Origin of the sequence: Halorubrum salipaludis, assembly GCF_002286985.1 — an archaeon.
GTDB lineage: Archaea > Halobacteriota > Halobacteria > Halobacteriales > Haloferacaceae > Halorubrum > Halorubrum salipaludis.
The window spans coordinates 1-57671 of record NZ_NSKC01000011.1 but is presented as its reverse complement, the minus strand read 5'-3'; the positions used below and the strand labels follow the sequence as shown (position 1 = coordinate 57671).

The 57671-nt window shown below is 57.6% G+C and carries 53 protein-coding genes, 1 tRNA gene and 7 pseudogenes (1 of these 61 running past the window's edge); 30 read left to right on the top strand and 31 right to left on the bottom strand.

Annotated elements, in window-relative coordinates; genetic code table 11:
- From CK500_RS15090 to CK500_RS15075, 4 genes are all read right to left on the bottom strand, one after another.
- Positions 1–1567, bottom strand: partial view of a type B DNA-directed DNA polymerase gene (locus CK500_RS15090; protein WP_095638035.1) — the 5' portion only. The gene continues 626 nt to the left of window position 1, outside the view; the window shows 1567 of its 2193 coding nt (coding positions 1–1567); the start codon lies at positions 1565–1567; its stop codon lies beyond the left edge, outside the window.
- A gap of 2 nt (positions 1568–1569) precedes the next feature.
- A complete protein-coding gene (locus tag CK500_RS15085) occupies positions 1570–1827 on the bottom strand; it encodes a hypothetical protein (RefSeq protein WP_095638034.1) in 258 nt (85 codons plus the stop codon).
- On the bottom strand, positions 1828–2523 hold the full coding sequence (locus CK500_RS15080) for a P-loop NTPase family protein (RefSeq protein WP_095638033.1): 696 nt from the start codon (positions 2521–2523) through the stop codon (positions 1828–1830).
- Between the two features lie 188 nt (positions 2524–2711).
- Positions 2712–3167, bottom strand: coding sequence for a hypothetical protein (locus CK500_RS15075; RefSeq protein ID WP_095638032.1), 456 nt, complete (start codon positions 3165–3167; stop codon positions 2712–2714).
- Positions 3168–3987: 820 nt separating this feature from the next.
- Here CK500_RS15075 and CK500_RS16965 point away from each other — a divergent pair.
- Positions 3988–4476: a hypothetical protein gene (locus CK500_RS16965; RefSeq protein ID WP_144049570.1), complete on the top strand. Its 489-nt coding sequence runs from the start codon at positions 3988–3990 to the stop codon at positions 4474–4476.
- 133 nt (positions 4477–4609) lie between these two features.
- On the opposite strand, the gene CK500_RS16960 is transcribed toward CK500_RS16965, so the two are convergent.
- Positions 4610–5344 carry a hypothetical protein gene (locus tag CK500_RS16960; protein ID WP_144049569.1) on the bottom strand — a complete coding sequence of 245 codons (735 nt, stop codon included), beginning with the start codon at positions 5342–5344 and terminating at the stop codon, positions 4610–4612.
- Positions 5345–5861: 517 nt separating this feature from the next.
- Here CK500_RS16960 and CK500_RS15070 point away from each other — a divergent pair.
- Together CK500_RS15070 and CK500_RS17635 are read left to right on the top strand one after the other, a co-directional pair.
- Positions 5862–7676 (top strand): annotated as a pseudogene (locus CK500_RS15070) (transposase).
- A 344-nt stretch (positions 7677–8020) separates the two neighbouring features.
- A pseudogene (locus CK500_RS17635) lies at positions 8021–8298 on the top strand (site-specific integrase); the annotation flags it as partial.
- 35 nt (positions 8299–8333) lie between these two features.
- Here the strand turns inward: CK500_RS17635 and CK500_RS15065 are convergent.
- Genes CK500_RS15065 through CK500_RS15055 form a run of 3 tightly spaced genes read right to left on the bottom strand, consistent with a single transcriptional unit; the run spans position 8334 to position 11155 of the window.
- Positions 8334–8987: a hypothetical protein gene (locus CK500_RS15065; RefSeq protein WP_006186940.1), complete on the bottom strand. Its 654-nt coding sequence runs from the start codon at positions 8985–8987 to the stop codon at positions 8334–8336.
- A 28-nt stretch (positions 8988–9015) separates the two neighbouring features.
- Positions 9016–10935, bottom strand: coding sequence for a heavy metal translocating P-type ATPase (locus tag CK500_RS15060; RefSeq protein ID WP_006186939.1), 1920 nt, complete (start codon positions 10933–10935; stop codon positions 9016–9018).
- Between the two features lie 4 nt (positions 10936–10939).
- Positions 10940–11155, bottom strand: a complete 216-nt coding sequence (locus tag CK500_RS15055) for a heavy-metal-associated domain-containing protein (protein ID WP_004048661.1) — start codon at positions 11153–11155, stop codon at positions 10940–10942.
- Positions 11156–11356: 201 nt separating this feature from the next.
- On the opposite strand from CK500_RS15055, the gene CK500_RS15050 reads away from it, so the two are divergent.
- Complete coding sequence (locus CK500_RS15050) at positions 11357–11881, top strand: ArsR/SmtB family transcription factor (RefSeq protein WP_004048660.1); 525 nt, start codon at positions 11357–11359, stop codon at positions 11879–11881.
- Positions 11882–11910: 29 nt separating this feature from the next.
- Here CK500_RS15050 and CK500_RS15045 read toward each other — a convergent pair whose 3' ends face one another.
- On the bottom strand, positions 11911–13377 hold the full coding sequence (locus CK500_RS15045) for an amidohydrolase family protein (RefSeq protein ID WP_050051507.1): 1467 nt from the start codon (positions 13375–13377) through the stop codon (positions 11911–11913).
- Positions 13378–13705: 328 nt separating this feature from the next.
- Between CK500_RS15045 and CK500_RS15040 the strand changes: the two genes are divergently transcribed.
- From CK500_RS15040 to CK500_RS15030, 4 genes are all read left to right on the top strand, one after another.
- Positions 13706–15094 (top strand): permease, encoded by a 1389-nt coding sequence (locus tag CK500_RS15040; RefSeq protein ID WP_049986199.1) that lies wholly within the window; start codon positions 13706–13708, stop codon positions 15092–15094.
- A 125-nt stretch (positions 15095–15219) separates the two neighbouring features.
- Entirely contained in the window at positions 15220–15801 is a 582-nt protein-coding gene (locus CK500_RS15035; RefSeq protein ID WP_004048657.1) for a helix-turn-helix transcriptional regulator, read from the top strand.
- A 33-nt stretch (positions 15802–15834) separates the two neighbouring features.
- Positions 15835–16539, top strand: coding sequence for a DUF7546 family protein (locus tag CK500_RS16950; protein ID WP_123624180.1), 705 nt, complete (start codon positions 15835–15837; stop codon positions 16537–16539).
- Between the two features lie 272 nt (positions 16540–16811).
- On the top strand, positions 16812–17129 hold the full coding sequence (locus CK500_RS15030; RefSeq protein WP_004048656.1) for a hypothetical protein: 318 nt from the start codon (positions 16812–16814) through the stop codon (positions 17127–17129).
- Between the two features lie 200 nt (positions 17130–17329).
- Here CK500_RS15030 and CK500_RS15025 read toward each other — a convergent pair whose 3' ends face one another.
- The 4 genes from CK500_RS15025 to CK500_RS15010 form a co-directional block, all read right to left on the bottom strand.
- Positions 17330–18331, bottom strand: a complete 1002-nt coding sequence (locus CK500_RS15025; RefSeq protein WP_050050397.1) for a DUF63 family protein — start codon at positions 18329–18331, stop codon at positions 17330–17332.
- Positions 18328–18552 carry a DUF7123 family protein gene (locus tag CK500_RS17870; RefSeq protein ID WP_004594599.1) on the bottom strand — a complete coding sequence of 75 codons (225 nt, stop codon included), beginning with the start codon at positions 18550–18552 and terminating at the stop codon, positions 18328–18330. Before CK500_RS17870 ends, CK500_RS15025 begins: the two co-directional genes overlap by 4 nt.
- Before the next feature lie 17 nt (positions 18553–18569).
- Positions 18570–21176 (bottom strand): heavy metal translocating P-type ATPase, encoded by a 2607-nt coding sequence (locus CK500_RS15015; RefSeq protein WP_004594598.1) that lies wholly within the window; start codon positions 21174–21176, stop codon positions 18570–18572.
- A gap of 94 nt (positions 21177–21270) precedes the next feature.
- A complete protein-coding gene (locus CK500_RS15010; protein WP_049986206.1) occupies positions 21271–21861 on the bottom strand; it encodes an AsnC family transcriptional regulator in 591 nt (196 codons plus the stop codon).
- Positions 21862–21995: 134 nt separating this feature from the next.
- Between CK500_RS15010 and CK500_RS15005 the strand changes: the two genes are divergently transcribed.
- Both CK500_RS15005 and acnA read left to right on the top strand, forming a co-directional pair.
- Positions 21996–22193 carry a heavy-metal-associated domain-containing protein gene (locus CK500_RS15005; protein ID WP_049938510.1) on the top strand — a complete coding sequence of 66 codons (198 nt, stop codon included), beginning with the start codon at positions 21996–21998 and terminating at the stop codon, positions 22191–22193.
- Positions 22194–22264: 71 nt separating this feature from the next.
- Positions 22265–25048, top strand: a complete 2784-nt coding sequence (acnA, locus tag CK500_RS15000; protein ID WP_095638031.1) for an aconitate hydratase AcnA — start codon at positions 22265–22267, stop codon at positions 25046–25048.
- A gap of 68 nt (positions 25049–25116) precedes the next feature.
- Here the strand turns inward: acnA and CK500_RS14995 are convergent, their stop codons facing one another.
- Positions 25117–25617, bottom strand: a complete 501-nt coding sequence (locus CK500_RS14995; protein ID WP_004594590.1) for a CBS domain-containing protein — start codon at positions 25615–25617, stop codon at positions 25117–25119.
- Between the two features lie 184 nt (positions 25618–25801).
- Between CK500_RS14995 and CK500_RS14990 the strand changes: the two genes are divergently transcribed.
- Positions 25802–26251: a universal stress protein gene (locus CK500_RS14990; protein ID WP_095638030.1), complete on the top strand. Its 450-nt coding sequence runs from the start codon at positions 25802–25804 to the stop codon at positions 26249–26251.
- An 11-nt stretch (positions 26252–26262) separates the two neighbouring features.
- On the opposite strand, the gene CK500_RS14985 is transcribed toward CK500_RS14990, so the two are convergent.
- Positions 26263–26661 carry an SHOCT domain-containing protein gene (locus CK500_RS14985; protein ID WP_049986209.1) on the bottom strand — a complete coding sequence of 133 codons (399 nt, stop codon included), beginning with the start codon at positions 26659–26661 and terminating at the stop codon, positions 26263–26265.
- Positions 26662–26691: 30 nt separating this feature from the next.
- Positions 26692–27252 carry a DoxX family protein gene (locus CK500_RS14980; protein WP_095638029.1) on the bottom strand — a complete coding sequence of 187 codons (561 nt, stop codon included), beginning with the start codon at positions 27250–27252 and terminating at the stop codon, positions 26692–26694.
- Between the two features lie 114 nt (positions 27253–27366).
- Between CK500_RS14980 and CK500_RS14975 the strand changes: the two genes are divergently transcribed.
- The 8 genes from CK500_RS14975 (at position 27367) to CK500_RS14940 (ending at position 36642) form a co-directional block, all read left to right on the top strand.
- Positions 27367–27717, top strand: coding sequence for an ArsR/SmtB family transcription factor (locus CK500_RS14975; protein ID WP_095638028.1), 351 nt, complete (start codon positions 27367–27369; stop codon positions 27715–27717).
- Positions 27718–27720: 3 nt separating this feature from the next.
- The gene (locus CK500_RS14970) at positions 27721–27996 is read left to right on the top strand and encodes a DUF7521 family protein (RefSeq protein ID WP_004515576.1); all 276 of its coding nucleotides are present in this window, start codon (positions 27721–27723) and stop codon (positions 27994–27996) included.
- A gap of 137 nt (positions 27997–28133) precedes the next feature.
- A complete protein-coding gene (locus CK500_RS14965) occupies positions 28134–28529 on the top strand; it encodes a hypothetical protein (RefSeq protein WP_004594583.1) in 396 nt (131 codons plus the stop codon).
- 146 nt (positions 28530–28675) lie between these two features.
- Complete coding sequence (locus CK500_RS14960) at positions 28676–28873, top strand: heavy-metal-associated domain-containing protein (protein WP_095638027.1); 198 nt, start codon at positions 28676–28678, stop codon at positions 28871–28873.
- Between the two features lie 132 nt (positions 28874–29005).
- A complete protein-coding gene (locus CK500_RS14955; RefSeq protein ID WP_095638026.1) occupies positions 29006–31288 on the top strand; it encodes a copper-translocating P-type ATPase in 2283 nt (760 codons plus the stop codon).
- 404 nt (positions 31289–31692) lie between these two features.
- Positions 31693–33279: a transposase gene (locus CK500_RS14950; protein ID WP_095638025.1), complete on the top strand. Its 1587-nt coding sequence runs from the start codon at positions 31693–31695 to the stop codon at positions 33277–33279.
- A 513-nt stretch (positions 33280–33792) separates the two neighbouring features.
- Positions 33793–36291 carry a heavy metal translocating P-type ATPase gene (locus CK500_RS14945; protein ID WP_095638024.1) on the top strand — a complete coding sequence of 833 codons (2499 nt, stop codon included), beginning with the start codon at positions 33793–33795 and terminating at the stop codon, positions 36289–36291.
- A gap of 165 nt (positions 36292–36456) precedes the next feature.
- On the top strand, positions 36457–36642 hold the full coding sequence (locus tag CK500_RS14940) for a DUF7333 family protein (protein WP_095638023.1): 186 nt from the start codon (positions 36457–36459) through the stop codon (positions 36640–36642).
- 145 nt (positions 36643–36787) lie between these two features.
- On the opposite strand, the gene CK500_RS14935 is transcribed toward CK500_RS14940, so the two are convergent.
- The 6 genes from CK500_RS14935 to CK500_RS14910 all read right to left on the bottom strand — a co-directional run bounded on the left by CK500_RS14935 (position 36788) and on the right by CK500_RS14910 (position 41991).
- A complete protein-coding gene (locus tag CK500_RS14935; RefSeq protein WP_233139213.1) occupies positions 36788–37990 on the bottom strand; it encodes a hypothetical protein in 1203 nt (400 codons plus the stop codon).
- 146 nt (positions 37991–38136) lie between these two features.
- A complete protein-coding gene (locus CK500_RS14930) occupies positions 38137–39294 on the bottom strand; it encodes a multicopper oxidase domain-containing protein (protein WP_095638022.1) in 1158 nt (385 codons plus the stop codon).
- A 164-nt stretch (positions 39295–39458) separates the two neighbouring features.
- Complete coding sequence (locus tag CK500_RS14925; RefSeq protein WP_198951588.1) at positions 39459–40031, bottom strand: CPBP family intramembrane glutamic endopeptidase; 573 nt, start codon at positions 40029–40031, stop codon at positions 39459–39461.
- A 244-nt stretch (positions 40032–40275) separates the two neighbouring features.
- On the bottom strand, positions 40276–40713 hold the full coding sequence (locus tag CK500_RS14920) for a disulfide bond formation protein B (RefSeq protein ID WP_095638020.1): 438 nt from the start codon (positions 40711–40713) through the stop codon (positions 40276–40278).
- Entirely contained in the window at positions 40703–41443 is a 741-nt protein-coding gene (locus CK500_RS14915) for a DsbA family protein (protein WP_095638019.1), read from the bottom strand. The genes CK500_RS14920 and CK500_RS14915 overlap by 11 nt, the downstream gene beginning before the upstream one ends.
- On the bottom strand, positions 41440–41991 hold the full coding sequence (locus tag CK500_RS14910) for a COX15/CtaA family protein (protein ID WP_095638018.1): 552 nt from the start codon (positions 41989–41991) through the stop codon (positions 41440–41442). The genes CK500_RS14915 and CK500_RS14910 overlap by 4 nt, the downstream gene beginning before the upstream one ends.
- Before the next feature lie 178 nt (positions 41992–42169).
- On the opposite strand from CK500_RS14910, the gene CK500_RS14905 reads away from it, so the two are divergent.
- The 4 genes from CK500_RS14905 (at position 42170) to CK500_RS14890 (ending at position 45007) form a co-directional block, all read left to right on the top strand.
- On the top strand, positions 42170–43129 hold the full coding sequence (locus tag CK500_RS14905) for a transcription initiation factor IIB (RefSeq protein ID WP_095638017.1): 960 nt from the start codon (positions 42170–42172) through the stop codon (positions 43127–43129).
- A gap of 450 nt (positions 43130–43579) precedes the next feature.
- Positions 43580–43957 (top strand): winged helix-turn-helix domain-containing protein, encoded by a 378-nt coding sequence (locus CK500_RS14900; RefSeq protein WP_095638016.1) that lies wholly within the window; start codon positions 43580–43582, stop codon positions 43955–43957.
- Positions 43954–44232 carry a DUF7521 family protein gene (locus CK500_RS17630; protein ID WP_095638015.1) on the top strand — a complete coding sequence of 93 codons (279 nt, stop codon included), beginning with the start codon at positions 43954–43956 and terminating at the stop codon, positions 44230–44232. The genes CK500_RS14900 and CK500_RS17630 overlap by 4 nt, the downstream gene beginning before the upstream one ends.
- A 568-nt stretch (positions 44233–44800) precedes the next feature.
- Complete coding sequence (locus CK500_RS14890; RefSeq protein ID WP_144049568.1) at positions 44801–45007, top strand: hypothetical protein; 207 nt, start codon at positions 44801–44803, stop codon at positions 45005–45007.
- Positions 45008–45162: 155 nt separating this feature from the next.
- Here the strand turns inward: CK500_RS14890 and CK500_RS14885 are convergent.
- Both CK500_RS14885 and CK500_RS14880 read right to left on the bottom strand, forming a co-directional pair.
- Positions 45163–45237: transfer RNA gene (locus CK500_RS14885), tRNA-Glu, on the bottom strand.
- 650 nt (positions 45238–45887) lie between these two features.
- Positions 45888–46067: a hypothetical protein gene (locus CK500_RS14880; protein WP_095638013.1), complete on the bottom strand. Its 180-nt coding sequence runs from the start codon at positions 46065–46067 to the stop codon at positions 45888–45890.
- Between the two features lie 117 nt (positions 46068–46184).
- Here CK500_RS14880 and CK500_RS14875 point away from each other — a divergent pair, with 117 nt between their 5' ends.
- The 3 genes from CK500_RS14875 to CK500_RS14865 all read left to right on the top strand — a co-directional run bounded on the left by CK500_RS14875 (position 46185) and on the right by CK500_RS14865 (position 48972).
- Positions 46185–47621, top strand: coding sequence for a cytochrome ubiquinol oxidase subunit I (locus CK500_RS14875; RefSeq protein WP_095638012.1), 1437 nt, complete (start codon positions 46185–46187; stop codon positions 47619–47621).
- A 68-nt stretch (positions 47622–47689) separates the two neighbouring features.
- Complete coding sequence (locus tag CK500_RS14870; RefSeq protein WP_095638011.1) at positions 47690–48691, top strand: cytochrome d ubiquinol oxidase subunit II; 1002 nt, start codon at positions 47690–47692, stop codon at positions 48689–48691.
- Positions 48692–48693: 2 nt separating this feature from the next.
- Positions 48694–48972, top strand: a complete 279-nt coding sequence (locus CK500_RS14865; protein ID WP_233139212.1) for a hypothetical protein — start codon at positions 48694–48696, stop codon at positions 48970–48972.
- A gap of 21 nt (positions 48973–48993) precedes the next feature.
- Here CK500_RS14865 and CK500_RS14860 read toward each other — a convergent pair whose 3' ends face one another.
- Positions 48994–49230, bottom strand: coding sequence for a hypothetical protein (locus CK500_RS14860; protein WP_095638010.1), 237 nt, complete (start codon positions 49228–49230; stop codon positions 48994–48996).
- A 313-nt stretch (positions 49231–49543) separates the two neighbouring features.
- On the opposite strand from CK500_RS14860, the gene CK500_RS14855 reads away from it, so the two are divergent.
- Positions 49544–52132 (top strand): heavy metal translocating P-type ATPase, encoded by a 2589-nt coding sequence (locus tag CK500_RS14855; protein ID WP_095638009.1) that lies wholly within the window; start codon positions 49544–49546, stop codon positions 52130–52132.
- 243 nt (positions 52133–52375) lie between these two features.
- Here the strand turns inward: CK500_RS14855 and CK500_RS14850 are convergent, their stop codons facing one another.
- Positions 52376–53377: an arsenic resistance protein gene (locus CK500_RS14850; RefSeq protein WP_095638008.1), complete on the bottom strand. Its 1002-nt coding sequence runs from the start codon at positions 53375–53377 to the stop codon at positions 52376–52378.
- A 191-nt stretch (positions 53378–53568) separates the two neighbouring features.
- Between CK500_RS14850 and CK500_RS17835 the strand changes: the two are divergent.
- Together CK500_RS17835 and CK500_RS14845 are read left to right on the top strand one after the other, a co-directional pair.
- Positions 53569–53676 (top strand): annotated as a pseudogene (locus CK500_RS17835) (AN1-type zinc finger domain-containing protein); the annotation flags it as partial.
- A 141-nt stretch (positions 53677–53817) separates the two neighbouring features.
- Complete coding sequence (locus CK500_RS14845; protein WP_394338259.1) at positions 53818–54492, top strand: rhomboid family intramembrane serine protease; 675 nt, start codon at positions 53818–53820, stop codon at positions 54490–54492.
- 244 nt (positions 54493–54736) lie between these two features.
- Here the strand turns inward: CK500_RS14845 and CK500_RS17625 are convergent.
- Positions 54737–55330 (bottom strand): annotated as a pseudogene (locus tag CK500_RS17625) (DUF4350 domain-containing protein); the annotation flags it as partial.
- Between the two features lie 87 nt (positions 55331–55417).
- Here CK500_RS17625 and CK500_RS17620 point away from each other — a divergent pair.
- Positions 55418–55597 (top strand): annotated as a pseudogene (locus CK500_RS17620) (DUF63 family protein); the annotation flags it as partial.
- Between the two features lie 45 nt (positions 55598–55642).
- Here CK500_RS17620 and CK500_RS17865 read toward each other — a convergent pair.
- The 4 genes and pseudogenes from CK500_RS17865 to CK500_RS17615 all read right to left on the bottom strand — a co-directional run.
- Positions 55643–55960: pseudogene (locus CK500_RS17865) on the bottom strand (DUF7350 domain-containing protein); the annotation flags it as partial.
- Positions 55961–56136: 176 nt separating this feature from the next.
- A complete protein-coding gene (locus CK500_RS14835) occupies positions 56137–56502 on the bottom strand; it encodes a hypothetical protein (RefSeq protein WP_233139211.1) in 366 nt (121 codons plus the stop codon).
- A gap of 177 nt (positions 56503–56679) precedes the next feature.
- Positions 56680–57093 (bottom strand): hypothetical protein, encoded by a 414-nt coding sequence (locus tag CK500_RS16935; RefSeq protein WP_144049565.1) that lies wholly within the window; start codon positions 57091–57093, stop codon positions 56680–56682.
- Positions 57094–57116: 23 nt separating this feature from the next.
- Positions 57117–57671, bottom strand: a pseudogene (locus tag CK500_RS17615) (IS6 family transposase); the annotation flags it as partial.

Below are 57671 nucleotides of genomic sequence, written 5' to 3'. Positions count from 1 at the left end.
CAAGGTCGATTCCGACCTCAGCGCTCACCTCCTCCGCTACCTCCTCCAGCGGACGTTGCTCGCGACCCTCGGCGGGCGTCACCCAGATCGAGTCGACTATCCCGTGGACGACCCGCCACCCCGCGTCCTCCAGTGCGGCCTTCGCGTCGAGGAGGATCTTACGGGCGAACGCGTTGATTGCTTCGTGACACTCGATCCGCCCGAATTTGGCGTTCGAGAAGCCCTGATACCCGAAGCATGACACCAATATCCACTTGATTGCAGACGAAGCGGCCTCCAGCCGCTCGCGTTCCTCGCCGTCGGCATCGGGGATCTCCGTTTTGATCTCACTCCGGGCGTCGATAAGCGGGGCAAGCACCTCGGGGAGATACCCGTCGTGGTCGCAGATCGAGTAGCCGAGCCCCGGCACGTCGTCGGTGTCACAACAGCCGCACCGGACCGTCTCGGGTGAGATATTCCGCGTTCGGATGATATTCGGATACAGCGATGCGAAGTCGAGTTCGTACACGTCCTCGTGAAGGCCGACATCGGGGGCGAAGGTGGTCCCGCCGCGGTCGGCGGCATCGAGTGTCGACGCCGATTTGAACAGCTCCGGGCGCCACGCTCGCCACGGAACCAGGACATCACGCGACCGGGCTTCGCGAATCTGCATGGCCGTCAAAACCCGGCCGATAGAGGCCCAGCCGAGTTCTTGCAGCGGCAACCCGGAGCGTCCCACGAGGTCGAGACAGCCCTCCAGCCCGGACTCGTGATAGAAAAACGAGTTGGACTCATTGATGATGACGCGGCCGGGGACCGCATATCGGGCCGGGGAGTGGCCCACGTTCCGGTAGGAGGTGTACGTCGACTCGCCGGCGAGTTTGGTGTACCCCGACCGGCGGCCGAATTCGAGTTCGACTCCGTACGCGTCGGCGGCCTCGAACAACAACGGGATCAGGTCGGCGGTCGAGACGACGAGCACGTCGGGATCGCGCTCGTCGATTGCTGTCTGGACGCCATCGAGGACCTCGTGAGGCGACGAGCCGACCCGCTCGCCGTCGACGGTGAGCTGTGGAAGCGACTCGATCCCAGATTCATGGCTGGGAAACTTCAGTCGAAGCGTTCGGAGGTCACGAATCGATCGGTCGGGCGCGGCCGGCGTGTCTGTTTCGAGGCAGAACCGCAGTTGTCGCGTGAAGTCCACGTTGTAGCAGGTGAACGTGTCCGGCTGGTCGAACTGCCGAACCCGTTTCGCGACCGTCCGAACAGCCTCGATCGACGCGGCGTCAACACGGAGGAGTGGGCGGGCATCCGTCCGGAACGTCTGCCGGTGCGACTCGACGTCAAGGCCGGCGACCGCCTGTTGCCCGTTGAGAAACGACCGGAGCTCGTTCAGTACGTCCGAGAGACCATCCCGGCTCGGCGGTGTCGGCTCAGGCCCGCCCCTCCGCCCGTACAGGTCGTCCGGTGCGTCACCGACGAAGAGCGTCGGTCGGTAGTCGTCGTGGACCTCGCGAGCGACGCCATCGGATGTGAGCGTCCACTGAGCAAGGCGACCGTCCCCGAGATAGTCCAGCGTGAGGGTCACGGCTACCCGTCAGTGAGTTCGTCGACCTGCGCCTCCAGTTCGCTGATCCGCCGGTCCTGTTCGAGCGCGATCGCCATCCACACCGGCGCGAGTGGGTCCGAGTGATTGAGCGTGTCCGCGGCGTCCGAATGGTCGCGAGCGTACACGAACAGCCGATCGAAGGTCTCCTGATCGCGTCGACGGAGCGCTCGGCGATACGCACCCCACTCGTCTTCAATCGCCCCAAGCCGATCGCGGTAGGTCGGGTTCGTCCGGCCCATTTACTGCACCCCCACGACGCCGGCCGTGCGTTCGAGTGTCGGTGCTTTGTACATCCGAGCCCGGTGTTTGAGGACCTCCTGCCAGTACGCCAGCGTCGTCTGCATCCAGCCGTCATCCGTGTGGTAGACGAGCGTCTCCATGTCGCCCGCTGCGTCCTCGAACCGTGGTCCGAGCGGCGTCGCCCGGCACTGGAGGTGCGTCCCCGCAGCGCGCCGGAGCGGCCGCGAGAACTCGTCCTCACGACACCGGGTGACGACGACCGGCACGTCGTGGATGCGAGCAATTCTCGCGAGTGACGCAATCGCGTGAATGAACATCTGGGTCGCGAGCTCACCCTCGATATCGGCGCCACGGTACATTCCGTCGAGGCCGGTCGCGACGACGAGCGACGGCTGGTCGCGAGTATCGAGCCGACCGGCGAGTCGATTGAGCAGCGACGTGTGTTGGTGGGCCGTGAACCCCCGAGCTACGTCGATCCGATCGAGCACCCGATCGGCTGGCGCCAGTTCGCGCAGCCGGGTCGTATTCGCTCGGTTCGCGCCGTCTACCCAGTACACCCACCCATCTCCGCCCAGGACGTGATCGAGCAGCAACGCCTGTACGGGGGTGACGCCGAGGTCGTCGTCAACGTCGACGAGCGTGACGCCCGGTTCGAGCGCTGGCAGATCGGCGGTCGGTCGTCGAGACGTGTGCATATTCACGTAGATGGACAGGTTACTAAAAGGGGTGAGCCATGGACGGGCGGTGAAAGTGGAAGTAGTCCGAGTGGGCGGGTTACCGTCCTACATTCATGATCTGTTGCGACGGAACTGATCGAGATGGCCCGCTTCAAAGCTTCAAAAGTGGACTAAGGGGTGATACTCTCTATAGCGTCGCTGGGTGTCTACTCCTCAATGACCATGTCGGCGTAATCGAGTGCTCGCTCGAAGTGCTCTCTGTCGCTCGTCACGATACGCCCCCACTTCGCCTTTTCTGGAGTGATGACTGGGTCGTCACCGCTGATATCGGGGATGGGAAGATACGCCCGGTGGCCGTCGACGCCGACGAGAACACGCTGGGTGATCGGCGAATCATTTAGGTAGAGCCAGAAAGAGTAACTCGTCGCGTCTGGATTCGGAAATGCGTCGAGCCAATCCTCCTGAAAGTCTTTGACAGCGGTTCGGCCCTGCTCGATCCGAATCCGAACGTCGCTGTTGTTCACCCACACGGGATGATGGACCGGATCGTTCGGATCGCCGCCAGCGTAGGAGCTGTTCGCGTCATGTTTTCGCCATTCACTCCACGGGCGGGTATGGAAGTATTCGAGGACCTCGTCTCGGGAGGGTGTTTGGTCTAACACAGTACATACATCAAACCGATGGGATTTATAGATAGGGCTGCCTGTCGCACCTGAGCTCAGCAGATCGGCGACGCCAACGGGTGTCGCGGCATATACCCGTTAACGGGACGGCACGTCGTGACATAATTTTGCCTCAGTGATTAGACAGCCACTCTCCGGCATCCGATGCGTTGCTTGTCGCCCATGTCACCCCTGACTCACTCTTTTTTGTCACGATGATCGAATCATTGGAACCTGTGTTTTCGCTTAGTGTGTCTCGAATATCATCTGCTGACTCTGTAGTCTCCACGAACCAACAGTCGTCAAGAGGGTGGACGGAATCTCCGAGCGCCTCTATTGCGTCATACAACTGTTCATAATCTTGTCCAGGACTGTTCAGCGTATACGTGATCTGGTAAACAGTCACAACCCATTGAACGTATTGCTTTCAAATAATATTGACGTGACTGGAGTGAAAGTAATATTTCAATTAAAGAACCGCCCGAAGGAGAGACTTTCCTACGGGAAGAAAAGGGGGATTTAGTGGCCGAATCAGCCGCGGCAGGTTAAGTTGCGAACGACAGAAAGTGTTCATGACATCTCTCCAAATAAGGGGGCGCGGAATAAGGCCCACAAGAGTGACTGATGTTCGAGAATAGAATTCCAACTTAGAATCAAATAGAGCTACTGGCTTTGTTGAAATCCCATTATTCAGATATATTATCGGCTGAAACAGCCGGTCGCTGAAGAGTGCTTATTGACTTCCACCGGGACCATATATGTTATATATCGAGAATATCGACAGAATCATTTATTTAGTTCGACTTTTGAAAGTTACTACGTGCGCCGTCGAACCATTCTCGCTGTCCTCGGAAGCAATGTCCTCCTCGCAGGCTGTATAGAGAAACCATCTTCGGCCAATGAATCTGCCGAGGGATTCACCGAATCTCACCCGGATGAGTGTCCTGTTTCTCATGACTACAACGTCCCCCTTCCTGAGGATACCACTGTGAGCGAAGCAAGATCATTTGTGAAGGACTACGAACGAGAATACGTTACTAACCATCTTATCGAAACCGATGACGAGAAAAAATCACTCGGAACGGAGCCATCATCCACCGTTCGTGTAGTCGATACCACCGACGATAGTATCGTGGTTCACGTCGAAACGACTTGGTCAATAATCACTGAAATGGACAACGGAGAGGGAGTATCTGATAATATGGAATCCGCATGGTACTACATTGATGAGAGAGTCATCAGACGAACTGGTGATCCCAATCAAGGCCCTGCTAATGGCGATCTCATGGAATGTATTCCCGTTGAGTAGAACCTGTCTCTAAACACGTGACCGTTCAACTTTGATACGTAATTGGTCTGTATTGACCGTAGCTGTGTCAGATGTGGTCAGCCGCTAAAAGGTTCAACCAAGCTCTGAGATTCAGCCCTCTCGCTCCACGTAATTATGGCTCGTTTCTCCAAACGCGGTACGCTTGATTGGCGTATTGAAATCGGCGTGTCTCGGCGTCAAATTTACCGGCTGTTCGTTTGTTTGTGCGGAGAACCACCCGTTCAACGTCCGAACTCATATGCGCGAGCAGGTTGCGGTATCCGCGATTTTGCATCACCTGTTCAGCGATCATTCTGCGGTCGGCCGTCTGTGCTCGTTCAAGTGTGACTATGTCTCGATCTCCATCATCGGACTCTGTCTGCCACTCCTCGACGGTGACGGTCACTGTGTCTCCGTCTGACTCGCTTGTTACATCGTCTGTTGGTACGACCGAGATCGTCGGTGCGTCAAACTTGACGAGAGCGGCACTCTCCGATGTTGTGTGTCCGTACCCCACCACAGCGGCGTAGTGGCCTCCACCGAGGTACGGAAAGTGATCCTCATGGTTGCTATCCATCTCATCAGCCGCTACCTCTATTGTCCACGATTCACTTTCACCCGCCGGGAGGTTTTCACAGATGCCGTCGTGGGCGTACGGGCCGATGTGAAACCATTGATCTTCCTGTAATTTGTATAAATCCCAGCCGCCGCAGCTGGTGGATTCCTGTGACCGATTGAAAAACGTAAATTCAATTTGAGTGGGTAATTCCGCTCGTTCGGTGCTTGGGCGGACGAACGCCTGTGTTGTTTCATCAGCTTTGTGGTACCAAGTAACGCCACCCTCACCGGGAAGGTCAGGGATCGACATACCAGAGAATTCTGAGTCAGATTCTGGCCCAGTTGAGTTCGTTGAATTAGTAGACCCAGTTCCCGGCGTATTGCAACCAGCGAGCCCGCCGAAAGTGGCCGAGAGACCAGCAAGGAGAGTCCGTCGGTACATATTCACCCGTTCCGCCTTATTATAAAAGGTCTTGTGGGGAGTTCTATGCTTTCAAACGGATTTCAAACCGAGACAGTTGGTCGTTGAGGGTGTGTATTGAGCTACCTGTCCTTCACCTGTATTGAGCGATCAGTGAATCTCCTATACTGAACGAGAGCAGTGACCACTTCCACTCCGCTGAAGGATTCTTTATATAGTTGGCAAACAAATATGTCTCTACGTGTCAAGAACCGCGGCACAGGCCCCAACCGGGTCACGGTGGGAGCGCCTCGGTCCACGGAGGCATCTCGACAGCGCGGGCTATGAATCTACACCGAAAGATTACGACGTAGACGGACTTTACACCACGAATACTGGCGATCTTGTCGAAGCACGGTCCTTCGATATGACATTCCGCGAAATGGTTGACGGCGTTCTTACAACCTACCCACGCGAGCAACAGGTCCGACACGATCGGTCAGTCACGCTAGAAGATATTGTGGCCGAAGTCCCAGCCTGCTACCTCCGATTCTACGACACTTTCGACCACGAACAGGGCGACCCGAAACCTTGGGAAGCTGTCTTCCGAGCGCACGTACTCCGCTGCGTGAAAGGCTGGAAGGGTGAAACGACTCTCTGGAAATACCTCAAACAGAAGCCGTTTCTTACCACGCAGCTCGGCTTCGATGGAATCCCCGATCAGTCCACACTCTGGCGGGCGTGGGAAGACCGTCTCGAAGATGTCCGCGACGCCGTTCGGGATGCCGCTGAGGTCGTCGTGGATATCGCTCGATACCACGACATTCCTGCGCCCGAACCCTCGTTTCTACCCAACCAGCCGACGGATACAGTCACACGTTCGAAAAGCAAGGATACGCTCGCTCGTGAGAAGGCCCGCGAGGTTTGGAAGGGTGCGAAACCCATCGTCGAGGACTGTTTCCACCTTGACCGCAGCGGAAACGCAAGTATTCCCGAAGGCGCATTCTGGGAACAGCAGTCATATTTCGGGATGCGGAGTGATATGCACCCGAACGACGGCGCACAGTCCTTTGCCACCGACTCTACCCGGACGGAAACGCCGTCGGGTGATTCACACCGGTTACAGACGAAGACGCTTGGCGTCGAACGTATCCGGACGATGCTCCGGGACACTAGCCGGACGCTCGTTAAACAGGCGAAAGCGAAGGACAAGATGGGACGCAAGCAGATGGCGGCTATCGACTTCACGAAGGGCGACCCGTGGAGTGGACATGTTGAACGTGACAGCAGCGGACAGAATCAGGAACCGTAGATTCTCGGTTACAAAGGCGACGACGGGCCATTCTTCCAGTGGGCGGTTATCAAACTTGTCGGCCACGATGTCCCACTGATCCTTGATGCTGTTCCGGTCGTTCGAAGTCGAACGCGGGCGGATATTGTGGACGATCTCCTTGATGGAGCGACCGAGATCGTCCCCGGACTCGATTTGGTGATGATGGACCGTGAGTTCGCGCCTGACGGCGTGAAAGAGGTCTGCGAGGAGCACGATGTCTACTACCTCAATCCCGGCGTTGTGCGGTCCAGTAGTGACCATGAACACCAGATCGCCAAGCTTGCCAGCAAAGACAAAGACTTCGACGTCGTCGAGCAAGAGCGCCTCGACGACAGGCCGACACGGAAGGCAGTCTACCTTCCGAAACGCGAGTGGGAACGTGAAGAGGAAGACGACGGCGGGACGGACGTGACAATCCGACAGGAGCTCATCGAGGACTTCGAAGATATCGGTGACACCACACCGCTGTCGGAGGACCGTGACGGCGACTCGCCGCTAAGCAACCTCCTCGACGAGGTTGCCGAAGAAGAGGAGATCAAGGAGCCGGCGCGTGTCGAAGCGCCGACGGTACCTTTTGAGACAAATCTCCCGTGGGTAGATGTCGATCCCGATGATGAGCGGGAGATGAAGCACCAGATCGGGCGGCTGATGGTCCGGTACAAGCAGCGCTGGGGCATTGAAAACGGGTTTAAGAAGCTGAAGACGTTCCTCGCGGAGACACAGTCGCCCGACCACCGGTTCCGGTACTTCAACTTCGCGTTCGCCTGCGTGTTGTACAACTGCTGGCGACTCGTGGATATCCTCGTGCAGTTGGAACTCCACGGTGAGGTCGGCGACCAGCCGGCGGTCTCTTCGAACTCGTTCCTGACATTTGCCAAGAAGAACTACGGTCTCGATCCACCCGACTAATTTCTCGTCTCCTCTGAGCTTGCTCGATCGTGAGCGGCGGCACTGGCCTAACCGGCGATTTTCTATCGGATTTGTGAACGCTACGCGATAGGTCTCTCAGAAACGCATTTCGAGACCCGCTCGGCCACTTCTTTCAGATGACTTAGACTCGAAACCTGTGCATCATAGGCCCATCTTCGCAACATCCACAACCTCGGAGGATAGATTTGATGCGTGCCTTCGAATCAGTTCGAAATGAACTGGAAATAAATCATAGTTGACCTCTTGTACCCCGTCAATATCGACGGCACCGACAGGGCGCTCCGACGACTCATACAACGGCATAGATGTGTCCGTAGACGTTGCCGCAGATTATGACTGATGGGTCACGGTCGGTTCTCCAACGACTTCAGAGGCTGTGGAGATCGATATCGACCATTGGAAACACGATTACCTTGCTCCATATGGCAGTTGACGCGGGATGGGCGAGATTCTTGTTTGAGTATTTGGGTTGGCGGTTGTAGCTCGATACTTGGACAACTCTGAGGGGATGGTTTGCGTGGGGTACTCTCATATCGATGTCGGCGAGTTAGGTGATGGCGCTACCAAGGTACCCAAGGAGCCCAACAGTATATCGCGGTAACTCTCATTACGAGTGTGAGGGGTACACCGCCGCGTTCATACCCCTTCGACGGAGAATAGGGTGGCGTCTCTGAGAACAGCCTGCACGCGGCGGTGCCAAGCGTCAGCGAAGGCCTCCCGTTGCTGGTCGCTTGCCGATCCGTCGAGAATCCTCTGGAGGTTCCCGATTGCGGGTCCACCGCTAGGAACGTCGCTGACGTGGTAGGCCACTTCGACGGTCTCGTCCGTGTCGGTTCGCCGGAACCGGAACGTCGGGTCCGCCGTGTCCGGGTCGAACCCGTCGAAGCACAGGAGGTCGCGGCGGCCGCCATAGCCGCCGGCGAGCCCGCTGAATCCGTCATCGCCGGTCGCGCCAGTCACGTACGAGATGATACGGCTCATCACGCCGTACGCAGCATCCTCCTGCGGGCCGGCCGTCTGGACCTCGATTTCGCTCCGGACTGGATAGTCGTCGGGATACAGGGCGTCGAGCCCGAGCTGGACGATCCGGTAGGCGCCCGAGGCAGTCGGACAGGAGTGTCCTGCCTCTTTCACCGCGTCTCTATAAGCGATGACGAACGGCTCGCCCGGTTCGAGGACGTCGAGGGCCTCCGCGACGGGGTCGCGGATTTCGATCGGCTCGACGTCGTAGTCGACCTGCCAATTGGTTCTCGTCTGGGTCGTGTCAGTCGCAGTCGAATTCGATGTCATGAGTTGTGGTTGTGATCGTGTCTCGTGGTCAGTAGCGGAGCAGTCGCATCCCGTTGAGGATGACGAGGAGGACGCTGGCCTCGTGGACCAGCATTCCCGACGCGAGGGTGACGTAGCTGGTGAGCACGCCCGCGAGGAGGACGGTCACGGTCAGCACCGCGATCCCGACGTTCTCGAGGACGTTCCAGCGCGTCGCCTTGCTGAGTTTGACCGCGTACGGGATGCGTTCGAGGTCGTCGGCCATCAACGCCATGTCAGCCGTTTCGATAGCGGTGTCCGTTCCCGCAGCACCCATCGCGATGCCGACATCGGCAGTGGCCAGCGATGGCGCGTCGTTGATGCCGTCGCCGACCATCGCGACGACGTGGCCGTCGGCCTGGTAGCCCTCGATGACGGACTGCTTGTCCTCGGGGAGGAGTTCGGCACGGTACTCGTCGATACCGACCTCCTCGGCAACGGCAGCGGCCGTCCGATCGTTGTCGCCGGTGAGCATCACCGTCTCGATGCCAGCGTCTTGGAGCGCCGCGACGACCCCAGGAGCGGCCTCCCGGAGCTCGTCCCGCATCGCAATCGCGCCGATGATGTCCCCGTCCCGAACGACGTGGACGACTGTCTCGCCGCGCCCCTCACGCTCGCGGACGTAGTCGGCGACCCGATCGGGGACATCGACGTCGCGGTCGTCCAGCAGCGCGCGGTTGCCGACGACGACTTCCTGGCCATCGGCATGGGCGATGACGCCCTTGCCGGCGACCACGTCGAAGTCGTCGGGATCGGGGACCGACCTGCGCCCCACGTCCGTATCGTCCGCTTGGGCGACCGTCGCTCCACCGTCCGTCGCAGCCGTCTGGCGTTCGCGGGCCATGTCGACGATGGCGTCCGCGAGGTGGTGTTCGCTCTTCTTCTCGGCGGTCGCTGCGAGCGAGAGGACGTCGGCGGCGGCGACGCCGAACCCCTCGATGTCGGAGACGGTGGTCTCGCCCTTCGTGAGCGTCCCCGTCTTGTCGAAGGCGACGAGATCGATCTTGCCGGCGCGTTCGAGGTGTTCGCCGCCCTTCATCAGCACGCCCGACCGGGCGGCGTTACCGATGGCCGAGACGATGCTGACCGGTGGCCCGATGACCAGCGCGCCCGGACAGCCGATGACCAGCAGCGTCAGCGACAGGATCGCGTTCTGCGTGACCGCGTACGCGCCGATAGCCAGGGCAATGACGGCCGGCGTGTAGTACTTCGCGAACCGGTCGATGAGACTCTCCGTGGGCGACTGAGCCTCCTGGGCCTCCTCGACGCGACGGATGATCCGTTCGAGAGTCGTATCCGATCCCGCTCCCGTCGTCCGGATTTCTAGCGCGCCCTCCTGGTTGACCGTCCCGGCGTACACCTCGTCGCTGTCGGCCTTGTGGACGGGCGCGCTCTCGCCGGTGACCGGCGCCTGGTTGACTGCGCTCTCGCCGTCGACGACGGTTCCGTCGACCGGGATCTTCCCGCCCGGCTTTACGACGACGACTTCGCCCTCTTCGACATCGCGGGCGGAGACCTCTTGGAGTGTCCCGTCGCGACGGACGGTCGCCGTGTCGGGCGTCATCTCCAGTAGCTCCTGAAGTGCCGTCCGGGTCTTCCGCATCGTCCGGCCTTCGAGGTAGCTGCCAAGGCTGAACAGGAAGACGACGGCGGCGGCTTCCCAGTACTCCCCGATGACGATAGCACCGATGGCGGCCAGCGTCACCAGCGTCTTGATGCCGAGCGTCCGGTTGGTGACCTCGTGGTAAGCGGTCTTGGCGATGTCGTAGCCACCCACGACCGTCGCGAGGACGAGGATGGCGGCGCTTGCCATCTCGAAACTCGTGAGGTAGCCGAGACTCCAGCCACCGCCGTACAGCAGGCCGCTCGTCGCCGTGACGATGGCCTTCCGGTGGTTCCGGTAGTACTGCGTGATCGATTGTTTGTTCATAGTGTTAGGCGGGCTGGGGAGTGTACCCCTGGTTTTCGATGGTCTCTGCGAAGGCGTCGGGGTCAGTGACGCTGTCGTCGTACTCGATCTCGACGCGGCCGGTCGCGTAGTGGACTTCGACGTGCTGGACGCCGTCGACGTTCGACAGGGCGCGTTCGACGGTACTCGCGCAGGTCGGGCAGTCGAAGTCGAGGACGCGGAATTGGGTTGTGTCGCTCATTACAGTTTGAGATAGTGCCCGTACCTCAATAAGTATTTTTTAGATGATATGTTTGAATTCGGATACGGGTCGTTGGAACAGTCAAACGGGTCGTCTAGGGCTTTCGCTATCGCGGGTCCATCCTGTACTGGATACCTCGACAGACACCTACCCGACTCCTGCCCCGCTACCTTTTCCCGCGTGCTCGCGCTCAGTTCTCGTATGAGTGATTCCGATACCGACCACCGTCTCGACGACATCGCGGTGCGAGACACTCGGATTTCGGACGCCATCGACGAGCCGATGCGGGCGATGGTCCTCGACATTCTGTCCGAGGAAGCCCTAACTGCGACCGAGGTCCACGAACGCCTCGACGATCGCGGCATCGACCGGACGGAGAACACGGTCCGCCATCACATCAACGAGCTCCGGGATGCGGGCCTCGTCGACGTCGTTCGCTTCGAGGAGGGGCGTGGTGGGACGACGAAGTACTACCACGCGAACACGATCGTCCTCTCGTACTCACTACCAGATTCGGCCGACGCCGCCGTCGAGGAGATGATCGACGCTGCCCAGCCCCAGATCACGGACGCGCTCACTACGCTCACCGACGAGTACGACGACGCTATTGAGGAGATCGTCGAGGATATGCAGCCCTGCGAGCACTGCCAGACCCAGAAGTACGAGACGTACGTTCTTCTGACCGTCCTGCGACGTGCGTTCGTTCGCGCCCACAGAAATTCCTGAGGGGGAACCACCCCTACGCTGGCAGGGTCTTAGAAGGAGAACCGATCACGCGCGGATTGCATCGCGAGGCGAGTCAGGAGTCGCGCAGGGCCACGCTTTGGGAGGTCCCGTACAGTCTCGATGCTGGTCGGCGGTTCACTACCACCAATGTCTAACTCCCAGCCTGTCTCGTCCATGAAGCGTTCGACAGCCTGATTTACTCGCTGTCGCACGTCGTCCGAGTCCATTGTCTCGGGCACACCATTCCGGAGGACGACGTCGCCGTCAACGATCACTGTCTCGACGTCGGCCGGCACCGCGTTGTTCACGACCTGTGCAGGAATATTGGTCCGTGGCGTGAACTTCGGTTTGTCGACGTCGAGGAGGATAATATCCGCGCGCTTTCCCGCTTCAATACTGCCGATCTCGTCGCCCATCCCCAGCGCGCGTGCGCCTTCAATAGTGAGCATTCGTATCAGTTCCATCGAGTCGAACTGCCCGGCTGAACGCTTGAGATTTGCCGCCAGCCGAGCTTGCCGCGCTTCACCGAACATGCTGTACGAGTCGTGCCAGTAGTGGTCGTCAATCCCTACTCCGACGTCGACGCCGGCGGCTCGAAGCTCGGGAACGGGCGTCCACTGCGTCTCCCCGTCCGGATTCCAGTAACAGAAGACGGACGGGCAGTGCGCAACAGCCGCGTCCGCCTCGGCGGTTCGCTGGATGTCCTCTTCGTCGGCGAGGCGGAAGTGAGCAGCGACCAGTCGGTCGTCCAGGAGTCCAACGTCGTCGAGCAATCCCACCGAGTCCTCGCCACCGTTCGCTCGTGCCATCGTGTTACTCTCCTCGAGTTCGAGCAAGTGCGTGTGGACGAGCAGGTCCGGGTACTCTGCGGCGAGGGACGCGGTCCGTTCCCACAGCTGCCTGGTACACGACCAGTCGTCGTGCGGGCAGATCGTCGCCCTGATTCGGCCCTCGTACGTGTCGTGGTACGTTTCGACGAACTCGCGAGCACGGGAGAACTGCTGATCGACTGGTTGGTCCCAGAAGAGGTCCGAGATCGCCGGGCCGAAAAATCCGCGGAGCCCTGCTTCCCCGAACGCCTCTGCACCTGCGGCAGGCCGTGCGTCCATCGAGTTCACGGTCGTGACACCGCCCAAGAGGAAATTGAGCGCTGCGAGCTCGACGCCTGCCTCGACGAGGTACTCGAATTCGCCGTTCCCTAATCTGTTAAACAAGGCCGTCCCACTCCCAAGCATCTCCGTCAGCTCGAGTTCGCTAAACGCACCGATGAGCGGTGTCATCTCCAAGTGCGTGTGGGCGTTCACCAACCCCGGCATCACCAGTTTCCCGTTCCCGTCGATAACGGTGGACGCTTCTAATTCTCCGTCTCCTGCACGTGATGGTCGGACTTCTTCGATACAGCCATCGGTGATGCATACTGTGCCGCGCTCGTACAGGCGGTTCCGCTCGTCGGCTGTGAGAACGAGTGCATCATGGATTGCCAGATCGACAGCCATCGTAAATTAGGAAGTGGATGTGACAGTTACCGTACTGGACAACCGAGCAGGCCGGCGAAGGCTGTTCTTCCAGGTGGTGTTCCCCTCATTTGGGATATCATCGGTCTCTACTGGTCCCATTAGCCTCTAATACGTCGGCGTGATTTAATCAGATCCCCCTTTTGAATCTGAAGTCGGATTCCGTGGAGCTTGTGGAGGTTTGCAATGTTTTCCCCTCTTCACGATAGATCATCTATGGCCGACGGTTACGATGCCATAGTACTGATACCCTCATAGGCAGTATATTCTAATCAAAACCGCAATAGATGATCCCTACAATGATACACCTATGCAGGCGACGATAATCGACGGAGTTCTTGAATCCCTTCGTATCGGTGTCGGATTTCTCTGGACGGCGGCGTGGGCGATCATCATGGGCCTCACGATTACGAGTCTGGTCCAGGTCTACGTCTCGAAGGAGCGGATGGCACAGGTGCTGGGTGAGGGCGATCTAACTGGACTTACCAAGGCGACTGTGTTCGGAGCAGCAAGCAGTGGCTGTAGTTTCGGCGCCGTCGCCATCGGGAAGGGCCTGTTCAAGAAGGGGGCGCACGCGGTGAACTTCCTCGCGTTCATGTTCGCGTCGACGAACCTCATCGTCGAACTAGGGCTGATGATTCTCATCCTGCTTGGCTGGGAGTTCCTCGTCGCGGAACTGCTCGGCGGCCTGATTCTCATCGCCGTCATGGCCGCCATCGTCCACCTTACGCTTCCCGAAAACCTGTTTAACGAAGTCCGCGAGAAGCTCAACGAGCGCGACCGCCAGGCGGGCGTCACGGAAGATCCCACCTGCGGGATGGAGGGGAAAGACGAGTACACGCTCACGACCGACGGCGGTGAGACGCTCAAATTCTGCTCGGAGGGCTGTATGGAGACCTATCGCCAGGAGACGTCGAGTAGCGGCGGGTGGCGTGACGAGTTGCTGTCGTGGGGTGGCTGGTACAAGGTCGGGAATCAGTACCGCAAGGAGTGGTCGATGATCTGGAAAGACATCGTCGCCGGCTTCCTTATTTCTGGGTTCGTCATCGTCTTCGTCCCGCAGTGGGTGTGGAACACGCTGTTCATTCAGGGCGACGGCCTGCTCGTGACTGCCGAGAACGCCGTCATGGGCGTCATCATCGCCGTCCTCAGTTTCGTCGGCAGTATGGGCAACGTCCCGTTCGCCGTCGCGCTGTGGGGCGGTGGCGTCAGCTTCGCCGGGATCATCGCGTTCGTCTACGCCGACCTCATCACCGTGCCCGTGCTGAACGTCTACCGGAAGTACTACGGCTGGAAGATCATGCTGTACATCCTTGGCGTCTTCTTCGTGACGATGGCGTTCACTGGCTTCCTCATGGAGTTGCTGTTCGACGCCCTCGGCATCGTACCAGATCTGGCCGGTGGCGAGACGGCGACCGAACAGACGTACTTCGAGCTCAACTACACGTTCTACCTCAATATTATCGCCTTCGCGCTCTCCGGGTTCCTCCTGTATGTCTACCGACGTGGAATCGGCGCACCAGGTCAGTATCGTGATCCGGTGTGTGGCATGCGAACCGACGATGAGGGGCCGAGTGCGTCCAATGATGGGATGACGTACTATTTTTGCTCGAAGACCTGTAAGCGGGCATTCGAGGAAGAGCCCACGGAATTTGCTGATCAAAGCCCGCAGATAACAAACCACGATCACGATCACTGATAGATGTACTGTGGTTCATCCGCTGTGAAGCACTTCATCATCGCACCTTCAATCCGCAATTGTCACACCTGTCGCGCCAAAATTGATTGTATGAGCAGTCAGATATCGAAACAAGGGGATGTCATATGAACCAACGTCCAGCGGATACCGTCGTTGGTGTGCTCCTTGGGTTCGTCCTCTTGGCTGGCGGACTACTCAGTTGGCGGGCCTATCAACAGCGTCGCGCTATCGAGCAGTCGATGGGGCCGATGATGGACTCGTCTATGGGGGCGATTCACGGTCCAGATCCTCTCTGGTACGTGGTTGGAACCCTTCTGGTCGCAGGCAGTATCGGTGGCATCTATTACGTGGTTCGAGGGAATCTCATCGATTCGACAACCGACTCAGCGGATCACATCGACCCCGATCAGGTATCGGAGGCAACGCCTACATCGATAGACGATGACGCCTCGCCGGCGACGCCTATCAATCCTGAATCGGATCCGCAAGCGCGCGTTCTCGATCTCTTACCGGATGATGAACGACGCGTCCTTGAACCCGTCCTGAACTCGCCTGGAATCACGCAGATCGAACTTCGGGATCGATCTGAGTTCTCAAAGAGTAAAGTGAGCCAGACCGTGAGTTCACTCGAGGAGCGCGGGCTGCTGTATCGGGAACGACAGGGTCGAACCTACCGCGTGTATCCGAGTGATGACCTGCAGAACTAACAGACGTAGAAATTCATACTAACACTACCCATCATGTCACAAGCAACACTCGAAACTGATCGCATTAGCCGGGTTCTCAAGTCAAGCACGTGGCTCAATCTCCTCCTCGCCGCACAGTTGATCGCCGGGTTGGTGTACGCATATTTCACAGGAGATATGGGGAGCCGGTGGACCCATTTCGTCCTTCCATTTATTTGGTTCACCGCCTCAGTCTGGGTGATCTGGCACACTCGACCTGTAACGAAACGTCGAGTGTATCGTATTGGTGCCGCACTTGTCGTTGCTCTATATCTCATCGTGATGTTTTATTTTTCAGGATTACTTGGACCGAGCACCTCTCATTTCGGGCAGCTCACTGGACCAAGCGGCTTCGGAATAACGTGGGGTCGATCTTTGGGATGGAGTCCGGTCTTCGTCTATACAGGTGACCTGATCACGGTCTCGCTCATTCCTTACCAAGCGGTTGGCCTGTTCGCGCTGGCGTATCTCGTCTATGATGCATTGCTTGATTTCTCGCAGTCGGCAGTCGGAGGAATAGTCGGGATTGTGGCGTGCCCTGCCTGCGTTAGCCCGTTGTTTGCCGTACTACTTGCAGGCGGACTGAGTGGTTCTTCAACGATGTTATTGCTTGGTGCGTATGGCTACGAAATTGCGACCGTTCTGTTCCTCATGACAATTGGAATCCTCTACCATCGTCAGGCACTCACGAGGCAGTATCACCAGTTCCGAGGGAACTGATCCATCTCGTTCGTGGTCAGCAATACCCGAGCCTCCCTCGCCGCCTGAACCGTGGTTATTGTCTGGATCGCCGCAATGAGGTGAACAGTCTCGACGGATCCCCTTTGCTCTCACCATTCCTCTGATCCTTTCGAATTCGGCAGGTATGAACGATCCCGTCAGTAGAAAACGTTTAGATGGCGTTATAGACGTTCTTGAACGCTCTCCTGTTTGAGTTCACTCCCACGAAGATAACTCCGAACCCACCGTATGACTACTTGAGGCGAAAAACAATGACCAACCGAAACCTCGGACGATGGCTGCTCGTGGTGCTCGCGATTGTCGGACTCGCGTTTGCCGCCCCGGTAGTTAGCGCACACGGTGACGAACCGATCCAGGGGAACGAGACGGCAGCTGAAGGGACGCCAGCCGATGGTAGTGCAGCAGACTGGGCGGCCTGGATGGAAGGTCACATGACCGACTACATGGGCCCGAATGCCGTTGACGAGATGGAAGCGCACATGGGCGTGACCGTCGACGAGATGGCCCAAGATATGGCGGACGACAATCACACCGCGACGGGGATGAACGGACAGGGGTACGGCTGCTAACGATCCCTGTTCGGATCCTCGTCTGACACGATAGATATTCGACTTACTGACTCAACGATCACAATGACACACTACACCAACACTCTCGGGCGGACGACTCGTCGAATCCAGCAGCTGCTGCAAGCCCGGCCATCCCTCCACCTATTACCGCAATTTTGGACGTTCGAGTCATCGGTTTTTGCCAATCTTTGAGGCCATCGTTAAGCTCCCAACAGCATCCGAAGTGACCCACGAACGCCCATCGGGAGTCCGATCGCTCCGATGAAGAACGTCATAAGCCACCACCACGTGTGATTCATCTCCTCTTTCGCATCGGCGAGATACCACACGATGCCGACAGTCACGACGAGTTTCAGCACGAACGTCGATCCGGAGAATCCAGTCGCCTGGTACACGAGATTCGTCACGACCAGCTTTGGGGAGTAGCCGAGGAACGTCACACCGATGAGATTCTGCGCAGCGTCCCACAACTGGCCGAAAACGGCCAGCAGAATTAGCGGGTGTCGAAGGTGGGTGATATTGGCGAAACTCGTGCCCCAGTAGTAGAGTGCGGTTACGCCGAGCGCTATCCCCGTCGTCGCGACAGGAACCCATAGGCGGAGTGGGGTCGATGTCGAGAGGCCGTGCCAAACAGCCCACCAGACGGCCCCGACAGCCCACACCGACCCGACGAGCCCGACTGTTAGCGGGATAGATCCGATATTTTGGTCACGCAAGAGTGCACCGACACCGAGCGCGAGGATGGTGACAGCGGTGACGACGATGTAAATCGATGGCGTGATGAACCACACCGCGTAGTCCCCGAGCAGCCCGAGATCCTCGAGGGCGCGCATCGCCCCACCTGCGATGATGATCGGAGCGAACCCGTAGGCCAGTCGTGCGTCGAACGTGACGTCGAGTTGGTCGAGATACGCACGTAGTCCGGGGAGGCTGTATACGACTGCCGCGAGGTAGATTACCGTGTTCACCGCGTTGTAGCCCTGGACAGCACGAATCCCCTCGTGCGTGACTGGCTGACCGGCCGCATCGGCGACGACTGGTCCCCAGAGATACTGCCAGATGAACCGGTCGTAGACCAACGTCGGAAACACGAGGATGCCCCCACCGAGAAGGACGAGCGGGGCCAGCAGGTACAGCGCCCACCACTCGCGTGAGCCGGTCTCCGGAAGGACAGTCTCGACGCGGCGGGTGACAGTACTCACGACCCGTTCACCTCCAATCGCCACGTCGTGCTTTTCGAGCGCCCCCACTGTTCGAGTGAAACGATTGTGAGTTCGTCCTGGAGCTGGCTGAGGTACTGCGCGACTGCCTTGGGAGATCCGTCGAGGTCGCTGGCAATCTCGCGAGCCCGGAGGTATGTCGGTTCGCTACTGGCTGTCTCGACGAGGTACCTTCGAACCGTGTGCCGGGAAATATTCGACATTGATCTAGAGGTGACGGTTAGCGAAGAAATCCGAAGAGCTTGTAGTCGTGATCGGGGGTGTACCGCCGGAACAGGAGACTGTTCGTCAGCACCGACACCGACGAGAACGCCATTGCTGCTGCAGCGAGCACGGGCTGGAGGAGGCCGAGCGACGCTAACGGAATCATCGCCGTGTTGTAACCGAGCGCCCACACGAGGTTCTGTTTGATCTTCTGGAGTGTCGCGTCTGAGATTCGGATCGCCTTTACCACGTCGAGCGGGTCGTCTCGCATCAGCGTGACGTCTGCAGCTTCGATGGCGACGTCGGTGCCGGAGCCGATTGCTGTCCCGACGTGTGCGACCGCGAGTGCCGGAGCGTCGTTGACGCCGTCACCGACCATCATCGCCTGCCGGCCCTCGTCTTGAATACTGTCGACCGCGTTGGACTTGTCCTCAGGAAGGACTCCTGCGCGGACGTTCTTCGGGTCGATACCCACCTGTTTAGCGACCGCACGGGCAGTTCGCTCGTTGTCGCCCGTAATCATCATCACGTCAACTCCCCGCTCCTGGAGTGCTGTGACAGCCTGCTTGGAGCTTTCCTTCACTGTGTCGGCGTCGGCGACCACACCCACGAGCTCCCCCTCGTAGGCGACCAGCATCGCCGTCTTCCCCTCGTTCTCGAGGCGTTCCATCGTCTCCTCAGCGGGAGAGGGGTCGATCCCGTTGTCCCGCAGCAGCTTGCGGTTGCCGACCAGCACCTCGCTGTCACCAATGACTGCTTTGATCCCGTGGCCCGGAACGTTCTCGAAGTCGTCAGGCTCAGTCACGTCCAGGCCGCGTTCTTCGGCCCCTTCGACGATTGCACGGGCGAGCGGGTGTTCGCTGCCGCTTTCAGCTATCGCCGCCAGTCGAAGCACATCATCCTCTGAGAGGCGCTCACGGGTGCTGAGCTGTCCACCATCTGGGGTCGGCTCGCCACCGTCAGTCACCACATTTCCATCGCTATCAAAGACGACCACGTCGGTGAGTTCCATTTCCCCTTCGGTGAGTGTGCCCGTCTTGTCGAAGACGACTGTATCGACGTCTTTCGCTCGTTCGAGGATGTCACCGCCCTTGAACAGGACGCCGTTCTGGGCACCAATCGTCGTCCCGACCATCGTCGCTGCGGGCGTCGCCAGCCCCAGCGCACAGGGACAGGCGATGAGGATCGAGGACGCGAAGACAATTATCGCGAACTCGAAGACTGAAACGGTCCCACCGACCGGGGCCGGGCCGCCAGCAACCTGACCCCACAGCGGGAGCCAGTCGACGAAGCCAGCGAGAGCCTCGGGGAACAGGAACCAGACGACACCCCAGAGAAGGGCGTTCGCGATGACCGCAGGCACGAAGTACGCGGAGATGCGGTCGGCGAGATTCTGGATGTCGGGCTGGCGCGACTGGGCCTCCTTGACTGTCTGGACGATCTGTTGGAGGGCCGTGTCTTCTCCAACCTTCGTCGCCTCCACGACAAGGACGCCGTTCTCGTTAATCGTCGAGCCGACGACCTCATCGCCCTCCTCTTTCTCGACAGGCACAGATTCGCCAGTGACCATTGACTCGTCGACGGCAGACTGACCGTCGACAACGACACCGTCTGTGGGAATCTTCTCACCTGGACGAATTTTCATCCGGTCACCAGTTGTGACCTCTTCAAGCGGAACTTCTTCTTCACTGCCGTCCTCGCGGACAATGGTCGCCGTTTCGGCTTCCATTTCGAGGAGCTTTCGGAGGGCCTCACCCGCTTGGCCCTTCGACCGAGCTTCGAGATAGTTACCCAACGTGATGAACACGAGGATGAGGGCTGCCGTGTCGAAATAAAGTCCACCTGCAATGAGTTCAGCAAGGACTGCCACAGAGTATAGATAGGCCGTTGTTGAACCGATCGCAATCAGCACGTCCATATTGGCGCGGCCGTTCTTCACGATCGCCTTGTACGAGTTCTTATAGAACGGCCAGCCGAGGATCGCCTGTACCGGCGTGGCGAGGAGGAACTCAACCCAGCCAAGTTCCACACCGAAGACGGCTTCAGGGACGATCGCGCCACCGAGCAGATAATTGTCGATGAGGAAGAAGAGCAACGGTGCCGATAACACTGCCCCAAAGAGGGTCAACCTGAGTTGCTTCCGAGTTTCGGCTTGACGGGCGGCATCTCGTGCGTCCTGGCCCGACTCTTCGTCGGCACCATCTTCGCGGACGGGCGAGTAGCCAGCCTCCTCGATAGCATCGTACAGCGCACCAATAGATACTTCCGCAGGATTGTAGGTGACCTGTGCTTCGTCGGTTGCGTAATTGACCTCCGCATTAACGACGCCCGGAATATTTTCAAGAGCGGTTTGGTTGGTCTCGGCGCAGTTGGCACAGGTCATATCGGAGATGGCAATCGTTACCGTCTCAGAGACTGCGCCGTACCCGGCCTCGTCGATCGCGTCGTAGATTTCTTTGAGCGATACCTCTTCAGGGTCGTAGGTGACGGAACCCTCGTCGGTGGCGAAGTTCGCATCCGCCTCCGATACCCCGTCGAGCGATTCGAGAGTGTCCTGGATCGTCGCCGAACAGTTGGCGCAGGACATTCCCGTGATATCAAGATGGATTGTTTGGCTTGTCATGCTTGTTCTACTATACGGGGTCTAGGTTTAGGCGATTTACTGCTTCGAGAGGCGGGGTTTCGACTGCAGGAAAATTTGGATTCCAAAGACAGCGTTACGCTCCCTCTTCGAGTCGCTGATACCGATCGTCGAACCGTGTGAGACAGGACGGACAACAGAAGTGATAGATCTCTCCGTCGATTCTCGTCGTTTCACCTTGATTATCAACGGTATTGTTACATTCAGCACAGGTGAGTGCAAATTCGACGCCATCAACGGACGGCGTCCATTCAAGCTCGTCAATTAGCGTGACGGTGTAATCTGCTACATCGATCTCGTTAAAGAGTCCATCTACCCACTGACGTACGTTCTGGGCTTCAACACGGGCATAGAACCAAAGATCTCCTTCGGAGGTCGTGAAGACGTGTTCAACGCCATCTGACTCTCGAGCCCGCTCGCGGGCGGCCTCCAACGACGCTGAGCCGATTTCGGCCTGAATAAATACCGGTACACCAGCTCGGAGATGAGCCCGGTTGACGTCAATCGTGAAGTTGTTAATGATGCCAGCTTCCTGTAATCGCTTTACCCGGTCAGACACGGCTGGCCCCGACAAGTCGACCTCCTCGCCAATATCGCTGAACGGGCGGCGGGCGTCATCAGCGAGTAACGAGAGGATTTCTAAGTCGGTTTCATCCAAATTGCGCATACGACCGCTTCGTCTCGCAGGATACATTATTGTTGCCCACAACACACCTTCGAAATCGGTGATCCAGGGCTGCGACAACATTGGATTCTAAGCAGAAAACCACATAGAATACTCGCCCCTATCTACGAATGGATATGACTCAGACAATCACCGTCGAAGGAATGACCTGTGAACATTGCGAGCAGACCGTCGAAGAGGCACTCGAAGAAGTTGAGGGGGTTACGTCTGCTACTGCGGATCGTGACTCAGAATCCGCGACGGTCGAGGGGTCCGCTGAACGGGATGAGCTTGTGACTGTGGTCGAAGACGCTGGATACGATGCCTCTGCGTAACAAATCCCGATTCTCGTCGAATCGGATTCGGAGAGGGATTGATACGACTGCCAATCCCAGGTGTAGATACTATGACTGATACACTTCCGTTCGATGCCGTCCGCGAGCTCGACGTCGACGGGACGACGTACAAGATGGCCGATCTTCGAGCACTCGAAGAGCAGGGGCTCTGTGACCTCGACACGCTCCCTGTGAGCATCCGTATTCTGCTTGAGTCGGTGCTCCGGAACGCCGACGGCGAAACTGTTACTGCAGCGGATGTCAAGAATGCTGCTGGCTGGAAGCCAGACGTACCGGACGCAGAGGTTCCGTTCTCTCCATCACGAGTCGTCCTACAGGATCTCACTGGCGTGCCCGCAGTTGTCGACCTGGCGGCCCTTCGATCCGAAGTCGACCGCAAAGATCGGGACCCGACCCTGGTCGAACCAGAGATCCCTATTGATCTCGTAATCGACCACAGCGTCCAAGTCGACTACTTCGACTCCGAGGACGCCTACGAGAAGAACGTCGAACTGGAGTACGAGCGCAACGCCGAACGGTATCGCGCGATCAAGTGGGCGCAGAACGCCTTCGAGAACTTCAACGTCGTCCCGCCGGGGACCGGCATCGTCCACCAGGTGAATCTCGAGCATCTGGGCCGGGTCGTCCACGCCCGCGAGCGAGACGGTGAGAAATGGCTCCTGCCGGACACACTCGTCGGCACGGACAGCCACACCCCAATGATCGGTGGCATCGGTGTGGTCGGCTGGGGCGTCGGCGGCATTGAAGCGGAAGCGGCAATGCTCGGTCAGCCGGTCACGATGAAACTTCCCGAGGTCGTCGGCGTCCGCCTCGAAGGCGAATTACCCGAGGGCGCGACGGCGACGGATCTCGTGCTCCACATCACCGAACGGCTCCGCGAGGTCGGCGTCGTCGACCGGTTCGTCGAATTCTTCGGTCCTGGTGTGGAGAATCTCACAGTCCCCGACCGGGCCACGATCGCCAATATGGCGCCCGAACAGGGCTCGACGATCAGTATGTTCCCGGTCGACGAGCAGACGCTCGAGTATCTCGAACTCACCGGGCGTGACCCCGCCCACATCGACCTTGTTCGCGAGTACCTCGAAGCGCAAGGGCTATTCGGAGAACAGGAACCGGAATACACCGAGGTGGTCGAGTTCGATCTTTCGACTGTTGAGCCGAGTCTCGCCGGACATAAGCGGCCACAGGACCGGATTCCGATGGGGGACGTGAAACAGAGCTTCCGGGGACTTCTCCACGGGGAGTTCGAAGACGACCTCGATGATGTCGACGAAGACGCCCTACAGCGGTGGCTCGGCGAAGGTGATGCAGCTGGTGCGGAGACCGACGGCGGTGTTCAGGTCGAACCCGAATCGGAACTGCACCCGTTAACCAAACGCGTTGAGGTCGACCTCGACGGTGAGACAGTGGAAATTGGACACGGAGACGTCCTCGTCAGCGCCATCACGAGCTGTACGAACACTTCGAACCCGTCGGTGATGATCGCTGCTGGTCTGCTTGCCCAGAACGCCGTCGAGAAAGGTTTAGATGTCCCGCCGTACGTCAAGACGAGTCTCGCACCCGGCAGTCGCGTCGTCACGCAGTACCTCGAGGAATCGGGCCTGCTTCCGTATCTCGAAGAGCTCGGGTACGCGGTCGTCGGCTACGGCTGTACCACTTGTATCGGGAACGCCGGACCACTTCCCGATCCCATCGAGCAAGCGATCGACGACCACGACCTCTGGACGACGAGCGTCCTCTCCGGAAATCGGAACTTCGAGGCGCGTATTCACCCGAAGATCCGCGCGAACTACCTCGCGAGCCCGCCGCTCGTCGTCGCCTACGGCCTCGCAGGGCGGATGGACGTCGACCTCGAGAACGAGCCGCTAGGCACCGACGAGGAGGGGGGATCGGTGTATCTGGCGGACATCTGGCCCGACGCAGCGGACGTGCAGGCAGCAATCCACGAGAACGTCTCTCCTGAGATGTTCGAGGAGAAGTATGCCTCTGTGTTCGAGGGTGACGAGCGGTGGGCTGCTCTCGACGCGCCCACAGGTGACGTCTACGAGTGGGACGACAACTCGACATACATCCGAGAGCCGCCGTTCTTCCAGGACTTCCCCCTCGAAAAACCCGGCGTCGCCGATATTGAGGATGCACGCTGCCTGCTGACACTCGGCGATACCGTTACGACCGACCACATCAGCCCTGCTGGCCCCTTCGGATCTGACCTCCCTGCCGGCCAGTGGCTGCTCGATAACGGCGTTGAGCCGCACGAGTTCAACACCTACGGCGCGCGCCGGGGCAACCACGAGGTGATGATGCGGGGAACGTTCGCCAATGTCCGCATCGAGAACGAGATGCTCGACGATGTCGAGGGTGGCTATACGATCCACCACCCAACCGACGAGCAGACGACCGTGTTCGAAGCCAGCCAGCGCTACCGCGAGGAGGGAGTCCCGCTCGTCGTGATGGCAGGCGAAGAGTTCGGTACCGGCTCCAGCCGGGACTGGGCGGCGAAAGGAACGGACCTACTCGGTGTTCGCGCAACCATCGCCGAGAGTTACGAGCGCATCTACCGCGACAACCTCGTCGGCATGGGTGTGCTCCCCCTGCAGTTCGATGATGGCGACTCGTGGGAATCTCTCGGTCTGGATGGGTCTGAGATCTTCACGATCCACGGCCTCGATGACGGGCTCGATGTGATGGACGAACTGACCGTTATCGCCGAGCGCGCGGACGGGTCGACTGTCGAGTTCCCGGTCACAGCACAGGTCGGCACGCCGGCCGCCGTGACCTATATCGAACACGGCGGCATCCTCCACTACGTCCTTAGACGGCTCCTCATGCGATAATCTCTCTCAACTGACTCTATTTCTGGAAGCACAAGCAACACGAAAAACTTTGAGTCCAAATTAGCGTTTCAATCGTGCGTAGACTCTGTTCGGATGATGCCCGCTACGTTATCCATCTGAGCTGAAACGTGTGCGCTCTCACCAGCAACATGCGTAATTAAATCGTCCAGAGTGATCATCCCGATAACGCTCCCGTCTTCAACAACCGGGACGTGTCGAGCACCCGCTTCGTTCATTTGTCTCAGGACTTTTGGAATCTCAGCATCTGCTGGCACAGTAAGTGGGTCACGCGTCATCACGTCAGCAGCTCGTACGTCGTCTCCACTCGTCTCGGCTGTGAGCACACTTAACTCGCTTTCCTCGGTGAGCAGGTTAGCAATCAGGTCTCGGTCGGTGATGATACCAGAGATCTGATCGGATTCTTCGACGACCACGTACCTGGCACACCGCGATTGGGAGATCATCGTGTGAGCGATCTCGGCAACCGTGGCGTCAGGCGTGACACGGGCGACCGACTCATCAGCAATACGACCAATGTCCATCCGGAGGTCAGTTGGTCTGGTACCCATGCTAATCAGTACGACTCATAACAGGAAATAGCTTAGCATCAGCTGGTCGTCATAGAAATCCTCCACTCTTCAACCCTGAGAGACGACAATCTCCAAACTTTGTGAAGTTACAAAAAGTGTTACCAGCTACGCCACTATCCAAGAGCGCTGGCTTTTATAATCTAGTCTCAATAAGTAAAGAGAAATGTACGATACGGTTTTGCTCTCGACTGACGGGACAGTTGCTTCTGAGGAAGCTGAATCCCATGCTATCGCGCTAGCAGAGGCCCATAATGCCGATCTTCATGTTCTGTATGTAGTCGATGAGGACGTCGTAACAGCATACAGCGGTGACGAGTACGTTGATGAAGCCGAGGGCCCAGAACATGGCCTCGAAGAACTTGGAACGGAAACAATCGCAGACATCCAATATAAAGCGAAGGAGGTCGGTGTCAATGTTGTCAAAGCAATTGAGCACGGCCGACCGGCTGAGACGATTGTACGGTATGCTGATGTCGAAGATATGGATCTACTTGTACTTGGAACGAAACACCGGCCGGAAGAATACCGGGCCTTGCTCGGAAGCGTGACCGACCGCGTCCTTCGATTGACGACCCGCCCAGCGACCGTCGTGAAGACGGAAGTCGACGAATAGGGGAAGAACAGTCAGTAACGGCCGCCGTCAGGCGTGAGTCGGGCGCGCCGGCGTTCGAACTCCTCGTCGTCGATTTCGCCGCGAGCGTACCGTTCCTGGAGGACAGCGAGTGCGCTATCCTCGGTGGGGCCGTCCGATGGCGACCGCGTTGTCAGCCAGTAGACGATGTAGACGGGAAGGGCGATCAGAAGTGCCATCCACAGCAAACCGATCAACATCATCCCCCAGCTCCATATTCCCCACCCGGCCATGTGACCATCATTCCACATCCCGTCATGCCAGTCCCACATCACTGTATCTGGAACAGCAGCGTGCGTCAGAGTCATTCCAATGATGACGGCTAGCGTCAGTGCTCCGATGACGATGAGTCCCAGAGAACGAATCCCGCGTGCTTGAATTGGATTTTGCATTATTGTACTCCTGAAGAGAGTTCGGCGTGGTTAGCCGAGGATGTATTCGAGGGCGGGGTAGCGCTCGACGAGCGCTTCGCCGCCGATCTCGTACTGTTCGATGTACTGGTCGAGACCCAGGATGCGGCCCGCAGCGAACGCGGCGACCGCGAGGAACACGAGCATGTACGCGAAGTCCCCGTTGATGAACCCGTGGCCCATGTCCCAGTTGCCGAAGTAGAACATGAGCATCATGAGCGCGCCGAAGAACGCCGCGAGGCGAACGAACGCGCCGACGAGCAGGCCGAGGCCGATGAACAGCTCGCCCCACGGGACGGCGATGTTCGCGAACTCGACGAACCACGGCGTACTACCCATCCACGCGAACAGGCCCGCGAGCGGATTCCCGTTCGTCGCCGCGACGTTCGACAGGTAGCCGCCAGCGCCGAACTCGCCGGTGATCTTCGTGAACCCAGAGTACGCGAACGCGTAGCCCATCATGAGACGGAGCGCGAGCACGAACCACGCACTGAGACTGTGAACTTTCCCGCCGACGGTCAGACCGCCGACTCTGCTCTCGAGCTGATTCATGCCGGAGTCGAGTGTGGACATAGTTATTGCACCTTCAACTATCAGTACGGAGGCAGAGACGATATAACGGCGAGCCGGCGTTCTGAGTCAGAAAATCGGCGGGCTATATTACGCTCCTGTCGCGAGTAGAGACGTGTGACCGAGGAGTCCGACCCGTCGGAAATCTTCGCTACACTCGACGACGAGTACGCTCGCGACATCCTCGTGGCGACGAAGACCGACCGACTGTCTGCGAAGGAACTCAGCGATGAATGTGACATGTCACGCCCGACCGTCTCGCGCCGTGTCACCCGCCTCGTCGAGCAGGGCCTCCTCGAAGAGTATACGCACGTCGACCCCGGAGGACGGCACTACAGCGAGTACGAGGCTCGTCTCGAACGTATTGAAGTCCTCCTCCAGGCAGAGGGCTTCGATGTCCAGATCGATGTCCGGGCGGACCCCGCCGACCGGATTACGACCATCTTCGAGGAGATGCGGGGAGACTGACTTATGGAACACACGCTATTCGTCATCGGCAAACTGTTCACGACCGCGTTAGCACTGGTCATCGCATATCAGGCCTATCGCGGGTACCAACGACATCACACGCAGTTACTCCTGTACGTCGCCGCCGGCTTCGCATTGGTCGGGCTTGGCGGCCTCCTTGAAGGCGTCCTCTTCGAACTCCTCCAGGTGTCGATCTTCGAAGCAGGATTCGTCGCAGCACTCGTCACCGCAGCCGGGATGCTGTCTATCCTCTACGCCCTGTATGCCCCGAATCCATAAGGATTCAGGACGCCCATTCGACAAGCGGCCTCTGCGCGTCGTGCCCGGTTCGAAGCCGCTACTGTTCGGACTCCCCTCGTTCTCGATAGTGTAGCGTCGCAGTGGGAGTTATATCCATATCGGTCGTACCATATCGTATGATTCGAACACTCGTCGGTGTCCTCGGCGCTATCTCAGCGCTGTTCCCGGACGAAATCGTCGAGCTCTTCGAGAAACTCGCGATTTCGAATCCAGACGAGGGAACAGTGAGAGGGTGGATACGTCCAGCAGTCCGGTCGGAGGGTGTTCTGATAGCTGCGCTTTCACTCTTTAACGGGCGAGCATACGCGTTGCTGATGAATCTTACCGGCGTGTTCGGCGCGATAGTCCTCTTATTTCCCGACCTGTATCAGAGATTTGCCACCGCGTTCCTGTACGAGCGTCCAGAGTCGATAGAATGGAACGAGCGATTCCGCTTGGGCATTCGGGCTATCGGCGCACTCTATGTCTTTTTAGCGGCGAAGACGTACAGGGAGCGTCACAACGATACTTGAGCCTTCTCGCTATTGACACCTGGCGCATCCGATGTCTAGTTCGTTACGGCCGCAGGTATCACTTTGAATCTAAAGTTTGAGCCCCACGATATCAGTATGATCGAAGGGGAAATCCGCTAAAGAGAGGAGGCCGTGTGTATCCCTGTATGACGACGACGATCATCGTGGAAGGCATGACGTGCGGTCACTGTGAGCAGACGGTCGAAGAGGCCCTCGAAGAGGTATCCGGCGTGACTGACGTGACCGTCAACAGGGAGAGCGAACAGGCGAGCGTCGATGGTGAGGCAAATGTCACAGCTCTCGTGGAGGCCGTCGAAGACGCCGGGTACACCGCTTACGCCTGAGAATCGCGCGGACCACTCCGAGACAACGGCCAACCGTTGTCTTTGAAGCTTCGCTACGCTGGTCCTGCTGTACAGTTTCAGTGGGGAAGATTCAGGGGGCCAGCGGATCCACCTCTACAGAGAATATGGGCTATGGACGACCACAAAGATACAAATGAGAATCCCCCTGGAGGGGAACACCAGCAGGACGACAGCAGTCACCAGCACGAACACGGCGAGCAGGATGAATCGGACGCCGAGTCGGACGAGCAGCGGGTAGAACAGGAGCTACTGGAAGAAGAGGCACACCCTGCTGCGGAGAGTGAGACGGTGCTCGACGAGCAGCACGAGCACGCTGGACACGAGGGCGAAGGACACGACCACGGTTCCCATGAGGGCCACGGTGAGGGGCATGGCGGGATGCACGAGGGCCACGAGCAGATGTTCCGCCGGCGCTTCTTCGTCTCGACGCTCCTGTCGATCCCAGTCCTGCTATACAGCGAAATGCTGCAGGAGTGGCTCGGGTTCTCCGTCCCCGCGTTCCCGGGCAGCGAGTGGATCAACCCCGTCTTCGCGGTCATCGTCTTCGCGTACGGTGGGATGCCGTTCCTCCAGATGGCGGTGCCGGAGCTGAAAGACCGGTCGCCGGGGATGATGACGTTGATCTCGATGGCGATCACCGTCGCGTTCGTCTACAGTCTCGCGAGCGTGGTCTTCCCGACGCAGTCTGCGTTTTTCTGGGAACTCGTCACGCTGATCGACATCATGCTGCTGGGCCACTGGATCGAGATGCGGTCGGTCCGGCGGGCCTCCAGCGCGGTCGACGAACTGGCGAAACTGATGCCAGACACCGCCGAGCGTATTACCGACGACGGAGAAACCGAGGAGGTTCCCGTCAGGGAGCTCTCGGAAGGCGATCTCGTGCTCGTCCGGCCGGGCGCAAGTGTCCCTGCTGACGGCACCGTCGAGGAAGGTGATTCGGACGTCAACGAGTCGATGATCACGGGCGAGTCCAAGCCCGTCTCGAAGGAGCCTGGCGACGAGGTCATCGGCGGCACCATCAACGGCGATGGTAGTCTCCGCGTCCGTGTTGGCGCGACGGGCGAGGAGACGACGCTGGCGGGCATCATGCGTCTCGTCGAGGAAGCCCAGCAGAGCAAGTCCAAGACGCAGGTACTGGCCGACCGGGCGGCAGGCTGGCTGTTCTACGTCGCGCTCGGGGCGGCAGTCGTGACGGCGATTGCGTGGACCGTCGCGGTCTCGTTCGACGCGACCGTCATCGAGCGAGTCGTGACGGTGCTCGTCATCGCCTGCCCGCACGCCCTCGGGCTCGCCATTCCGCTGGTCGTCGCGATCAACACGTCGCTCGCCGCTCGCAACGGGATGCTCGTTCGCGACCGCATCGCGATGGAAGACGCACGGAATCTGGACGCGATCATCTTCGACAAGACAGGGACGCTTACCGAGGGCGAACACGGCGTCGTGGATATGGCGACCGTCAACGGCGTCGACGAGGACGACGCGCTCGGGCTGGCGGCAGCCGTCGAGAGTGACTCCGAACACATGATCGCGCGAGCGATTCGCGAGGCCGCCGACGAGCGAGACCTAACTACTCCCGACGCGACCGCCTTCGAGGCGATCAAAGGGCGAGGGGTTCGCGCAAACGTCGATGGAAACGAGGTGTACGTCGGTGGGCCGAACCTGTTGACCCAGCTCGATAGCGAGATCCCCGCCCATCTCCAGCGCTTCGCTGACGAGGCGGGACAGAACGCTCAAACGGTGGTGTATCTCGTTCGTGACAGTGAGTTGATCGCCGCGTTCGCGATGGCCGACGTAATCCGTGAAGAGAGTTTCCGCGTCGTCGACGCCCTCCACGATCTGGGAATCGAAGTGGCGATGCTGACTGGCGACTCCCAGGACGTCGCCAACGCTGTCGCTGACGAACTGGGCATCGACACGGTGTTCGCCGAGGTCCTCCCCGAAGACAAAGACGAGAAAGTCCAGGAACTCCAAGACCAGGGGAAGCTCGTGGGGATGGTTGGTGACGGTGTAAACGATGCGCCGGCGCTGACGCGAGCCGATGTCGGCATCGCAATCGGGAGTGGTACCGATGTTGCGGTCCAGTCGGCCGACGTCATCCTCGTCCAGAACAACCCGATGGACGTCGTTCGGCTGGTGAAGCTCAGTAAGGCGAGCTACCGGAAGATGCAGGAGAACATCGTCTGGGCGGCCGGCTACAACGTCTTCGCAATTCCGCTTGCAGCAGGCGTGTTGGCACCGATCGGGATTCTGCTGTCGCCCGCCGTTGGTGCGCTCCTGATGTCGTTGAGTACAGTAATCGTCGCGATCAACGCCCAGCTCCTCCGCCGCGTGGATCTATCCATCCCCGAGCTTCCAGGAGTGACACCATCCACTAGCACCCAAACTGCAGACTGAAACTCTGCCTGATCGCTTTAGGAGGGGTTTTTCGATTGCATACGGTTGGTATTCGGAATCAGAAAATCGGTGCAGTTTGGATAGATGGCACTCTGTAAACCGATTTAACGGGCTATAGATGCCAGTTTTCCCACTCACGCCGCGCCTCTTCTTGAGAAGCTGGTTGTCCTCACACGAGTTATCTCAGCATAGTTGATTCCAGAATCTCCCGACCAGTTTCTCACCCTCAACGTCGAGCAGGATGATTGAGTCATCATCAATGAAGGTGTTAGCTATGAGTGAACGAAGCGTAGCTGCGAGACTTACAGAGTACTTGTTTGTGCTGACCGATTCAACAGCAGCGGTTCCTGCGCAAAGAGGATGGGATCGCGCCGCTTGTGTGACTGGCTGATGGGATAGCTCACATGACTTCTCAGGAGCACCGATTGACCGACGCCTACCTTGTCGGGTTGACACTCACAGAGGCACTCAAAGCCGATCAGTCCCTCTGCACGGCTCTTCGAACTCTGGAGGGGCCGTTCGATTCGCTCAATGACGGCTACCCAGAGTGGCATCCAGCACCGCACTCGTTCGAGGGGATGGTACGCTTGTTACTCTACCGCGAACTCACTGGCGAAAGCTACCGTTCGCTCGCCCAGTATCCCGAACTCGCAGTTGTCTTCGACTTGGAGAAAATCCCCGACGAATCGGTGCTCTCGCGGACCTGGCGTAACCGGTTCGACGAGGCGACCCGGGAGTTCGTCACCACAGCCGCCCACTACGTCATCAAGGAAGTCCACGATCGCGACATCTCAGCGCCGGAGGTGCGGCCTAAGGCAGAGATCGTCGACGATGAGCAAGAAGCCGCAGATCCAGTAGAAGACAAATCCTTCTCACAGGAGGAGATCATCCAGACAACGCGCCTCGCGCGTGATCACGCCTTCGGTCACTTCGACTCTGGTCGGGCGTCGAACGCCTCGTACGAGGACACACAATTCTTTGAGCTACAGACGTTCATGGGGATGGTCCACTGTGGAACTGCGCAGGGAGCGACTCGCTTCCAATATCGCCATGGCGAAGAGTACAGCCCCCATGGTGATACCCACCTCCGCGCCGTCAAGCAGTTCGATCCCGAAGAACTCGTGAACGGATTCAACGAGACAACGGATCGATTGCTCTCCGTGATCGCCTCGGAAGCATCCTTTCGAAGGCCGGTCACCGCTGCAATCGATATCACGACTATTCCCTATTACGGAGAGGTCGAAGGAATGCCGATGGTCAGCGGGACCAAGGACAGAGACGGTCGAGCATTCAAATTCGCAACCCTCTCGATCATCGGGCAGAACATCCCGCTCGTTCTGGCGGTTGAGCCGGTCCGTGAGAGTTCCGAGTGGGATGAGAACCCGTCGAATCAGATCCATCGTACTGTGCGACGGCTCGTTCGACGAGCGAAAGAACAAGTTCCGATCGAGACGGTGCTGTGTGATCGAGAGTTTGACTCGATACAAGTGTTCCAGACACTCTCAAACCTCGATGTGAACTACCTCATTCCGAAGCGAGTCTCAAGCTCCGAACGGGATGTGCTCGAACAAATGGAGGGAGACGACCAAGAGGTGGCTGTTGAGTCGGCTTCTATCCATGTAGAATCTGGATCGCATCCAATGCGGCTCCTGTACGTGCCGTCGACGAGTGGGGAGGGAACGGCCGTCTTCGCGACGAATCTACGAGTCGGTCCTGAGGAAGCCGAGACATTCTGTCAGCGCTACAGCCGCCGGTGGCAGATCGAGAGTGAGTACAAATCGATCAAAGGTGATTTTCTCGCGAAGACCTCCTCGAAAGACTACCGCATTCGTTTGTTCTACTTCGTTTTCGCGGTCCTCTTGTACAATATCTGGCGGCTCACCGACTTCCTGCTGAAAGCGAGTGTGGGAGGTGAGATGGACTACGCACCTGTGATTACTGCGGGTGAGTGTGTTGAGCTCGTTGCCTCGTCGTTGATTCCACACGACTAACCGGCTGATCCCCCTGAGTCCGCCGTTTGGGAGTGACAACCCTAATCAGGAGCGGCAGAATCTACGCAATTTCGCACGTCCGCCCAGTAGATGCGATCGGTAAGGATCCAAATCAGGACTGGTCGGTGAGAAGAACCACGAAGTGATGTTAATTCGATCTGAAACTGGGCTATCCTCCGAAACTGTGGAGACCCACAATCTCGGAGGATAGATTTGATGCGTGCCTTCGTTTCGTTATTAAAACATACTATTATTTATGCTTTTTGAGTCCTCCCATATAGTATAATATCGACAGGATGTACTGCATAGGCGTGGATATCATCGATCGACACGATATTTACTACAGAGTGTGTCTGAGTAGGAGAGAGCAACAACAACATAAACACGACCTGCGTACCGAGGTATAAGCGATTGATACTCTACCACTTGACCACTTTGGGAAACAAAGGGTGTACCATCATCTCTATTTATATCGATCTGATATCAGACAGACGGACTCACCGATACTGAGATATGACTGGCAACTGTGACTTGTGTGGTCGTGTGATTCAATCTTCCACATTCGAGACTGTTAGTGAGCGGTCATTCTGTTCAAGTGGGTGCCAAGATGTGTACACGACGCTTGGAGTTCCCGATTCCCTCGATACCACCCAGACAACTGAGAACGGGATCGACCAAGAGGAAGACGCGGTTCCTACTGATCAGCATCGTTCTCGGACGTTTCTTCGGATCGACGGCATGTACTCCGCGACGTGTGAGGCGTATCTTGAATCTCTCGCCGAGAAACAAGAGGGAGTGACCAGTGCCGAGGCGAGTTACGTCACGGAGACGATCCGAGTTGAACACGATCCAGACACTGCTTCGAAGGAATCGTTGCGCGAGGCGTTGAGCACTCTGGGGTACACGGCGTATCTCCGTGAGGATGCCTCATCAGACGTGGGAGAGGCCGGTGGCACGACACGTCGATCACGGGAGATGGGTGGGATTCGAAAGCGCCGAGACGACCAGCTCTTGGGGATGCGATACTCCGTTGGGTTCCTCTTCGGTGCGTTTCTGTTGGTCCCATACGTTGCGATCCTCTATCCAGCGCAGCTCGCGTCGATTTTCGACTGGCAAGTGCTCGAAATATTTGAGGGCGCATTTCGGTTAGACAGTCAAGGGGCATTCGTATTCCTCCGACTGTATTTCGTGATGACTGGTATCATTCTCGTCTTTACCGGTCTGCCAGTGTTGCGTGGCGCGTATATCAGTCTCAAAATGCGACGCCCGAACACCGATCTGTTGGTCGCACTCACCGCCATCAGCGCGTACGCGTACAGTACGGCTGCCGTTATCCTCGGGCAAAACGACATTTTCTATGATCTCGCGATCATCGTCACGGCCGCGGTTACCGCGATGGTATTCTACGAATCGTCAATCAAACAGCGGGCACTTGATCGTCTCACCGAGCTCACCATATCACAGGTCGAGAGTGCACGAACGTACGACTCGGACGGAGAGACTGAGGAAGTTCGCGTGGAGAATCTCAATACAGGGGATGTCGTGCTCGTTCGACAGGGCGAACGTGTTCCAATAGACGGTGAACTGGTTGAAGACAGCTGTACCGTCGACGAAGCGATCGTGACAGGTGAATCGCTTCCGGTGCTCAAACGCGCCGGAGACGACGTGATCGGGGGGTCGATCGTGACGGACGGTGCAGCGTTGGTCCGTGTCGGCCCAGACGTAACGAGTAGTATCGACCGGATAACGACCGCCGTCTGGGACCTACAGAGCGCGACTCACGGCGTCCAACGCCACGCCGACCAACTCGCGTCGTACGCCGTCTTCCTCGTCGTCGGAGCCGCTGTCGCGGTTGGCAGCGTCGGTGTACTCGCATTCGGGATTGGCCTGCCAGATGCCCTCCTCCTCGCGCTGTTGATCATCCTTGCCGGCTCGCCGTGGGCCCTCGGACTTGCGACGCCCTTGTCGGTCGCGAAGAGCCTCACCAGTGCGCTCCGGCGCGGGATCATTATCTTCGACGAAACAGTCTTCGAACGGCTCCGCGATGTCGACATCGTCGTCTTCGATAAGACGGGGACACTCACAACCGGAGAGATGGAGGTGATCGAAGCGGACGCGCCTCCCGAGTTACTCGACGCCGTCGCCGCACTCGAACAACGGGCGTCACACCCCGCCGCGAACGCTATCACGACGGCGTTCGCCGGGAGTGACGATGGCGACGCCGCAGCGGCTCAGCCGGACTCGGGAGATGACGCGGTCGGAACGGAAGGCGTCGGTCAGATACGCGAGTTCACGAACCATCGGTCGGGTATCGAAGGCGTGATCGGCGACACGTCGTACCTCGTCGGGAACCTCGATCTATTCGCAGAACAGGGGTGGACCGTTAACGACGACATCCGGTCTCGGGTCGCCGACGCTCAGGGATTCGGACAGCTTCCGGTCGTCGTCGGTCGCGACGGGACGGCAGAGGGACTGATCGTCGTCGGGGACGAGCCGCGAGAGGGCTGGGACGACACCGTCTCTCGGCTCGGGGAACGAGGCACGGAGATCGTCGTCCTGACCGGCGACGACGAGGAGGCGACAGACTTCTTCAAGCGACACGACGCCGTGACGCACGTCTTTGCGACGGTTCCGCCGGAGGGGAAGACGGCGACGATCCGGCGGCTCAAATCTGATGGGCAGGTCGCGATGGTCGGTGACGGTACCAACGACGCGCCGGCGCTCGCCGCCGCCGACCTCGGCATCTCGCTGGGCGGCGGGACGGCGTTGGCCGCCGACGCCGCCGATGTTGCGATCGTCGACGACGACATCCGCTCCGTCGAAACCGCCTTCGACCTCGCGGGAGCGGCTCGCCGTCGCGTGAAACAGAACAATCTCCTCGCGTTCTCCTACAACGGTATCGCGCTCGCGGCGTTGGCCGTCGGGTTTTTCAATCCGCTGACGGCAGCGGCCGCGGTCATTGCCGGTGGTGGGTTGATCGCGGTAAACACTCGACGGAAGCTAATCGGATAGGGGGTACGACCTCCAAACGAGCGCGGATCCGAGCCGTCTCACCGACATGGATTGAGGGTGGCTATCACGGTGCGCGCATCGTCGATCTGACTGTCGAGGTCGCAACCCGGCACCTCACCGGTTCTGTTTCTTAACGACTATCCTTGTCTAGACACTACTACGACCATGGAGCTCGACTTTACACGTTCGGTGGTTCCGCTTGCCGCGATCGTCACTCTCGCAACGGTCGCGCTAACCGCAGTGATGGCAACTTCGACCGTTTTTATGATGGTTCTTCCCTCGATGATCGCGTTCTCGGTGGTCGCGTACTTCCTCGGGATGAAACACGGCGAATTCCGCGCTAGTCCGTAGCGGTCCTGTCCGGTATCGTTCCAAGCTCACAGCGTCCGTCCGTCTGAAGCGTCCTGATTCGGGTTACTACGTCCGGTGGTCCGCACTTCGTTTCAACAAAACTTGATGAGCGACCAGCAACCGAGGATCGACGTGGCCGGGATGTTTACTCGGTGACTCCCGCACTGAGCTCAGACGCGTCCTGCCGGACGGGTGTCGGGGAGTCGATCGAATACACGAGCGTTCCGGTGAACAGTGCGATGCTCCCTAACAGGAATATCGAACTGAGCGGCGACGCTGAATCGACGAAGATCCAGTATATTGGTGCCGCGATCGTCGGGCCGGCCGCGATGACAGCGACTTGGGAGACGAGGGGGCCACAACACCCACACGTACACGCACCGACGACCGTCGCCGTCCCGGCCGTACTCTGTGTCGCTCCCGCCTGCTGATCGAGACGCCATGAGTGAGCGACGGCGGCCGCGTTCAACCCCACGAGGACGCCGAGGAGTCCGAGCACGATGACTACACCGGGAGAGATAGCGATGAAAAACGGAACGTCGGGGAGCAGGACCTCGAGGGTGGGCCATCGCACGATCTGATACAGTACGTTCAGGACCGCCACGGTCGTCTCTTGCGGAGCGCCCTCCTCACTAAAGAAGGATAGGTATCCCGTCGTCGCCATAAAGAAGAGGCTCACCATGGCTCCGACGCTGAATCCGAACCGACGCGCCACCGGATCCCGAAGGATCGTCGACAGTGCCGTGCCAACGTCGTTCCAGAGGATGTAGCCGACGAGTAGTGGTGTCGCGAGGACGATCCCGTACCCGATCGGGTTGGTGTAGCCGCTGAATCCGGGCAGCAGATACGGGTACAGTATCCAGCCACCGAGCAGCATGCCGAGAGCCATGTACCGGGGACGTGTCGTCCATCGCACGAGTCCGGTGACGAAACTCGCGACCACAACTAGCAGGCCGGTTCCGATCGCGAGCGGCTGATACCACGACCGCGGGAACGGCATCGAGTCCGCCTGATACGTCGGATCCGGGGCCAGGCCTTCGAAGATGATCGCGCCGGCGATAGCAACACCGATGCCGACCGCAATTCCGTATAGAGCGGTTCTCGGCGAGACCCGCCCCCTTCGCTTGAGGAGGATGAGCGTACCGACTACGAGAGCACCGATACCAGCGATCGCCAACCCGTGCGATTGTGAGAGTCCCGACGATTCAGCGCCACCGTGGGCCGAAACTGTCGGGATCAGAGAAAGGAGACTGATCCCGACAGCAACCAAGACGAGTAGGCGGAGCGACCTTCGTCGAGGTTTCGGTCTGTCAGCACCAGCGCCCCCTTTTCCGCCTTTCTGGGTCATTGCGAGGGGTTAGTGACTCACACACAATTATCTGTCTCTCTCGTTCCCCCCGAGACGGACCTCGTGACTGCCCTCAGAGTCTGTATATGCGTGGAACCGTCCTGTAGAGTTCTTCGGGACGGTTCAGAAGTCCGTGTCAGATCGCGTCAGTTCGGTTCGTAGCCGGCGTACTCCATGAGCTGACTGAAGATGTCCGAGTCCATGACGGAGCGGTACACCACGCCGGTAAGCATGCCGCCGGGGTAGAACGACCCGTTCATCACGTGGTTGACCTTGTGGCAGTGCATGAGGTAGATCCCGGGGTCCGCGTCTGCCGTGAACTCGATCGTGTGCCGTTCCGCGGGGGCGATGTTCGTGACGTCGATGTCGTGTCTGGCGGCTTCCGGAACGACCCCGCCGTCCTTTTCGACGCGCTGGAAGCGATGGTTGTGGATGTGCATCGGGTGCGACATGTACCCGCCGTTGACGAGGTGTACGCGGACCAAATCGCCTTGATCGACGATGATCGGCGACCCCTGTTCGGGGTGGAGCGTCCGGGGCGCGCTCTTCCCGTTGACGGTGAAGACGTCCGGCGTCCGCGAGGTCGTGTCGTACGTGAAGTTCCCCTCGCCGCCCCACTTCTTCGGGATCCGCGAGTCCCAGTCTTTGATCGTCATGAAGTACTCCCGGTCCGCCGGTTCGTAGCCCTCGGGATCGACCCGGAAGATCCCGTACATCCCCATATCGATGTGGCGGTGGGTCTGGAGGTGGCAGTGATACAGGTGCGTCCCCGGAACGTTCGCCGGAATCTCATAGGTGTGCTTCTCGCCCGCGGGGACTTTGATCCCGGTCGACGTCGGGACGCCGTCGTTCTTCCACGACTTGGTGACGCCGTGGAAGTGGATCGTGTGCGGCCGGCGCCCGTTCGTGTTGTCGAGCGTCACCTCCATGTCGTTCCCCTCGGTCGTCCGGAGGATCGGACCCGGGACGCTCGGGTCGTGGTCGTCGGCCTGCCACGCCCAGACGCGGGGGAACTCGACCGGCCCGCCCATCGAATCGAGCGGGTGGACGGCGTGTCGCGCCGGCTGCGTCCCCATCGTCACTGACCCGCCCTGCTCGTCGACGTTGACGACTGTCGGAGGGCTGGTGTAGGGGAGATCTGACGAAGATGTCTGTGCCTCGTTCGGAGTGTTCGTGGCCGCCGTCGGCGCGTTAATCGTCTTCGACGAACAACCCGCCAACGCCGATACGCCCGTCACGCCGGTCGCAGCAAGAAATTCTCGCCGGGACAGTCCGGTTCCGGGGGCACCGAAAGGTGTCGTCATGGTTCATTCGACACATTGGGCTGTCGCGACAAACGAGGACTGCAGAATCCCTGTTTTTGAGAAGGCAAGCGAATATGTTCGACAACAATCGGACGGGTTTCACAAGCAAACTAAGGGTTTGCTGTCGAAAGAACTGAGATCTGAGACCCACAGATAGCAAACAGTTACATTCCACCTGTTGCCGTCAGATACGCGCTCGTGAATTGAATCGCATTGTACGCACCGTGAATCAGAGTCGGAACAACGAGGTTATCGGTGTACTCGTAGGTTGCACCGAGTACCAGAGCTAGAACGAATGCGATACCGACGTACACGAGCTTCCCTTCTCCACTCAACGAGAAGAGATGGATCGATGCGAAGAGGGCGCTCGCAAGAACGATTGCACGGGTTGGATGTAGCGTTTCTCGGAGTGTCCCCTGAACCAGTCCTCGGTATAACAGCTCTTCGCCCGGACCGACTAGCAGAAACGATAGAGGAATGAGAATTAGAAAGGCTGTCGGATTTTGCTGACCAACTGTTACTACTTGGTTTTCTGCTGATTCCAGTCCGAGCGAGGAGATAACGCGTGATGAGACAATGAGTAATCCGAGGAGTGTTCCTACCCCCCCGATGGTTACAGCAACATCTCGCCTGTCCGGAATCGAAAGCGAAACGAATTCGAAGTCGAGATTTCGGAATCTGAGATAGAGGATTGAGAGCCCTCCGAATGTCACCCCCTGTAACAAGATCGTGCTCATTACGAGGCGCAACGATGGACGAGCGGTTACATCGACCCCGAATGCGCCCAGCAGTGCGGCAACGGTGGTGACAATTACCGACCCAATAACCGTTGAGCCGTACGTGAGCCCAACTGCACTCCCGACAGACTGAATCCGTGTCGTTATCTCTGTCATTTGATGGAATTGGTACTGGAGCGGTCTGGACAAGCTATACGGTGAGCGTCGATACTCAGCCGTGGCAATAGTTTATTATGGATTTTTGTCATTGATTGTGGTGTCTCGTCTGGTTCTGGCTCAGAGTCATCCTCAAACAGGTGAGTCCTACGGCTGTGACGAGCACGAATGCGAGAAGTGAGAGGTTCGGGATCGTCAGTCCAAGTATCGGTGCCTGCCACTGGACGGTGGCACACGGTCCACCGAACGAACAGGTGGTTGTCGTCGCCTGCAGGATCGAGTGATAAGCGGCGATCACTCCACCGGTGACTGAAAGCGGAATAACAGTCCGCCAGACTGCAAGGCGAGCTTCAAACGTTGCGACACCGAGGACGACAACGAGCGGGTACATCAATATTCGTTGGTACCAACAGAGGTCACACGGTATCAGTCCGAGGCCAAGGCTAAACCAGAGGCTTCCAGCTGTTGCGATCCCGGCAATGAGGGCTGCACTGCCCAATACGACCTGGATCCAATCACGATCCATTTGCGAGTTGTTCAATGAGGGTGCGGGTTCGTTGCTCGTCACTCAGCGGGTTAACCGTCTCACCATCGATTACGAGGGCCGGAGTTCCCGAAACGCCGGCGTCGGCTGCTGCCTGACTCGTCTCTCGAATCGGCGATTCGTAGGCTTGTTCCTGAATTTTTGTCTGGAGCTGTTCCGTCTCCGTTACTCCAGCCTCCTCAGCGAATGACATGAGTTTGTTAGTGGTTGCCCACTCCTCACCCTCCGGTGGTTGATTGGCGAAGACGTATTCGTGGTATCGCCAGTAGGTTTCAGGAGCTACATTCCAGACACCGAGGCCACCTTGAGCGGCACGAGGGGAATCAGAGCCGAGGAATGGCTCACCGTCGATGTAGGCCAACGCACGGAATTGTAGGCTGATGTCTCCGGGCTCGACGTAGTCTGTGACTATATTGCCGAGAAAATCTGTGTTGAAGTCCGCACAGTACGGACATTTCCAGTTCCCATAGTAGGTCACCGTTGGTCGGTCGGCAGCTCCCGCTCTTGCGTACGTGGATGATGTGGGGTCGTCTGGGTCCGGCGCGTTAGCTACCGCATCTACAGCAGTATTTGTTGATTCATTATTTTCGCCACCGAGACATCCACTGAGCGCCAATGCTCCACTTGTCGCGAGGAACTGGCGTCTTGTAAGCAGTCTATGTCCTCCACCAGATGATGTGAGCAGAGTCGAGATGCGTTCGCTATCGGTCATGCTTCTCCCCATATTTTGGATTTATCGACTCGTGTGTGACGAAGGTAGGTCGTAAGGACGGTCATGAGCAGGCTGAGAAGAATGAGAATAGCGACTCCGAGGTGAGTCGTGACTATTATTGGTTCGAGGTCCTCTGTGACAGTCAGTCCTCCGAGTACGACCTGAATTGGAAGCAAGATGAGTGCCGTCGTTGCGGACCACTTGACCAACGTATCGTCTGGGTAGAAAATCCACGCACCAACTGCTGTCCCCGCGATGAAGAAGCCAGCAGTCATCGCAAGTCCCCGGTGGGCCCATTCGGCAAATATCTGTAGGGCAGAGTACGGTGAATTTGCGATGATATCAGGTTGGAAGAAGGGTACCCAGGTACCGTAGCAACTCGGCCAGTCGGGGCAAGAAAGTCCGGCACCGATTGCACTCGTATAGGCGCCGAGAAGCATTACGATGTACGTCAGAATCAGCGTCAGGCCGGCGATGTGCTCGTACTTAACTGGACCCTCTGAGATCGTCTTTCGAAGGTAGTTTGAGTTCGCTGAATTTTGGGCCATATCTCGATTGATGGGATGCCTCCCAATTACGATAAGGCTGTTAAAGGCATGATGAAAAGGTATAGCTCGGATTCCTCCTAAGTGGGATTCCGCCACTTATTCATTGCGGAGCCACTCCTCCGAATTGTCAAGAAGACCCACGATTTGGGAGTACAAACCGGTCCATGAGATTATCATTATGTGTCAAAAACAAAGCAACGAACAGTCGTTAGATAGTCGAAAGCGGGTCTCGGAGTGTATCGAGAGCAATGTGTGTCCTGAGTGTCAAGGCCAAATCATTCAGAAGGGCAATGGAGGTGAATCGACTTGTGAAGGTTGTGGGTTGATTTTCAAGGAAAGTCGAGTCGATCACGGCCCGGAATGGCGTGCGTTCACGTCGGAAGAACGTGATGAAAAGAGTCGTGTTGGCGCCCCGACGACGCATCTGATGCATGATAAGGGACTGAGTACTACCATTGGTTGGCGGGACAAGGATGCCTACGGACAAGCAGTTCCTGATCGCAAACGCGCTCAACTACAGCGCCTTCGGATGTGGGATGAGCGGTTTCGGGCGAAAGATGCCCACGAGCGGAATCTCAAGCAAGCGCTGGGTGAGATCAACCGCATGGCGTCGGCTCTCGATCTTCCGAAATCAGTCCGAGAAACTGCCGGAATCCTGTATAAGCGTGCTGTAGAGAAGGACCTGCTACCTGGCCGATCGATTGAGGGGATGTCAACGGCTTCGTTGTATGCAGCTGCTCGACAGCATGGGACGCCACGTCCACTGACTGAATTCTCCGACGTAAGTCGTGTCAAAAAAATCCGAGTCCAGCGAGCATACCGATATCTTTCCCGTGAACTCGGGTTGGAGATCGAGCCGCAAAATCCGACTCAATATCTTCCACAATTCGCGTCATCACTTGATGTGAGCGACGAAGCAGAACGGCGTTCTAGAGAACTTCTTGGGGTGGCAACAGATAATGGTGCCCACAGTGGGAAAAACCCGGCAGGGTTGGCGGCCGCCGCGCTGTATGCTGCGACCCATCTTACGAACGAACAGCTCACACAGGAGACTGTAAGTGAAATCGCCCACGTCAGCCAAGTAACGATCCAAAATCGATATCAGGAACTTCTTGAGGTGTATGAGAAGCATGCCTGAATGGGTGGTCCGTTCGGACAGCAAACAGCTCTTCATTCACTCATAGTCCTAATTCTAATATGAGCAAATTTCAGATAGAGACCAAGATTGATCGAGATACAACAGTTAGTAGCCAGCCATCTTCTTACGTAATAGAGACTCTTAATGCCGTTGACGGATATCCGACTGCTGGCGAACAAACATGTACCCACTTTCATAATGACGAGTTCATCAGTTCGCTCGGGCGAGACCTCTACGAAATCATTGAAGAAACGGCACAACGATCCGAAACTCAGTATAGGTTATAACACCCCGCTATTAGTATCACTATGCCGACTCTCATCTCGCGATTCTTTCGACAACTTACCTGGTATGAGCTGGATATCGTAACCGGTCTTGGATCCGAACCATTAGGAGCATTCCCGAAAAACAATCGGACACCACATTCCGCCCAACACATTTAATAGAACAATGCGAGACAATTCTGCGTCATCTGAGGACACACCGGCGTTACAGGATGTCCTCGATGCGTTGGATGATCCTGAGTGTCGATCCATTCTCCGCGAAACCATTGAACCCATGACTGCAAACGAATTGAGCGATGTCTGTGACATCCCCAAGTCGACGTTGTATCGCAAGTTAGAACTTCTCAGCTCCGCTGCTCTCGTACGAAAGCGGGATACGATCAATCCCGGTGGCGGACGTGTCACTCACTACGAGCGGTCATTCAATGACGTACTGATTTCTATGGATGACACGGGTGAGTTTTCGGTGAATATCGAGCGGCTATCACAGTCTACCGACGAGCGACTTGCTGACATCTGGACAATGATGGGGGACGAAATATGAAGGGAGTTGTACCCGCAATTGCGATAGTTAAGTTTGTAATCCTGATTCTCGGGGGTGGAATTACTTATATCGCGTTCAAAGCTTATCGGCGAACTGGTGAGAATTCTCTCCGCGTTCTGGGTATCGGATTTGGTGTCCTCACGCTCGGAGCACTGTTGACAGGCGTAGCTAATCAGTTCTTCTCTGTCTCATTGGCATATGTTGTCCTCATAAATAGTATGTTCGTCGCTTTCGCACTCACGATTATTATGTATTCTTTGTATATTCAGAAATAGCTCTGATCTCGTCATATCGTATTTGCTATCTGAAACCACAGAAGTAGCTCTGTTGAAATTCTTTGAAGCTGATAGAAATTGGGTAGTCTCGAATAACGGGTGAGCGTGCTTGTCTGTGAGGGCGAACGTATCTCGGTCGATAGGGTGCTTGCCGAGAGCGAATGTGCGGTCGAGAAGGCAGTCACGGCGGGTGAATCACCTTCCAACCCTGATGCGAGTGGGCGACAATCTCGTCGGCGAAGCGGTCGTCACAAACGGGGCTGCTGTGTTCACGGTGAGTGACAGTGTATCCAGCAGCGTTGACGGCTCATCACGTGGGTCTGGAGTCACCAGAGTGGAGACCACGGCGTCCAGTGAGGGATCGATCGGTTCGGGTCGTCCGTTATTCCAGTCGTCGTGGACGGAGCGGTACTTGCTGGCGGCTGGTCGCTCGTGATGGGGTCTGACGTCTCGATCGCCATCCTGACGGCGTTGTCAGTGTCTTGATCGGGTGTCCATGGGTACTCGAGTTCACGACACCACTCTCCGTCGCAACGAGTATCGAGGAATAGTGATCCGCGGTATCATCGTGTTCGACGAAATCGTCTTCGAGTGTCTCCGAAACGACGACGTTGTCGTCGGCGAGTCACAATTGGGTAGAGACGACACGCTCACGCAGCTGAGCAACCGTGATACGAAGATCATCGTTCTGATCGGCGATGACGAGGATGCCACTGACTTTCTTGACAGCTACCTGCCGTCGACAACGTGTTTGCAGGAGTTCCGCCTACGGTAAATACGACCGTTGCGGTAGCAAAAGCAACCAGACATAGGCTGGTGGTTGCAACTAGTTCTACGAAGGTATACCTGCCCAACACGTGATTCTGTGAAGCTAGTCGTGTAGTGGGCAGATACGAGGGCGGCCTATAGAAAGTCGAAGCGGGTTGGATATGCTCCATCGAGGATTTGAACCTCGGTCCTCGGCGCGAGATGTCGAGATGATTGGCCGAGCTACACCAACGGAGCATATTGATCTCACTGGTGAATCCAGTTAAGCCTAATCACTTCACGAAACAGAATTCGACATCCGTAGACGACTCATGATGTCTACATAACGAATCCATGGTCACTCCGACTTTGCGAGTTCGGTACGTCAAATGAGGTCGGTGTCCTACGTATTGGGTATCCTCCTTTGCCTCTTATATTGGGGACTTTGGGCTCTGTTGAAATCCTCAGCAAGTGATATATTTGACCCAGCTGCGATCAATCCAGACGGTGGACTTACCGTCTCCTAACGTCCCCTGATAGTACATGAGCGGGGAAAGCGAGACAGGACCGAGCGGGAAAGACACGGGAATAGGGATGGCGATTGGACTTGCGATTGGGGTCGCTATCGGTTCTGCTACGGATAATATCGGACTCTGGCTCGCTATCGGAGTGGCACTTGGTGCTGCAATTGGTGCCGGACTGAGTAACCGGGAATAGAACTGTATAATTCTTGATTGCGGAGTAGGCAGATCTACTGACCGGCTGTTTCACACGAGAACCTATCTGAAGAATAGGATTTCAACAGAGCCTAATAATTCTATCCGTTGTGGCTCTCCGCTAACTCGATGTGACCTGCCGATTGTGGACTGTGTTGAGTGTTGATGAACCACCGAACGCTACGTCAATTATTACCCGATCTCATCCCATCGACGGACAAGTGCGATCCCGAAGATGAAGACAATCGCCCCCACACCGAGCTGTCGCCCGACCGTGTTGAACTCCCCGTTCTGGAGCGCGACAAATCCTCTGATAGCCATAATCGCCGTCACCAGACAGACGAGCACGAAAACGACACGCCGGGTATCCATACGGCGGCGTTATCGGTCGACATAATAAACGGTTCGCCGCTTCCCGGCGAGAAGGAGGTGAGGATATGTTTAACATGATCTGTTCTTTAAAATCGGCTGTTAGCCACTCCTTCAGTCATGGTCGATCCACTTATCGCTAGCCGGCTCCAGTTCGCCCTCACCACAACCGTCCATATTATCTTTCCGGTGATGAGCATGGGGTTAGCCCCGTTTCTTATCTATTTTACATGGAAGGATATTCGAACTGGCGAGCCGGTGTACGAACAGTTGCGTCGCTTCTGGACCAAGATCTTCGCCATCTCCTTTGTTGTCGGCACCGTTACTGGAATCGTCCTCGAATTCGAATTCGGGACGAACTTCGCGGCGTTTTCGATTGCCGCCGGCGAACTGTTTGGTGGCCCGCTAGCCGTTGAGGGGATGATGGCGTTCATGCTAGAGGCGACGTTCCTCGGGATCTTCGTCTTCGGCCGTGAGCGCGTCGGTGACACACTCTACTTCATTTCAAGCGTCGCTGTCGGTCTTGGCACATGGCTCTCGGCCGTGTGGATTCTCATCGCGAACTCATGGATGCAGACCCCGCGTGGCTATGAACTAGTCACCGAGGGCGGCCAGACGGTCGTCAAGCTCGTTGATCCGCTTGCAGCGTATTTTAATCCCCGGTTCGGATACATGTTTGTCCACATGCAGAACGCAGCCGTCGAATCGGTCGCGCTCTTCATGGCCGGCATCGCCGCCTACTACGTGTTCAAACACCACGTTCGTGAGGTCGATGTCGACAACGTGAATTTCTGGGAGACGACCCTGAAGATCGCCCTCGTCGCTCTGCTGATCACGGCCCCGTTTCAAGTCTATCAGGGCGACATGTACGCCCGCTCGGTAGCCGAAACCCAACCGCAGAAGTTTGCCGCAATGGAGGCCGTCTGGGAGACCGACTCCTACGTGCCTGAGTATCTTATCGCCGTCCCGACGAACCTCGATTCGATCACCGACCCACGGGCGAAGGAACTGTTCGGCATCGGGATACCCGGTGGCGCGTCGTGGCTCGCCAGCGGGGGGGATCCGACCGCCGAGATACGTGGATTGAACACCTTTGAGAGCCAGGCGCCGCCGGTCGCTATCGTCTTCTGGGCTTTCCGTGCGATGGTCGGTATGGGTTTTTGGTTCATCCTATTATCGTTCTGGGGTGGCTACCGATGGTACAAGGGCCAGCTACTGAATGATGGTCTGTTACACAAGGCACTGATGGGCTCGTCACTGCTGGGCATCCTCGCGGTCGAACTCGGCTGGATCGTCACCGAGGTCGGCAGACAGCCGTGGGTCATTCAGGATGTGATGAAGACCAGTGAAGCGGTCTCACCTGGGTTAACGGGAACTGAAGCGACGATCTCACTCGTTGGCTTCGCCGTGGTGTACCTTGCGTTGCTCGGGCTGTATACCTACGTTATCACTCGGGTCATCCGCAACGGCCCGCCCGGTCGCGAACAGCTTCGCGAGCGTCCTGATCGCACACCTATGTCAGACACGTCGGCCGCGGGAGGTGCCGACGATGACTGACGTGCCGACGGTCATAGGGAGGTCGACACAGACTGATACTGCCAGCGGACAGCCGGGAGGTAGCATCAATGATTAGCGTCGAGTCGCTCAGTGCTGGACCGCTGTTCGGCCTCCCTCTCCCTGAGATGTGGTTCGGTCTCATCTTCACGCTGCTAGCGACGTTCCTGTTTCTCGATGGGTTCGATTTCGGGGCAGGGGCGATTTACGGTCTGCTCAATACCGACCGGGAACATGAGGCTGTCCTCGCTGCCGTCGGTCCGTTCTGGGACGGCAACGAGGTCTGGCTGGTCGTCTTTGGCGGCACACTCTTTGCTGCCTTTCCCGCGGCCTACGCGAACCTGTTCAGCCGACACTACCTGCTGATGTTCGGGATTTTGGGTGCGCTCATCCTTCGTGGGCTGGCGCCTGAAATGTACGAACAGCGTCATGACGAGCGCTGGCAGCGGGCGTGGAGTGTCGCCTTCGTTGCCGGGAGCGTCCTCGCGCCCTTCCTGCTCGGTGTCTTCGCCGGCAACTGGCTCGTCGGCAACGAGGGATCCGTCTCGCTCATCGGGGTCGTCGTCGGCTTCACGCTGACGCTGCTGACGGTCGTCTCCGGGGCGGCGTTCCTCCGGCTGAAAGCGCCACTCGTTCTGCCCGAGCGGGTGTCGACGTACGGTCAGTTCGCGGTCGTCGGCTACTTGGTGGCGGTGGTGGGAACGCTAGCGATCCTCGCCGTGCGACTGCCCGGTGGGCTGTTAACACTGCTACATCCGACCATCGTCGTGTTAGTGGTGATTTCGATCGGCCTCACCGCGGGATACATCGTCGCCATGCGGCGCGGTGAGAGTCTACTGGCACTCGGGGCGGCAGCGGTCCTCACGTACGGGCTGATCACCGTCGTGGGGATTATTATGTATCCCGCCATCGACCCAGCAACTGGAGCAACGATCAGCGAAACCATCGTCTCGACGCTCCCGCTGAATCTGATGTCAATAGCCGCCGCACTGTTGTTGCCGCTGGTGGCAAGCTACTTTGTCGTGCTCTACTCGGCGTTCAGTGGTCCCATATCCCCCGAGGAGGCTTACTGACAGTGGTCGACGCCAACGTTCCTGACGACGGGGAAGGGCCCACCGTCGCGTCGGACGAGCAATCGATTGATGCCGACCGAACGTGGTTGTTGTCGCGCATCCTGCTGACGTGGGCTGAGCTCATCGTTGTTGGACTCGGTGGCGCGGCCCTCGGTGGAACGGTTTCCGGACCACCCGGATTGATCGTCTATCTGGGAACCGTCCTCGCCTCGGTCAGCGTGCTCCTGTACAACGTCGATCAGATGATACAGCAGCGGCTCACGCTTGTCGAAACGAACTAAGAGAAATGTGCCAGAAGGGCGTTACTCTGGGTTGGATCCCGATGGCGATAGATTGCCGATCAATCCTTGTTCTCGGAGCCCGATGCCGAGGAGGACAACCGCATTCGGCAGAAACAGGAGTGCACCGAGTGCCGCCACCGTGTCTTCGGTCTGGACGCCGTAGGTAACGGCGAGCCCAGCGATGACGAACCCCGAGACGCCGAGGAAGTACATCTGATACTTATAGGCCCTCGCAAGCGCCTGTTTGAGTAATGTCATGATTATATTCCCGCATATGAATTCAGACCATATATACAAACGGATCTCTGACGTCGATCTCATTTTCTCCCAGAAGCAGAGTCCGTAATTAGGAACGATGGGAACTACCGATAGTGGGCGAAAATGTATCAGATAGACTACTGTTAATGTAGGCACCAATGAGTAGGCTCGAATCAAATCTCCGAGCCGTCCCTTGGCTGGCTGTAAATCATCCACTTTATTATCTCACACCACAAAATTTAATAAATATTGTTAATATAGGGGGGATATATAGCAGTCAAGTTAATAAGTTTGAGAGCATTCATTTCACATAATGACGTCACCACCAGAAGAAGGTGGTCACGACCACGACCACGACCACGATGGACACGGAGCCGACGACGTAATCGCGACACCGTCGGAAGAGAGCGAAGTGGCCCAGTTCTCGGTGCCCGAGATGGACTGTCCATCCTGTGCGGGGAAAGTGGAAAATAGCGTCCGGAAACTCGACGGAATCACCGCCGTCGATCCACAAGTGACGACAGGAACTCTCTCTGTCTCCTACGAGGGAGATCAAACGTCGCCAGACGCGATTACCAAACGCGTCGAAAAAGCTGGCTACACGGTCGAAAATCAGGGCGAGACGACCGCGACGTTCACCGTCCCCGAGATGGACTGCCCCTCCTGTGCGGGAAAAATCGAGAATGCTCTCGATGACCTCGCGGGACTCTCGAGTTACGAGACACAGCCGACGACTGGCAAGGTGATTACGACCTATGATGGCGACTCCGTCTCACCATCGAAGATCGTTGCGGCAATCGAGAGCGCTGGCTACGAGGTGACTAACTCGACAGCGGACAGCACGGACACCGAAAGCGACCCTATCGATGAACGCGAGAGCGTCTGGACCAGCTCGCGGGCGATCAAAACCTGGATCAGCGGTGGATTCGTCGCGCTTGGACTCCTCTTCGAATTCTTCCTCACCGGCCAGAACGTTCTCGTAGCCGAGCTCGTCGGGCGCGAGTTACTTGTCGCCGATATCCTGTTCCTCGGCGCGGTTGGGATCGCTGGCCAGATCATTTTCCGCAACGGCTACTACTCTGCGTTGAACCGGAATCTCGACATCGACCTGTTGATGAGTATTGCCATCAGCGGCGCCATCATCGCCAGCCTCGTCTTCGGGGAAGCGCTCTACTTTGAGGCCGCTACGCTCACGTTCCTGTTCAGTATTGCAGAGCTGCTTGAACGCTATTCGATGGATCGTGCCCGGAACTCACTCCAAGAGTTGATGGATCTATCGCCGGACGAGGCGACCGTAAAACGCGATGGCGAAGAGGTAACCGTTCCTGTCGATAACGTGGCTGTCGGCGATGTCGTCGTCGTGCGTCCGGGTGAAAAAATCCCGATGGACGGCGAGGTTCTTGACGGAGAGAGTGCTGTCAACCAAGCCCCCATCACAGGCGAGAGCGTGCCAGTGGACAAGACACCGGGTGACGAGGTGTACGCTGGCACAATCAACGAACAGGGCTATCTCGAAATCGAGGTCACCTCCGAAGCGGGCGATAACACACTCTCGCGCATCGTCCAGATGGTCGAAGACGCACAGTCCAACAAAACCGAACGCGAGCAGTTCGTCGAGCGGTTCTCATCATACTACACCCCCGTCGTCGTCGGCTTTGCGGTCCTGGTTGCAGTTGTCCCGCCGCTCCTATTCGGGGCATCGTGGCCGACGTTCATCGTCTACGGCCTCACGCTGCTTGTGCTTGCATGTCCCTGTGCGTTCGTTATTTCCACACCCGTCTCGGTGGTGTCGGGGATCACCAGCGCCGCGAAGAATGGTGTCCTCATCAAGGGCGGCAACCATCTCGAGGCGATGGGCGCGGTGGACGCCATTGCAATGGACAAGACCGGCACGATCACCAAAGGCGAACTCACCGTCACCGACGTCGTCCCGTTGAACGACAACAGTGAGGACGATGTTCTCCGCTGTGCCCGCGGGCTGGAATCGCGGTCGGAACACCCCATCGGCGATGCAATCATCGAATTCGCCGAGGAGAGTGATATCGGAGCGCCGACAGTCGATGATTTCGATAGTATCACCGGGAAAGGCGTCGAAGCCTCTCTCGACGGCAAGAAACACTACGCAGGGAAACCGGGATTCTTCGAGGAACTCGGGTTCAATCTCGAACACGTCCACGCGACGACCGACGGCGGTGTCGTCACGACGAAGAGTCAGCAGATGTGTGAGCGCAACAACTGTCTCGACCTTCTTGAGGGGACGGTCCCCGAACTCCAATCACAAGGGAAGACTGTCGTCTTAGTCGGGACTGAGGACGAGATTGAGGGCGTGATCGCCGTGGCCGACGAGATTCGACCCGGAGCGAAGGCAGCGATCCAGCGGCTCCACGATCTCGGCGTTGAGCACATCGTTATGCTTACCGGTGACAACGAACGTACGGCCCGGGCGATTGCCGAGGAGGTCGGCGTTGACGAGTTCCGCGCAGAACTCCTGCCCGACGAGAAGGTCGAGGCGATCAAAGAACTCGACGAACAGTACGCCGGCGTCGCAATGATCGGCGACGGCGTTAACGACGCACCCGCGCTTGCGACGGCGACCGTGGGTATTGCGATGGGTGCCGCTGGAACGGATACTGCTCTCGAAACAGCAGACATCGCACTGATGAGCGACGACCTATCGAAGCTACCGTACCTCTACGAACTCTCGCACGATGCGAATAGCGTCATCCGGCAGAACATCTGGACAAGTCTGGGTGCAAAAGGGCTTCTCGCACTCGGTGTGCCCTTCGGACTCGTCCCGATCTGGGCAGCTGTCCTTATTGGCGATGCTGGTATGACTCTTGGTGTCACCGGCAACGCGATGCGGCTCTCCAGAATCAAGCCAGATTCGTTACTGAGCGAGTAATTAACTTGATCGGTTATTAACATTCACCAGTTGGGGATGAACACGAATGAAAAATGCTCGACTAATAAATCTACCAACAGAGACTGGTGGATTCGGTATACTGAAGAATCCTAACTGTGAAATCATCACTGATAAACACTTGATACCCGAATTTACACATGAACGGCTCTGTTGAAATCCTCAGCAGGTGATATGTTTTGCAGATGTGCTGAATATAGAGCGCGAATCGGCCACCGCCGGGAATCACTCACCACTCGGTACAGTGGGCTGGCTGTCGTCAGCCGGCGGAGCCGGAACTAGTACCGCCGGCACGACTCGCGTGAGTACCACCATCCCACTCAACTCGACCAGCGTCTGCGTCACGATGATAGCCGGCACCAACTCGTAACCCGCTGGCAGCGCAAGCCCCAGCGGCAAGACGACCAGAGAGTTCCGTGTCACGGACGTGAACACCAGTGCCCGCCGCTCGCCAACGTCCATCCCGAACAGGCCGCTCACCAATCGTCCGAGCAACGGCATGACGAAGAGAAACGCGACGTAGACCGGCACGACCACTACAATTTGATCGAAGGCGTCCTGTACACGCGGGAGTTGCGAGGCGATGACGACGAACAGTGTTACGCCCATCATCGGCACGGGAAACCACCCCAGCGTCTCCTGCCACCCCGCGACCCGCCCGGAGCGCTCCGCGCCGGCTTCGGTGAGCCACGCCAGCCCCAGCGGCAGCGCGATGATCAGCACGAACGCCTCGATGAACGGGCCGGCCTCGATGACCGCCGCGATCTCCGGGCCGACGAACAGCCACAGGTACAACGGGAGCAGGAGCAGTTGCACCAGCATCAGCGCCGGTGTCGTCGCGGTGAGCTGTTCGGCGTCGCCGTCCGCGAGGTCGGTGAAAGTGATGACGTAGTCGATGCACGGCGTCAGTAGTACCATCAGGACACCGACGAGGACGACTCGGTCGGACGGGAGGACTCGGGTGAGTCCCCACACCACGACCGGTACAACGAGGAAGTTCAGCCCGAGGGCCACTCCGATGAACCGCCCGTTCGTGAACGCCCGGCGGAGCCGCACAAACGGGATTTCGAGGAACGTGACGTACAGCAGGACGGCCAGCACGGGGTTGATGAGTCCCTCGATGGGCGTGGCCCACATCGGACGGCCCGCTCCGATGACCACCGCCAGCGCGACGGCAACTGCGTACACGAGGACTTGGTGCCGACGGAGCCACTCCTTAGCGTCCATTCGGACAAGGGTTCGTGGGGACGAGCCTAACACCCTTCGCTACCAGTTACACTATCGCTTCGTCGGGCTGTAACGGGGGAGCTGACGCGAATCAAGAGTCGTTGATAGATACACCCTCTGTATCTCGCACGCCGGTCCTACCAGTTCCTAAGGATTTCAACAGAGCCACATGAACTGGATTATTCGTAACGATGGCTGAGTGCGACCAATGCGGTGCGTATGAAAGTATGCCGTACCACTGTCGCCGGTGTGGGGACACATTCTGTGCCGATCATCGCCTCCCAGAGAATCATAATTGCCCCGGTCTGAATGACTGGAACGAGTCGAAAGGGGTTTTCAATTCTGGAGTTGACACCTCTGTTGAGAATCGTGATCGCTCTGAGGAAAGTACTATTGAGCGAGCGAAATCGATTGTTGACCGGCAAACGCCCACCAGTGGGGTGATCGGGATTCTCCGCCGAAATACAACTTATCTCTTCCTCGGGCTTATGTGGGCAACGTTCATAATACAGTTTGTCATTTTTCCTCTTTTTATTGACATTTCTCCCGGATCCTCACTGTGGCGGTCGGTGTTTGTCCTTTCGCCACAGCAGCCCATGTATGTCTGGACGTGGATAACATCCATTTTCGCCCATGGTGGCTTCACTCACATCTCTGTCAACAGCATTGCGCTGTACTTCTTCGGGCCGGTTGTTGAGCGTCGCCTCGGAAAGGCACGCTTTGTAGCGTTATTTCTCGTTGCGGGCGTGTTCGCTGGCCTCGCACAGGTTGGGGCGACACTACTTTTGAATCCAGGAATGCAGTCGGGAGTTGTCGGTTCGTCGGGCGCCATCATAGCTGTGATGGGAGTACTCACTGTTCTCCGACCCAAGCTCACAGTGTATCTGTACTTTCTCCTCCCGGTACCTCTCTGGATACTAACCATCGGATTCGCCATCTTCTCAGCTGTCGCTGGTCTCTCCGCTATCGGTCCTGGAAGTGTAGCGAATTGGGCCCACCTCACGGGGCTGGGTATCGGTCTCGCATATGGAGCGGTTGTTAAGAAAAGATATGACGTCCCTGAATCAATTCATGTCGGCCGTGGTTCAGGCGGCTCAGATCGGTGCCGCTTCTGAGTGAACGCACATATAGTCTCTATCCTCGCTATCAGCTGTTTCACCAATTGCTAGAAATTTGGTCAATTGTGACATCTTCTCCGTCGTAAACAGTAGTTGTCGAACCTCTCAACACAGCGCATATCGAGGTTACTGATCGTCAAACTCGGCGGATTCTCTCCTCGAAGAAAGATCGAACCCAGTGTGAAAATGTTCTATCGCCGCTAGTTGATATCCTGTAAAAAGTTTCTGAGACTCCGCTCTGCTACCGCGATCCGGAGACGAGGAACTTGACGATGTTACTCACGAGGACCTCGTTATCGTTGGTGTAGATGTAATCGGAACCGAGCAGGGAGCGGTCCCCGAGGGCGATGACGTTCCCTTCGCGAGCGACGACAGTATACTGTGCCTGCCGCCGAGTTGTTGAGAGCGCTGCCGTCTCGTTCGTCACAAGCGTGGCCGATCCGCCCACGACCGGGCGGGCAGTGTACATCGTGACCCGATCGACCCCCTTGGTGATCGACGAATCATTGGCCGGCTTGGCATAGACGGCGCGGTAGTTTGTGTTGTACCACGCTAGATTGTAGAGGCAGCCCGCATCGTATCCGAGTCCGAACTCGCTGGCAATGTTCGTCATTGGCGTCGAGCGTGCCGGCCCGTTAGCTCCCCGTTGGGTAGGTTCGTTGACGAGCAGGATCCGGCCGCCGTTGTCGGAGAAGCGGGCTATCCGGGTCTGCTCACTGGCGTTGTACTGCTCACCGGGTCCGATGACGACAAATGCATCGGCGCTTGCGAGCATCTCGTTGAAGCTCTGGTGCTCGGCTATCTCGTCGGTATAGAACTCCACATCGTGGCCGGCTTCAAGTAGGCGCGTAACCAAGGGACTGATTGCCTCAGGCGTGACGCTGTTGTTATGATTCTGGTCGATGACGATCGTCTTGTTGGAGGCGGCGCGCTCCGCACCGTCGAGGACTCGGGCGTCGCCGCGGTCCGTGCCGGCACGGAGCCGCTGATTCCCTTCCCCGCGAGCGCGGTGTTGATCAGCCCGTTCATCTACTTTACCGCGTTCGGGTTCACTCTCGCCTGCGTCCTCGCGACGTACGCGCTGGCGAACCGCGGTTTCGTAGCCATCGTGCCGCGCTAGTTGGGGTGGCGTCTCTACGGCGATTCTGACCGTATCGCCCGAGTTGAGTTCATCAAGGCTCATCCCATAGAAACTCCCGAGATCGGGATCAAGGGACGCTTGGAGTGGCCCTTGGGCGACTGTGTCCCCTCCTCGGTTGAGTGTTGCTGAGAGAGTCATCCTCGGGAGCATCACGCGATTGTAGGGCGTGCGCGGAGAAACGATCAAGAAGGGTCCTTCAGTATCACTAAACCGATGGTCACCGTCTACGAGAGCGACGAGTATCGCCGCGTCGCCGGATTGCCCTTCGTGGAGTAATCGACCGGGAAGCTCGGATTTTGTCGGTACGACCGGTTCAGGGATCATGTCCATATCCATTAGATCGACTGTCCCGTGGGTGCCCGATTTTTTGCCTAACCGGCGAATCTGGCTCTGTTGAACTCCTACTCTTCAGACATATTCTCGTCTGAAACAGCTAGTCGCTGAAGAGTGCCTATCTAGCATCGTCGTCTTCGTCAACCCATGCTCCGATGAGTGTCTCCTCACCCTCCTGCCGCCACAGGATTTCCACAACGTTCGTTTCCCGCAAGAGTTGGAGCCGTACTTTCATCGCCATCAATCGTGTCGCTTGGCTCCATCTCATCATCTAACTCAGACCATGCGATGGTGTCTGTCTCTCGGGACTCCCAATCAACAACAACCTCGCGGAAGTACACATCACCCGCTTGTAGGCTCTCCTGGCCACCCGTATGCTGAACATCTAATCTATTAGCCACATGGTCAGCACCCTGAAACTCAAAAGAAAAACAGGCGACCTCGTCGCACCTCGTTATCCCATAGTAACCAAGAGCCCCAAATCCGACCGTTGCCGCACCGCCCAAGAGAATGGCTCGCCGCTTCAAGGACATACCTGAAACCACATAGTAGTGATAATAGGCTTTTTGACTATTTGTCCTTGTTCCGGTAATTCATTTGAGTTGGGCGTCGTTGGTAATTGCACCACCTGTACTGACCGCAGCCGAGGTCAGAATGTATATGCCGCTGATGATTTCAACAGAATCGATCGTTTACAAATAGCAGCTAGTTTACGAGTTCGAAGTTTCGTTTCTGTCTTCTGGTCGGAATACCTCTATCCAGTAATTCGTCTCTTCGTACTCAACAATATACACACCAGACACAGTAGAATCCGCGGTATTATCCTCTGGAGTGACTGTTTCCTCACCAGAAAAGTACTCAACCAGCTCGTCAAAGCTATCCGGAATTGATTCATCTTGTGATACCCTATAACCATGTTCATCCGAGATCGCCTTGGACACGATGCGCTCCTGTGCTTCCGAGAGGTCCGAAAGTTGGAATTCGTGTTCTTGTCGAATCTCCTCCCCGTACCCCTCTGCAGATTCATGAACCACACGAGCACTATACGTGAACTCTCTCACCGTTTCTTCAGAGCGACTTTCAATGGTGATCTGGGCCTGAATCCCTGAATCCCAAACGATCACCGGCTGATCACGTCGTGTTAAGTTTAGCATTGGTTCCACCAGACGGCGAAGGTTTGCAACCACGACTCAGCCGAAATAAGCGACGCGTTGCCGAACGTATTTGAGAACGAGGAAGTTCGTCGTTTTACCTCTCGAAAGACACGTTCGACGCTGTTTCGATTTCCGTGTTTTTCGTAGCGGAAATCGAGGCCGAGCCGGTCGAGCGCACTCGCCAAGTGCGTTGCACCGTCGACGAGAAAGGTCGCTTGCTCGATCTGCTGTTGCTCGCGGAGATCACGCAGAAACAGCACGGTGAGCTGCGTCGTTCACGTCTGAAACAGCCGGACATGGAGGATTTCGTTCGTGGCGGGATCGACTGCCGCGTACAGCCAGTGGCGCTGGTCGTTGACCTGAATCACCGTCTCGTCCACCGCGATGTGATTCGGCTCGGCATCGCTTTCCGGCTGTAGGTCGGCTTTCTGCACCCAGTTGTGGATGGCCGTTCGACTGCGCTTGACACCCAATTTATCGAGTATCTGTTTGGTATTCGCAACTGATAATCCAGCAACGTGGAGGTGAATACCTACTTCAATGATCTC

Bases quoted from the DNA above. Each gene is read 5' to 3' on its own strand.
- CK500_RS15085 (WP_095638034.1), bottom strand. From the start codon at position 1,827: ATGGGCCGGACGAACCCGACCTACCGCGATCGGCTTGGGGCGATTGAA.
- CK500_RS15080 (WP_095638033.1), bottom strand. From the start codon at position 2,523: ATGCACACGTCTCGACGACCGACCGCCGATCTGCCAGCGCTCGAACCG.
- CK500_RS16960 (WP_144049569.1), bottom strand. From the start codon at position 5,344: ATGTCGATCCCTGACCTTCCCGGTGAGGGTGGCGTTACTTGGTACCAC.
- CK500_RS15065 (WP_006186940.1), bottom strand. From the start codon at position 8,987: ATGACATCGAATTCGACTGCGACTGACACGACCCAGACGAGAACCAAT.
- CK500_RS15060 (WP_006186939.1), bottom strand. From the start codon at position 10,935: ATGAACAAACAATCGATCACGCAGTACTACCGGAACCACCGGAAGGCC.
- CK500_RS15055 (WP_004048661.1), bottom strand. From the start codon at position 11,155: ATGAGCGACACAACCCAATTCCGCGTCCTCGACTTCGACTGCCCGACC.
- CK500_RS15050 (WP_004048660.1), top strand. From the start codon at position 11,357: ATGAGTGATTCCGATACCGACCACCGTCTCGACGACATCGCGGTGCGA.
- CK500_RS15045 (WP_050051507.1), bottom strand. From the start codon at position 13,377: ATGGCTGTCGATCTGGCAATCCATGATGCACTCGTTCTCACAGCCGAC.
- CK500_RS15040 (WP_049986199.1), top strand. From the start codon at position 13,706: ATGCAGGCGACGATAATCGACGGAGTTCTTGAATCCCTTCGTATCGGT.
- CK500_RS15035 (WP_004048657.1), top strand. From the start codon at position 15,220: ATGAACCAACGTCCAGCGGATACCGTCGTTGGTGTGCTCCTTGGGTTC.
- CK500_RS16950 (WP_123624180.1), top strand. From the start codon at position 15,835: ATGTCACAAGCAACACTCGAAACTGATCGCATTAGCCGGGTTCTCAAG.
- CK500_RS15030 (WP_004048656.1), top strand. From the start codon at position 16,812: ATGACCAACCGAAACCTCGGACGATGGCTGCTCGTGGTGCTCGCGATT.
- CK500_RS17870 (WP_004594599.1), bottom strand. From the start codon at position 18,552: ATGTCGAATATTTCCCGGCACACGGTTCGAAGGTACCTCGTCGAGACA.
- CK500_RS15015 (WP_004594598.1), bottom strand. From the start codon at position 21,176: ATGACAAGCCAAACAATCCATCTTGATATCACGGGAATGTCCTGCGCC.
- CK500_RS15010 (WP_049986206.1), bottom strand. From the start codon at position 21,861: ATGCGCAATTTGGATGAAACCGACTTAGAAATCCTCTCGTTACTCGCT.
- CK500_RS15005 (WP_049938510.1), top strand. From the start codon at position 21,996: ATGACTCAGACAATCACCGTCGAAGGAATGACCTGTGAACATTGCGAG.
- acnA (WP_095638031.1), top strand. From the start codon at position 22,265: ATGACTGATACACTTCCGTTCGATGCCGTCCGCGAGCTCGACGTCGAC.
- CK500_RS14995 (WP_004594590.1), bottom strand. From the start codon at position 25,617: ATGGGTACCAGACCAACTGACCTCCGGATGGACATTGGTCGTATTGCT.
- CK500_RS14990 (WP_095638030.1), top strand. From the start codon at position 25,802: ATGTACGATACGGTTTTGCTCTCGACTGACGGGACAGTTGCTTCTGAG.
- CK500_RS14985 (WP_049986209.1), bottom strand. From the start codon at position 26,661: ATGCAAAATCCAATTCAAGCACGCGGGATTCGTTCTCTGGGACTCATC.
- CK500_RS14980 (WP_095638029.1), bottom strand. From the start codon at position 27,252: ATGTCCACACTCGACTCCGGCATGAATCAGCTCGAGAGCAGAGTCGGC.
- CK500_RS14970 (WP_004515576.1), top strand. From the start codon at position 27,721: ATGGAACACACGCTATTCGTCATCGGCAAACTGTTCACGACCGCGTTA.
- CK500_RS14965 (WP_004594583.1), top strand. From the start codon at position 28,134: ATGATTCGAACACTCGTCGGTGTCCTCGGCGCTATCTCAGCGCTGTTC.
- CK500_RS14960 (WP_095638027.1), top strand. From the start codon at position 28,676: ATGACGACGACGATCATCGTGGAAGGCATGACGTGCGGTCACTGTGAG.
- CK500_RS14955 (WP_095638026.1), top strand. From the start codon at position 29,006: ATGGACGACCACAAAGATACAAATGAGAATCCCCCTGGAGGGGAACAC.
- CK500_RS14950 (WP_095638025.1), top strand. From the start codon at position 31,693: ATGACTTCTCAGGAGCACCGATTGACCGACGCCTACCTTGTCGGGTTG.
- CK500_RS14945 (WP_095638024.1), top strand. From the start codon at position 33,793: ATGACTGGCAACTGTGACTTGTGTGGTCGTGTGATTCAATCTTCCACA.
- CK500_RS14940 (WP_095638023.1), top strand. From the start codon at position 36,457: ATGGAGCTCGACTTTACACGTTCGGTGGTTCCGCTTGCCGCGATCGTC.
- CK500_RS14935 (WP_233139213.1), bottom strand. From the start codon at position 37,990: ATGACCCAGAAAGGCGGAAAAGGGGGCGCTGGTGCTGACAGACCGAAA.
- CK500_RS14930 (WP_095638022.1), bottom strand. From the start codon at position 39,294: ATGACGACACCTTTCGGTGCCCCCGGAACCGGACTGTCCCGGCGAGAA.
- CK500_RS14925 (WP_198951588.1), bottom strand. From the start codon at position 40,031: ATGAGCACGATCTTGTTACAGGGGGTGACATTCGGAGGGCTCTCAATC.
- CK500_RS14920 (WP_095638020.1), bottom strand. From the start codon at position 40,713: ATGGATCGTGATTGGATCCAGGTCGTATTGGGCAGTGCAGCCCTCATT.
- CK500_RS14915 (WP_095638019.1), bottom strand. From the start codon at position 41,443: ATGACCGATAGCGAACGCATCTCGACTCTGCTCACATCATCTGGTGGA.
- CK500_RS14910 (WP_095638018.1), bottom strand. From the start codon at position 41,991: ATGGCCCAAAATTCAGCGAACTCAAACTACCTTCGAAAGACGATCTCA.
- CK500_RS14905 (WP_095638017.1), top strand. From the start codon at position 42,170: ATGTGTCAAAAACAAAGCAACGAACAGTCGTTAGATAGTCGAAAGCGG.
- CK500_RS14900 (WP_095638016.1), top strand. From the start codon at position 43,580: ATGCGAGACAATTCTGCGTCATCTGAGGACACACCGGCGTTACAGGAT.
- CK500_RS17630 (WP_095638015.1), top strand. From the start codon at position 43,954: ATGAAGGGAGTTGTACCCGCAATTGCGATAGTTAAGTTTGTAATCCTG.
- CK500_RS14880 (WP_095638013.1), bottom strand. From the start codon at position 46,067: ATGGATACCCGGCGTGTCGTTTTCGTGCTCGTCTGTCTGGTGACGGCG.
- CK500_RS14875 (WP_095638012.1), top strand. From the start codon at position 46,185: ATGGTCGATCCACTTATCGCTAGCCGGCTCCAGTTCGCCCTCACCACA.
- CK500_RS14870 (WP_095638011.1), top strand. From the start codon at position 47,690: ATGATTAGCGTCGAGTCGCTCAGTGCTGGACCGCTGTTCGGCCTCCCT.
- CK500_RS14860 (WP_095638010.1), bottom strand. From the start codon at position 49,230: ATGACATTACTCAAACAGGCGCTTGCGAGGGCCTATAAGTATCAGATG.
- CK500_RS14855 (WP_095638009.1), top strand. From the start codon at position 49,544: ATGACGTCACCACCAGAAGAAGGTGGTCACGACCACGACCACGACCAC.
- CK500_RS14850 (WP_095638008.1), bottom strand. From the start codon at position 53,377: ATGGACGCTAAGGAGTGGCTCCGTCGGCACCAAGTCCTCGTGTACGCA.
- CK500_RS14835 (WP_233139211.1), bottom strand. From the start codon at position 56,502: ATGTCCTTGAAGCGGCGAGCCATTCTCTTGGGCGGTGCGGCAACGGTC.